The sequence below is a fragment of the Kosmotoga sp. DU53 genome, assembly GCF_001639905.1.
GTDB classification, from domain to species: Bacteria; Thermotogota; Thermotogae; order Petrotogales; family Kosmotogaceae; genus Kosmotoga; species Kosmotoga olearia.
On record NZ_JGCK01000044.1, the window covers coordinates 1 to 51,250 of the forward strand.

General features: G+C 40.8%; 58 protein-coding genes, 2 tRNA genes, 2 rRNA genes and 1 pseudogene. 27 read left to right on the plus strand and 36 right to left on the minus strand.

The genetic code is table 11. The features are described 5' to 3' along the window. Window positions 1–268 (plus strand): 23S ribosomal RNA (locus DU53_RS05985); the annotation flags it as partial. Window positions 269–302: 34 nt separating this feature from the next. After that, window positions 303–419, plus strand: a 5S ribosomal RNA gene (gene rrf / locus DU53_RS05990). A 237-nt stretch (window positions 420–656) separates the two neighbouring features. Here the strand turns inward: rrf and DU53_RS13170 are convergent. From DU53_RS13170 to DU53_RS06000, 3 genes are read right to left on the minus strand one after another with little or no spacing between them, the layout of a single operon-like run. Next, window positions 657–1,100 carry a M48 family metalloprotease gene (locus DU53_RS13170; protein ID WP_369816074.1) on the minus strand — a complete coding sequence of 148 codons (444 nt, stop codon included), beginning with the start codon at window positions 1,098–1,100 and terminating at the stop codon, window positions 657–659. Then, entirely contained in the window at window positions 1,004–1,651 is a 648-nt protein-coding gene (locus DU53_RS13175) for a M48 family metalloprotease (RefSeq protein WP_255358881.1), read from the minus strand. Before DU53_RS13175 ends, DU53_RS13170 begins: the two co-directional genes overlap by 97 nt. 2 nt (window positions 1,652–1,653) lie before the next feature. Next, the gene (locus DU53_RS06000) at window positions 1,654–2,217 is read right to left on the minus strand and encodes a LemA family protein (RefSeq protein ID WP_063728007.1); all 564 of its coding nucleotides are present in this window, start codon (window positions 2,215–2,217) and stop codon (window positions 1,654–1,656) included. A 120-nt stretch (window positions 2,218–2,337) separates the two neighbouring features. Between DU53_RS06000 and DU53_RS06005 the strand changes: the two genes are divergently transcribed. Next, entirely contained in the window at window positions 2,338–3,105 is a 768-nt protein-coding gene (locus DU53_RS06005; RefSeq protein WP_201030012.1) for an HAD-IIA family hydrolase, read from the plus strand. A gap of 209 nt (window positions 3,106–3,314) precedes the next feature. Further along, the gene (locus tag DU53_RS06010) at window positions 3,315–3,839 is read left to right on the plus strand and encodes a hypothetical protein (RefSeq protein ID WP_063728008.1); all 525 of its coding nucleotides are present in this window, start codon (window positions 3,315–3,317) and stop codon (window positions 3,837–3,839) included. A 30-nt stretch (window positions 3,840–3,869) separates the two neighbouring features. Here the strand turns inward: DU53_RS06010 and DU53_RS06015 are convergent, their stop codons facing one another. From DU53_RS06015 to DU53_RS06045, 7 genes are all read right to left on the minus strand, one after another. Beyond that, window positions 3,870–4,355: a nucleoside-triphosphatase gene (locus DU53_RS06015; protein ID WP_015868505.1), complete on the minus strand. Its 486-nt coding sequence runs from the start codon at window positions 4,353–4,355 to the stop codon at window positions 3,870–3,872. Window positions 4,356–4,369: 14 nt separating this feature from the next. Beyond that, entirely contained in the window at window positions 4,370–4,915 is a 546-nt protein-coding gene (locus DU53_RS06020; protein WP_063728009.1) for a permease, read from the minus strand. Continuing rightward, the gene (locus tag DU53_RS06025; RefSeq protein ID WP_063728010.1) at window positions 4,912–5,421 is read right to left on the minus strand and encodes a permease; all 510 of its coding nucleotides are present in this window, start codon (window positions 5,419–5,421) and stop codon (window positions 4,912–4,914) included. The genes DU53_RS06020 and DU53_RS06025 overlap by 4 nt, the downstream gene beginning before the upstream one ends. A 118-nt stretch (window positions 5,422–5,539) precedes the next feature. Continuing rightward, window positions 5,540–6,490, minus strand: a complete 951-nt coding sequence (locus DU53_RS06030) for an ABC transporter ATP-binding protein (RefSeq protein WP_063728012.1) — start codon at window positions 6,488–6,490, stop codon at window positions 5,540–5,542. 12 nt (window positions 6,491–6,502) lie between these two features. Continuing rightward, a complete protein-coding gene (locus DU53_RS06035; RefSeq protein WP_063728014.1) occupies window positions 6,503–7,270 on the minus strand; it encodes an ABC transporter permease in 768 nt (255 codons plus the stop codon). A gap of 262 nt (window positions 7,271–7,532) precedes the next feature. After that, the gene (locus DU53_RS06040) at window positions 7,533–7,847 is read right to left on the minus strand and encodes a thermonuclease family protein (RefSeq protein ID WP_063728017.1); all 315 of its coding nucleotides are present in this window, start codon (window positions 7,845–7,847) and stop codon (window positions 7,533–7,535) included. Window positions 7,848–8,004: 157 nt separating this feature from the next. Then, a tRNA-Cys gene (locus DU53_RS06045) sits at window positions 8,005–8,081 on the minus strand. 20 nt (window positions 8,082–8,101) lie between these two features. Here DU53_RS06045 and DU53_RS13180 point away from each other — a divergent pair. Continuing rightward, on the plus strand, window positions 8,102–8,230 hold the full coding sequence (locus DU53_RS13180) for a hypothetical protein (protein ID WP_255358882.1): 129 nt from the start codon (window positions 8,102–8,104) through the stop codon (window positions 8,228–8,230). A gap of 235 nt (window positions 8,231–8,465) precedes the next feature. On the opposite strand, the gene DU53_RS13185 is transcribed toward DU53_RS13180, so the two are convergent. Then, complete coding sequence (locus tag DU53_RS13185; protein WP_255358883.1) at window positions 8,466–8,597, minus strand: hypothetical protein; 132 nt, start codon at window positions 8,595–8,597, stop codon at window positions 8,466–8,468. 249 nt (window positions 8,598–8,846) lie between these two features. Here DU53_RS13185 and DU53_RS06055 point away from each other — a divergent pair. Both DU53_RS06055 and DU53_RS06060 read left to right on the plus strand, forming a co-directional pair. Continuing rightward, window positions 8,847–8,923, plus strand: a tRNA-Asp gene (locus DU53_RS06055). Between the two features lie 349 nt (window positions 8,924–9,272). Further along, window positions 9,273–9,941 (plus strand): DUF6062 family protein, encoded by a 669-nt coding sequence (locus tag DU53_RS06060; RefSeq protein ID WP_063728020.1) that lies wholly within the window; start codon window positions 9,273–9,275, stop codon window positions 9,939–9,941. Window positions 9,942–9,997: 56 nt separating this feature from the next. Here DU53_RS06060 and hcp read toward each other — a convergent pair whose 3' ends face one another. Together hcp and DU53_RS06070 are read right to left on the minus strand one after the other, a co-directional pair. Further along, a complete protein-coding gene (hcp, locus tag DU53_RS06065; RefSeq protein ID WP_015868512.1) occupies window positions 9,998–11,668 on the minus strand; it encodes a hydroxylamine reductase in 1,671 nt (556 codons plus the stop codon). 25 nt (window positions 11,669–11,693) lie between these two features. Then, window positions 11,694–12,908, minus strand: a complete 1,215-nt coding sequence (locus tag DU53_RS06070; RefSeq protein ID WP_015868513.1) for a DUF438 domain-containing protein — start codon at window positions 12,906–12,908, stop codon at window positions 11,694–11,696. Between the two features lie 94 nt (window positions 12,909–13,002). Here DU53_RS06070 and DU53_RS06075 point away from each other — a divergent pair, with 94 nt between their 5' ends. From DU53_RS06075 to DU53_RS06090, 4 genes are all read left to right on the plus strand, one after another. Continuing rightward, on the plus strand, window positions 13,003–13,677 hold the full coding sequence (locus DU53_RS06075; RefSeq protein ID WP_015868514.1) for a Crp/Fnr family transcriptional regulator: 675 nt from the start codon (window positions 13,003–13,005) through the stop codon (window positions 13,675–13,677). A gap of 186 nt (window positions 13,678–13,863) precedes the next feature. Next, window positions 13,864–14,490 (plus strand): Crp/Fnr family transcriptional regulator, encoded by a 627-nt coding sequence (locus tag DU53_RS06080; protein WP_161484760.1) that lies wholly within the window; start codon window positions 13,864–13,866, stop codon window positions 14,488–14,490. A 66-nt stretch (window positions 14,491–14,556) separates the two neighbouring features. Then, window positions 14,557–15,033, plus strand: a complete 477-nt coding sequence (locus DU53_RS06085; RefSeq protein ID WP_015868516.1) for a permease — start codon at window positions 14,557–14,559, stop codon at window positions 15,031–15,033. Beyond that, window positions 15,030–15,755, plus strand: a complete 726-nt coding sequence (locus DU53_RS06090) for a permease (protein WP_015868517.1) — start codon at window positions 15,030–15,032, stop codon at window positions 15,753–15,755. The genes DU53_RS06085 and DU53_RS06090 overlap by 4 nt, the downstream gene beginning before the upstream one ends. Window positions 15,756–16,019: 264 nt before the next feature. Here the strand turns inward: DU53_RS06090 and DU53_RS06095 are convergent, their stop codons facing one another. After that, complete coding sequence (locus DU53_RS06095) at window positions 16,020–16,553, minus strand: GNAT family N-acetyltransferase (protein ID WP_063728022.1); 534 nt, start codon at window positions 16,551–16,553, stop codon at window positions 16,020–16,022. A 196-nt stretch (window positions 16,554–16,749) separates the two neighbouring features. On the opposite strand from DU53_RS06095, the gene DU53_RS06100 reads away from it, so the two are divergent. From DU53_RS06100 to abc-f, 4 genes are all read left to right on the plus strand, one after another. Beyond that, window positions 16,750–19,344, plus strand: coding sequence for a CehA/McbA family metallohydrolase (locus tag DU53_RS06100; RefSeq protein WP_063728024.1), 2,595 nt, complete (start codon window positions 16,750–16,752; stop codon window positions 19,342–19,344). A gap of 381 nt (window positions 19,345–19,725) precedes the next feature. Next, the gene (locus DU53_RS06105; RefSeq protein WP_063728027.1) at window positions 19,726–20,505 is read left to right on the plus strand and encodes an ABC transporter ATP-binding protein; all 780 of its coding nucleotides are present in this window, start codon (window positions 19,726–19,728) and stop codon (window positions 20,503–20,505) included. Beyond that, on the plus strand, window positions 20,502–21,332 hold the full coding sequence (locus tag DU53_RS06110; RefSeq protein ID WP_063728029.1) for an ABC transporter permease: 831 nt from the start codon (window positions 20,502–20,504) through the stop codon (window positions 21,330–21,332). Before DU53_RS06105 ends, DU53_RS06110 begins: the two co-directional genes overlap by 4 nt. A gap of 63 nt (window positions 21,333–21,395) precedes the next feature. Beyond that, a complete protein-coding gene (gene abc-f / locus DU53_RS06115; protein ID WP_063728031.1) occupies window positions 21,396–23,210 on the plus strand; it encodes a ribosomal protection-like ABC-F family protein in 1,815 nt (604 codons plus the stop codon). Window position 23,211: 1 nt separating this feature from the next. Here the strand turns inward: abc-f and DU53_RS06120 are convergent, their stop codons facing one another. Both DU53_RS06120 and DU53_RS06125 read right to left on the minus strand, forming a co-directional pair. Next, window positions 23,212–23,670 carry a hypothetical protein gene (locus tag DU53_RS06120; protein WP_063728033.1) on the minus strand — a complete coding sequence of 153 codons (459 nt, stop codon included), beginning with the start codon at window positions 23,668–23,670 and terminating at the stop codon, window positions 23,212–23,214. A 128-nt stretch (window positions 23,671–23,798) separates the two neighbouring features. Further along, a complete protein-coding gene (locus tag DU53_RS06125; protein WP_015868524.1) occupies window positions 23,799–24,236 on the minus strand; it encodes a type II secretion system protein in 438 nt (145 codons plus the stop codon). A 551-nt stretch (window positions 24,237–24,787) separates the two neighbouring features. Between DU53_RS06125 and DU53_RS06130 the strand changes: the two genes are divergently transcribed. From DU53_RS06130 to DU53_RS06140, 3 genes are all read left to right on the plus strand, one after another. Then, a complete protein-coding gene (locus DU53_RS06130) occupies window positions 24,788–25,471 on the plus strand; it encodes a hypothetical protein (protein ID WP_161484761.1) in 684 nt (227 codons plus the stop codon). 139 nt (window positions 25,472–25,610) lie between these two features. Continuing rightward, the gene (locus DU53_RS06135) at window positions 25,611–26,393 is read left to right on the plus strand and encodes a GNAT family N-acetyltransferase (RefSeq protein ID WP_063728037.1); all 783 of its coding nucleotides are present in this window, start codon (window positions 25,611–25,613) and stop codon (window positions 26,391–26,393) included. Window positions 26,394–26,432: 39 nt separating this feature from the next. Next, window positions 26,433–26,693, plus strand: a complete 261-nt coding sequence (locus DU53_RS06140) for a hypothetical protein (RefSeq protein ID WP_063728039.1) — start codon at window positions 26,433–26,435, stop codon at window positions 26,691–26,693. Window positions 26,694–26,764: 71 nt separating this feature from the next. Here the strand turns inward: DU53_RS06140 and feoB are convergent, their stop codons facing one another. From feoB to DU53_RS06160, 4 genes are all read right to left on the minus strand, one after another. Further along, window positions 26,765–28,753 (minus strand): ferrous iron transport protein B, encoded by a 1,989-nt coding sequence (gene feoB / locus DU53_RS06145; RefSeq protein WP_063728041.1) that lies wholly within the window; start codon window positions 28,751–28,753, stop codon window positions 26,765–26,767. Between the two features lies 1 nt (window position 28,754). Further along, a complete protein-coding gene (locus DU53_RS06150) occupies window positions 28,755–28,976 on the minus strand; it encodes a FeoA family protein (RefSeq protein WP_063728043.1) in 222 nt (73 codons plus the stop codon). A 2-nt stretch (window positions 28,977–28,978) separates the two neighbouring features. Beyond that, on the minus strand, window positions 28,979–29,632 hold the full coding sequence (locus DU53_RS06155; protein WP_063728045.1) for a DtxR family transcriptional regulator: 654 nt from the start codon (window positions 29,630–29,632) through the stop codon (window positions 28,979–28,981). A gap of 120 nt (window positions 29,633–29,752) precedes the next feature. After that, a complete protein-coding gene (locus DU53_RS06160; protein ID WP_063728047.1) occupies window positions 29,753–31,135 on the minus strand; it encodes an MFS transporter in 1,383 nt (460 codons plus the stop codon). Window positions 31,136–31,358: 223 nt separating this feature from the next. On the opposite strand from DU53_RS06160, the gene DU53_RS06165 reads away from it, so the two are divergent. Further along, window positions 31,359–31,607: a hypothetical protein gene (locus tag DU53_RS06165; RefSeq protein WP_063728049.1), complete on the plus strand. Its 249-nt coding sequence runs from the start codon at window positions 31,359–31,361 to the stop codon at window positions 31,605–31,607. Window positions 31,608–31,743: 136 nt separating this feature from the next. On the opposite strand, the gene DU53_RS06170 is transcribed toward DU53_RS06165, so the two are convergent. Both DU53_RS06170 and DU53_RS06175 read right to left on the minus strand, forming a co-directional pair. After that, complete coding sequence (locus DU53_RS06170; protein ID WP_063728052.1) at window positions 31,744–32,691, minus strand: glycoside hydrolase family 130 protein; 948 nt, start codon at window positions 32,689–32,691, stop codon at window positions 31,744–31,746. 15 nt (window positions 32,692–32,706) lie between these two features. Beyond that, complete coding sequence (locus tag DU53_RS06175; RefSeq protein WP_063728054.1) at window positions 32,707–33,591, minus strand: glycosidase; 885 nt, start codon at window positions 33,589–33,591, stop codon at window positions 32,707–32,709. A gap of 306 nt (window positions 33,592–33,897) precedes the next feature. On the opposite strand from DU53_RS06175, the gene DU53_RS06180 reads away from it, so the two are divergent. The 8 genes and pseudogenes from DU53_RS06180 to DU53_RS06210 all read left to right on the plus strand — a co-directional run bounded on the left by DU53_RS06180 (window position 33,898) and on the right by DU53_RS06210 (window position 39,533). Then, window positions 33,898–34,722 (plus strand): PstS family phosphate ABC transporter substrate-binding protein, encoded by an 825-nt coding sequence (locus DU53_RS06180; protein ID WP_063728055.1) that lies wholly within the window; start codon window positions 33,898–33,900, stop codon window positions 34,720–34,722. 10 nt (window positions 34,723–34,732) lie between these two features. Further along, window positions 34,733–34,987: a hypothetical protein gene (locus tag DU53_RS12840; protein WP_235599735.1), complete on the plus strand. Its 255-nt coding sequence runs from the start codon at window positions 34,733–34,735 to the stop codon at window positions 34,985–34,987. Window positions 34,988–34,999: 12 nt separating this feature from the next. Beyond that, complete coding sequence (locus DU53_RS12845) at window positions 35,000–35,608, plus strand: PstC family ABC transporter permease (protein ID WP_304438641.1); 609 nt, start codon at window positions 35,000–35,002, stop codon at window positions 35,606–35,608. Further along, on the plus strand, window positions 35,595–36,431 hold the full coding sequence (gene pstA / locus DU53_RS06190) for a phosphate ABC transporter permease PstA (RefSeq protein WP_015868091.1): 837 nt from the start codon (window positions 35,595–35,597) through the stop codon (window positions 36,429–36,431). The genes DU53_RS12845 and pstA overlap by 14 nt, the downstream gene beginning before the upstream one ends. After that, window positions 36,428–37,182, plus strand: a pseudogene (gene pstB / locus DU53_RS06195) (phosphate ABC transporter ATP-binding protein PstB). Before pstA ends, pstB begins: the two are co-directional and overlap by 4 nt. A 13-nt stretch (window positions 37,183–37,195) precedes the next feature. Then, window positions 37,196–37,867, plus strand: coding sequence for a phosphate signaling complex protein PhoU (phoU, locus tag DU53_RS06200; RefSeq protein WP_015868089.1), 672 nt, complete (start codon window positions 37,196–37,198; stop codon window positions 37,865–37,867). Further along, window positions 37,864–38,544 (plus strand): response regulator transcription factor, encoded by a 681-nt coding sequence (locus tag DU53_RS06205; RefSeq protein ID WP_015868088.1) that lies wholly within the window; start codon window positions 37,864–37,866, stop codon window positions 38,542–38,544. The genes phoU and DU53_RS06205 overlap by 4 nt, the downstream gene beginning before the upstream one ends. After that, window positions 38,541–39,533, plus strand: coding sequence for an ATP-binding protein (locus DU53_RS06210; RefSeq protein ID WP_015868087.1), 993 nt, complete (start codon window positions 38,541–38,543; stop codon window positions 39,531–39,533). Before DU53_RS06205 ends, DU53_RS06210 begins: the two co-directional genes overlap by 4 nt. A 16-nt stretch (window positions 39,534–39,549) precedes the next feature. On the opposite strand, the gene DU53_RS06215 is transcribed toward DU53_RS06210, so the two are convergent. The 14 genes from DU53_RS06215 to DU53_RS06285 all read right to left on the minus strand — a co-directional run bounded on the left by DU53_RS06215 (window position 39,550) and on the right by DU53_RS06285 (window position 51,219). Then, complete coding sequence (locus DU53_RS06215) at window positions 39,550–40,038, minus strand: molybdenum cofactor biosynthesis protein B (protein WP_082853847.1); 489 nt, start codon at window positions 40,036–40,038, stop codon at window positions 39,550–39,552. Beyond that, window positions 40,035–40,520 carry a cyclic pyranopterin monophosphate synthase MoaC gene (gene moaC, locus DU53_RS06220; RefSeq protein ID WP_063728057.1) on the minus strand — a complete coding sequence of 162 codons (486 nt, stop codon included), beginning with the start codon at window positions 40,518–40,520 and terminating at the stop codon, window positions 40,035–40,037. The genes DU53_RS06215 and moaC overlap by 4 nt, the downstream gene beginning before the upstream one ends. Before the next feature lie 2 nt (window positions 40,521–40,522). Continuing rightward, the gene (gene moaA, locus DU53_RS06225) at window positions 40,523–41,473 is read right to left on the minus strand and encodes a GTP 3',8-cyclase MoaA (RefSeq protein ID WP_015868084.1); all 951 of its coding nucleotides are present in this window, start codon (window positions 41,471–41,473) and stop codon (window positions 40,523–40,525) included. A gap of 11 nt (window positions 41,474–41,484) precedes the next feature. After that, window positions 41,485–42,249 carry a molybdate ABC transporter permease subunit gene (gene modB / locus DU53_RS06230; protein WP_015868083.1) on the minus strand — a complete coding sequence of 255 codons (765 nt, stop codon included), beginning with the start codon at window positions 42,247–42,249 and terminating at the stop codon, window positions 41,485–41,487. Window positions 42,250–42,271: 22 nt separating this feature from the next. Then, window positions 42,272–43,069 carry a molybdate ABC transporter substrate-binding protein gene (gene modA, locus DU53_RS06235; RefSeq protein WP_015868082.1) on the minus strand — a complete coding sequence of 266 codons (798 nt, stop codon included), beginning with the start codon at window positions 43,067–43,069 and terminating at the stop codon, window positions 42,272–42,274. 7 nt (window positions 43,070–43,076) lie between these two features. Then, a complete protein-coding gene (locus DU53_RS06240; protein WP_063728059.1) occupies window positions 43,077–44,309 on the minus strand; it encodes a molybdopterin molybdotransferase MoeA in 1,233 nt (410 codons plus the stop codon). Then, complete coding sequence (locus tag DU53_RS06245) at window positions 44,306–44,770, minus strand: MOSC domain-containing protein (protein ID WP_082853848.1); 465 nt, start codon at window positions 44,768–44,770, stop codon at window positions 44,306–44,308. Before DU53_RS06245 ends, DU53_RS06240 begins: the two co-directional genes overlap by 4 nt. A 291-nt stretch (window positions 44,771–45,061) precedes the next feature. Beyond that, window positions 45,062–46,249 (minus strand): MFS transporter, encoded by a 1,188-nt coding sequence (locus tag DU53_RS06250; RefSeq protein ID WP_063728061.1) that lies wholly within the window; start codon window positions 46,247–46,249, stop codon window positions 45,062–45,064. 41 nt (window positions 46,250–46,290) lie between these two features. After that, window positions 46,291–47,079, minus strand: a complete 789-nt coding sequence (locus DU53_RS06255; protein WP_063728062.1) for a GNAT family N-acetyltransferase — start codon at window positions 47,077–47,079, stop codon at window positions 46,291–46,293. A 21-nt stretch (window positions 47,080–47,100) separates the two neighbouring features. Beyond that, on the minus strand, window positions 47,101–48,711 hold the full coding sequence (locus DU53_RS06260) for a glycoside hydrolase family 2 TIM barrel-domain containing protein (protein WP_161484762.1): 1,611 nt from the start codon (window positions 48,709–48,711) through the stop codon (window positions 47,101–47,103). Beyond that, a complete protein-coding gene (locus DU53_RS06270) occupies window positions 48,638–49,219 on the minus strand; it encodes a sugar-binding domain-containing protein (RefSeq protein ID WP_235599737.1) in 582 nt (193 codons plus the stop codon). Before DU53_RS06270 ends, DU53_RS06260 begins: the two co-directional genes overlap by 74 nt. A 7-nt stretch (window positions 49,220–49,226) precedes the next feature. Further along, a complete protein-coding gene (locus tag DU53_RS06275; protein ID WP_063728069.1) occupies window positions 49,227–50,045 on the minus strand; it encodes a carbohydrate ABC transporter permease in 819 nt (272 codons plus the stop codon). Continuing rightward, window positions 50,038–50,943, minus strand: coding sequence for a carbohydrate ABC transporter permease (locus tag DU53_RS06280; RefSeq protein ID WP_082853850.1), 906 nt, complete (start codon window positions 50,941–50,943; stop codon window positions 50,038–50,040). The genes DU53_RS06275 and DU53_RS06280 overlap by 8 nt, the downstream gene beginning before the upstream one ends. Window positions 50,944–50,961: 18 nt before the next feature. After that, window positions 50,962–51,219, minus strand: a complete 258-nt coding sequence (locus DU53_RS06285) for a hypothetical protein (RefSeq protein ID WP_063728071.1) — start codon at window positions 51,217–51,219, stop codon at window positions 50,962–50,964. Between the last annotated feature and the right edge of the window lie 31 nt (window positions 51,220–51,250).

The window sequence follows — 51,250 nt, forward strand, 5'->3', positions numbered from 1 at the left end:
GCTGCGAGCGGAGGAGGCTTGAGGAGGGTCACCCCTAGTACGAGAGGACCGGGGTGAGTGGACCACTGGTGAACCAGCTGTCGTGCAAGCGGCAGTAGCTGGGTAGCCAACGTCCATGAGCGATAACCGCTGAAAGCATCTAAGCGGGAAACGTGCTCCAAGACGAGGCCTCCAAGGGTCGTCCGAGAAGAGGACGTAGATAGGCTGGAGGTGTAAGCCCCGCGAGGGGTTGAGCCGACCAGTACTAATCACCCGAGACCTTTACCTATCCCTATGCACCTTTGAGTGATTTGAGAGTTATCCTGGGTGCCGATACCGGAGTGGGAAACACCCGGATCCATCCCGAACCCGGCCGTTAAGCCACTTCGGGCCGATGGTAGTGCGGGGGCAGCCCCGTGCGAGAGTAGGTAGCGCCCAGGGTTTTATGGGAAAAGGGAGAGCATTTCGCTCTCCCTTTTTCGTTGTTAGCAATAACCGAGAACCGAGAAGGCCGCTACGTGGCGGAAGTGCTGAGCCGCGCTCAGGAGGCTCACGACGTTGACGCTCACGAGGTTGAGGCTTGCAGACGCTGACATTTGATAGTGCGGCGCTTGCAGAGACTGTGTGCTGCTTCGCAGCGCACAGATTTGCGAGCTTCCGGGGCGCAGCCCCGCACTTCACTTCTCAATCCCATAAATCTCTTTCTTAACTTCCTCGGGATCTCTGTTTTCAAGTACCGCTATTCTCATATATATTGGCGGATGGGTGCTGAAAAGCGAAGAGAGTTTTGAAGTTTTCTCATTAACTTTTCTCTTCAAGGGATCTGCGATGAAGAGATGAGCCGTTGCGACATTTGCAACTTTAAGCTTTCGAGAGTTTTTAGCTATCTTTCTCAAAGCATTCGCCAGTCCGTTTGGATTTCGTGTTAGTTCTACACCGCGAGCATCGGCGAAGAATTCCCTTGTTCTTGAAACCGCAAGGAGCGACAAGCGTCCCAGAAAAGAAAAGACAGTCGCAAGTCCTGCTACTGCGGCGAGGAATGCCAGGATGGCTGCGGTAGAATTCCCTTCTTTACCTTTTCGACTTCCTCTTCTTCCGCCAAAACGCAGGTATCCCCACAGGCTCTAACGGCGAAGATCTGGATTATAACAACAGCACCTAAAAGAGCCGATATAAGAGTCATTATAAGGATATCTCTATTTATAATATGGCTCAATTCGTGAGCGATAACGCCGGATGTCTCTTCTCTATTCAGGTTTTTAAGCAACCCTGAAGTGACACAGATTACACCGTCTTCTTTTTTCAATCCGGTAGCGAAGGCATTTATCACGGAATCATCATCTATTACATAGATGTCGGGAGGTTTGGGAAGACCGGCGGCAATTGAAAGTTCCTCCACGATGTTTTTTAGCTGTTTTTCTTCGATATTATTCAACCTCAAAGGTCGGGCATTTACAGAGTGCAAAACGATGTTCTTCCCGGAGATCAGGGAAACAAGCAGCTGTATTGTTGCAATGCTCCCAAAGATAGCGGTAAAAATTGGGAAGATATTGAACATAAAGTCTATTACAAGACCAAAGAAAAGCATCATGAGAAAGAAAATTAAAATCAGAAGAACGCTCTTGCGAACGTTCTTCTTTTCTTCAGTATAGAAATCGACCGTAAAAGCCATAGTTAACCAAGATCTACCTTCGGAACTTCTCTTTCGGACTCGTCCGTTATCTCAAAGAGAGGAAACGGCTTGAACTTGGAAGAATACATACCGGCAACGATGTTATTAGGGAATATTTCTATCTTTGTGTTGAATTTGGTTACAGTATCATTGTAGAACTGCCTGGCGTAGGTTATCCTGTTTTCAGTTGTGGTCAGTTCTTCCATGAGTTGTTTTACGTTTTCATTTGCCTTCAACTCGGGATAATTTTCCACAATGGCAAGCAATCTGCCGAGAGCACCACCAAGAGCACCTTCGGCCTGAATCTTTTCATCTATGTTTTTTGCCGAAACGGCTTTGGTACGTGCTTGGATCACTTTTTCCAGGGTCTCGCGTTCGAATTTCATATATCCTTTCACTGCGTTGACAAGGTTTGGGATCAAATCATGACGTCGTTTTAATTGAACGTCTATCTGGGCCCAGGCATTTTCAACGCGTTTTTTTGATGCCACGAGGTTATTATAAACGCCAATAAACCAGAAAATGATGACAACCGCAATCACTAGCACGATCAACCCTATTATCATTGAATCACCTCCTACAAAATTATAATATATCCTGGTTGTATTGTAGCATGCTACAATATTGGAGATCGGTTTCTACGTTATAACTTTTTCAGACCAGATTATCAACATTGGAGGTGCACTGTGAAAAAACTGTTTGTGCTGGATATGGATGGGACATTCTACCTCGGAAATACGCTTTTTCCTGAAAGCCTCGAATTTGTGGAAAGAATTACAAGTACGGGTGCTAAGCTTGTTTTTTTGACAAACAATTCTTCGGCTACTCCTGAAGAGTATCACGACAAACTGGTGCGCCTCGGTGTTCCAGAAGGTTCTTTTTCGGTTTATACTTCAGGAGAAGCTACCATGCGTTTTCTCAAGGATAACTATCCAGGTTCTTCCGTTTACTTGCTTGCCACACCGTCAGTTGAAAAGATGTTCGTTGATTCGGGGATAATTTTAGATGAAAAAGATCCAGACGTTGTTGTTTTAACCTACGATAAAACCCTGACCTTTAAGAAAATTTCAAAATTTTGTGGTTTTGTAAGAGATGGCATTTCATATATAGCATCACATCCGGATATAAATTGTCCAACGGAAAGAGGATTTATCCCGGATGTGGGAAGTTTTATGGCTTTGATCAAAACATCTACCGGTAGAGAACCAGACCATATTGTAGGAAAGCCAAATCCAACTATTCTCGAAATGCTTATAGAGGAATTTGATGTGAATAGAGCCGACGTCATAATGGTTGGTGACAGACTCATGACCGACATTGAGTGTGGTTTGAGAGCCGGAGTTACAACAGCGTTGGTACTTACAGGGGAAACAACCAGAGAGATGGTACCAGACAATCCCCCTTTCATTGTAGCGGATAACCTGCTTGATCTTCTTAAAAAGTTAGGATATTGAGATAAATAACGCGGTTTTTAACACAACGACTGTTCTTAAATAAAATCTTGAAACAGTTCGATTTTTTAGCTCTTATATTGTAAAATAAAAGTATGAAAGTTATTTTTATCCTGTTAAAAGAGGTGGGATAGAAAATCATGAGCTAAGTTGTAAAATGAAAGAAATCCAATAAAGAAAACATATTGGTTAATTTAAAAGGGGGGATAAAAATGCGCAAGGTACTGATTCTTTTCTTTTTAGTGTTAATTTTCAGCCTGTCAGTTTTCGGTGTTTCGAAAGGTCCAAAGACAGTTGCTGAAATTACGGCAGAATTGATTGAAAAGGGTATTCTTGAAGGCGTATATACAAAAGATGAAATCAAAATGGATGGAGCTGTGACGCGTTATGAACTTGCACTCAGCCTGTACAATGTCATTAACTATACAGACAACTCAATGACACAACTTCATAAATATTTCAGTAAAATGGAGATTCTCTCTGGAAAAATCGATGAACTTTTCACTACTACAAATGTGCTTTCATTGAAAATCGAAGACAATAAGAGATTGATTACAAAATTACAGAATGACTTTTCCGAAAGGTTTGATAATCTCGAAAATGATGTTTCTCTTTTGGAGGAAAAGGTTAAAAGCTACGAAGAAACAATAGCGAAACTGCAGAAACAGTTAGGGTTTACCCTTGTTGGTCTTTTGGTAGTAGCTGTTGTAGCTATTTATGAACTGCTTCAACCATAATTGTTCCAGGATTATCGATCAACGGCGGGCTTAAAGGCCCGCTTTTTTATATTCTTCGATCAGGAAAGAAAGAATGCTTTCACGGTTCCTTACAGTAACTTCTATGGTTTCAAAACCACCCAGCGTGAGCAACTCTTTTATAAAAGGAAATTTTCCTTTTCTCAAAACGCAGAGGCAATTGTCTGAGTGTTCGAGCAAATTCTTAACAGCTCTTCTGAACTCTTCACAGCACTCTTCCAGGAAGCCTATTTCATCTATCACAAGTAGTTTTGAAGAAGTTTCAAGTTCCGGGATCTCTTTTGATGCTTTAAGAAACCCCTCCGGTATCGGTTGTATTTTCTTTTTTTCTCTTTTACCTATAAGATATTCAGGTCCTTGAATAAATCTAAGGTACAGTTCTTTTCTTCGTTTGTCAAAGCGCGTGAGAAAACCCGTGACACGGTATAGCTCTATAAGTTTTTCAACAATGTGGGATTTACCCGTACCCCTTTCGCCGGTAAGGAAATATTTTGGCATCTAAATCCACCTTTTCAAACCTTTGATTCCTTTTTATTGCTCCATAAAATTATTTGCTCTATGAATACTCCCATAAGGATTACAAAAATGATTGTTAAAGAAAGTCTCATTGCCATAAATTTTGGTCCAAGGAACTGAAGTTCTACCAGCTCCTGAGGAATCTTGATGCATGCCCATGCTGAAAGAAAGATAATAATGTTGGAAATACGCGCGCCTTTTTTAAGCAAAGCAGAAGCCATAGGAAAAGCCACATAAAGAGGGCCCGTAGGCAATGCACCCATAAATATAGAAATGAAAATACCTTTTATCCCGGAACTTTTCCCTAAATATTTCACAACCATTTCTTTTGGGACAAACACTGCAAAAAGTCCCATCAATACCATTACCGCAGGGAGTATCAGAATCATTTCAATGAGGAAATTCCATGAGGTTGTGATCACCGCTTCGCGCTTATCAGGAAAAATTGATAGCAAAATAACCGCGGTTACCAAAGTAATCCCTAAAAAGATCAAATCTCGCATCATTTCTTTTTTTTGCTTTTTCTTTAGAGACTCTTTCATAGTATCACTCCCATAATAAGCGCAATAATAATTGCTATGATGAAACTTATCCCGTTTCTGAGTAAAGCCATTTTCTTTCCCAGTTCTTTTATTTCTACCGGTAGGGTAACTACTCCAATCATAGTTAATGTGGTAATAAAAACTGCAACTGCTGTAACTGAAGCCCCACTTTCAAGAAGCGACGCTCCTAAAGGAAATGAAATTAAAGAAGGGATATGTAAGATCGCTCCCAATGACGCAACAACAAGTATTCCCCAAAATCCTGCCTGTTTACCAATAATCCTGGAGATTTGGCTTTGCGGCACAAAACCTAAAAGCAAACCTATAAAGACTATGATAATAAGCATGGTAGGAAGAATGCGAAAGAACGACTTTAGCGCTACTATTAATGATTTTTTCGCTTTTTTCCGATCTTTAATAAAAGCAAAGATCAAACAGCTAAGAGCGAAAATATTTATAAATATAGCGGTCACAATATATCCCCCTTCATCTTTAGACGTTCGCATATATGTGCCTATACTATAACAGCAATATTTCTTTTGTCAAGATTTTTTCGATTCTATTTTTTCCAAGTTTTTGTGTGTACAAGATGAAAGGGGATTTTGAAAGAGTTTAAAACAACTATCAGGATTGCTCGACATACTTCATGAATATCTTTTCAAAGTTTACCGTGTCCTGTTCGATAGATTTTATTTCAGTGCCCATGGTTTTCAAAGTGTCCATGAGATCGAAGAGTTTTTGCGGATTTTCCAGGTCGATCTTGAATTCAAAAAGCCCATCTTCCTTTTTTATATCTACCGCTCCGAATTCTTTGAGATGGGGCTCGAGCTCTTTTCCTTTGTTAGAAACCTTCAGCACATATCTTCGAGCTCTGAACATATCCATGAGTTTCTCCTTTTCTTCACAGACAACGATTTTTCCTTTACTCATGATAGCTACTCTGTCAGCAATTGCCTCAACAAGGTTCATGTCGTGAGTCGATAGAAGGATTGTCTTTCCTTCCTTTTCCGTAATGTTTCTTAAAATGCTCCTCAATTCAATAGAAGAAGCAACATCGAGGCCGAGAGTTGGTTCATCGAGAAGCAGGATATCTGCCCCCGTGGCGAGACAAACAGCCACAGCTGATTTTTGCTGCATTCCTCTGGAAAGTTGCTGTACAAGGTCGTTTGCTTTTTCTTCAAGGTTAAACTTTTTGAGGATTTCCAGTGCTTCCTCCCTTGTGAGTTTCTTTCCACGTATCCCGGAGAAATAAATCATGTTTTCTACCGGAGTCATTCTCCAGTAAAGATTTCTGTTTCCTTCCAGAACGGCGCTGATGTGTTTTAATGTTTCTCTACGTCTTTTTAAGAGATTTTTCCCCATTATCTCTATTGAACCTGAATCGGGGAGCAGTAATCCGCAAATGCTCTTTATCGTTGTTGTTTTTCCAGCACCGTTCGGCCCAAGAAGTGCAAAGATCTCACCCTGTTTAATTTCGAAAGACACTTCGTCAACAGCTACGAACTTTTCTTTGGTTTTCCTTCTCTTATATGTTTTCACAAGATTCTTTACTTTAAGAACTTTTTTATCTGTCATATTATCACCCCGTCAATACTGGCTGAGCGCGCCTGTTCTCATTGCTTTTTTCTCAAAAAGCCTGAAGATAAAGATTCCAAGAGAAAGGTACAGAAGAGAAACCAGCCAGAGATACAAATGTTCTATAAACGGAAATTCCATGATACCTATTTTGTTTATAGCCATCTGTCGCATTAAATACGATACTTGAGACATCGGTATAAATTTCATGATCGGAGTTTTCGGATCGATCATCGTGAAAGCAAGCGAACCGAAAGTCACGATTTGAACGAACGATGAGACCCTCTTGAAAATCAGGGCAATACCCCCGATGATCATACCTATTCCCGTGGCACACATAACTCCAACAATAAGAAGATAGATAAGCGTCAAAAAATCGAAATTCAAAGTCCTGCCGGTGGTGAAAGCGGCGAAATACATCAGGACAACTACCATAGAAACGTTGAGAACAAAATTACCAATGATCCTGGAAAACAGCTGAAATTCAAAGGGTATGGGCGACATAAAAACCTGTTCCAGAGTCCCCCTTTGAGCCTCTTCAATTATTCCCCAGCTGACACCCTGAAAAGAAAAAACAAACATGAGCCACATGAAATAACCCACAATAATTCCATCGAGAGTTTTTCCAAACCCGGGAGTTCCCCCACCGACGGTCTTGACCCCAAAGAATATAAGGTAAAAGAAAACTAGAATTGTGAGTATCCCGGAGATGGAATCGAAATAATAACGCTTGAATTCTATCAAGTTTTTCCAAAAATTCGCCCAGAAAGCTCTAAACATTTTAACCAGCTCCTTAGTTTATACGAATTACTGATTAAATAATATCATATTTGATTAAAATGTTTCAAGTATCCTATGCTTCCAACTTCATTTTTTTAATTTCAATAAGTATTATTTGATTTTGAACTAAAAAAAGAATCATAAATAAAGAAGAGAGGAAGAAATCCTCTCTTCAGTTTTTTAAATTTCTAAGTTATCATCTTGAGAATCCTAATAGCTGTAATGATCTACCTCTATCCCTTCACTATCATACAACTTTGCTTCATCGTAGTAACTTGCTGAAAAGAGAAGCTGATTTTCCGAAATATTCAACAGGCTTTCTTGGATGAACACTTTCCGGTGTATCGACTCCTATCATGCGAATTGTTTCGATTTCAGAATCTAAAATCACCTTGATCGTATCTCCATCTATATTGGAGTACACCTCTGCAGAAGCATATTCGGTTGGTTGTAACTGCTTTAGCCATTCTTCCGCATAGATGAATTGGATAGAGCCAGTACTAAGAGTGATGGGCGTTATAGTGAAAGCAATATTGATGAGAAGCAAATACATTACTAATAGCCATTTGGTTCTCATGAAATCCCCCCTTTTTGAAGATACATTCGAACCAATTTTTATCGGAAGAGAAAAAAGGAAACTGTGTAAAACTAAAATGGCCAACAAAAGCTTTGGAAAGACTTATAAGCGAACAAAAAACACAGGGGACACAAAGTCCCCTGTTTATGTTTAAGCTTGGAGGCGACGGAGGGATTTGAACCCTCGAATAGAGATTTTGCAGACCTCCGCCTTAGACCCCTTGGCTACGTCGCCCAACCGTCTTGTATTTTAACATGTTATCCAGATCTATTCAACTACAAAGTGAAGCTATCGCACTGATGCTGGGAATGGCTAACGCCGTTGAAGTGCTGGACAACGTCCTGGAGGCTCACGACGTTGACGCTTGCAAGGCTGTCAGCTGATGGAGCGACGTTTGCGACGAAAAACACGAGAATCCGAGAGCCGAGAACCGAGAAAAAACAAGACTCTTGCAAGGCTGTCAGCTGGTGGAGCGACGCTCGAAGACTGAGGCTTGCAGACGCTGATGAAACCCGTTGTCGGTTGTGCGTGAAAATCTGGAGAAAACGCGGACTGTATCATCTTCTCGCAAAACGGTCATTCTGGAGGTGTTTAATCCAGAATATTAATCCGCCACTGTCATTCTGGAAATCTTCTATCCAGAATCTGGGCTTTTTTGATGATTAGATCCTGAATCAAGTTCAGGATGACAATCTCTGTCAGGGTTCTTCTTAGCCACGGCTGGTAGTTCACTGAGGCGGAAAAAAACATATTCTAATCCGCCGTAGGCGCGTTACAACCACGAAGTGGTTCGAAACAACTCCACAGGAGTTCGCCCCACTGGCGTAGCCAGTCGCACCGAATCTCACTATTCTCCAATCTCCAACATCCGATCTCGCTTTTTAATGTACTCAGCGCGATTCCGTCGCGTAGCGGCCGTCCCGGATCTCGGGTCTCGAATCTCGTGTATTATGAAACCAGTTGACAGAGTTACAAGCATGATGTAAAATCATTAGCGTCGGGGACGTGGTGAAGATGGTTATCATGCCGGTCTGTCACACCGGTGGCCGCGAGTTCGAGTCTCGTCGTCCCCGCCAGGGAAAGAAGGGATATCTGATGATATCCCTTCTTTTTTTTACACTCACCTGAGGCGTTAGGAGGGTGTTTTTTTATTTTCTTGATTTCTAAGGATATTTTGCGTTGTAAAAGCATTATTTGATGTTGCTTTTGGAATGATGGCAATTTGATTGTCAGAAAATTTGTTATAGACTAAAAATACTGTATAACGGAAATTCTTTTTTTGAATAAGAAATAATCTTGAATGACCCGATAAGTGGGAAAGTGAAAAACCTTTCCCTGCCAGATTTAGGAGCCGACTCCCATCGGCTCCCTTTTTTCTTTTAGATGAGCTATAATTTGTTCAAATGACGAAAGAGTGGTGTTTATATGAGAGCCGGTGATATAGCCGAAAGCACTGTAATGGAATTATTCAAAGTTAATGATTATGATTGTCCTGTATGCAGAGCTGTTAATGACGCTTCGATAGCATGGCTTTCCAGTGTCCTTGCAGATCTTCTCCATAATTTCGAATCCCGGGAAAAACTCCTTCAGGGTGGACTGTGCCAGACGCATAGAGGCAAAATAGTGTCTCTTGCCAGATCGACGTCAGATATTGGAGGACTGCCGGTGGCAATGCTTCTGGAAGAAATGCTGGAACGCCAGCTCAAAGCTCTGGAAAATTCAGGGAAAAGAAGGTTTTTCAGAAAAAACAACAAAACCCATTCTAAAACATGTTACCTGTGTTCCTTTGAGAAGGAAACGGAGATGAGATATATCATAGCATTGCAAAGTGCATTTAGAAAAGCCGAATTCAGAAGAGCCTATGAAGAAACCTCAAGGATAATTTGTATTGATCATAGCGTGATGATTCTGGGAAGACTTACCGCAACCGAATGGTTTAAGGAAATTCAAAAAAAGAAGTATAGATTCATGTTAACTCAACTGGGGCATTATATTTCAAAACACGATTATCGAAATAAAGAACCTTTTGGTGAAGAAGCCCTTTTCTGGAAGATTGCTACTAAACTTACCGGGGAAATAGAAACAAAAGGTTAGCCAAAAAAACCGGTAGCAACGATGGCTACCGGTTTTTTTCTAATTTTATTGCTTTATTACTTGCCCTGAAGGATCAGTTCAAGATCTTGTTCGACAGTTGATATCGGTTTTATATCAAAATTCTCCACAAGAACTTTAAGAACATTCGGCGAAAGGAATGCGGGCAAAACCGGTCCGAGCCTTATGCCTTTGACACCGAGGTAAAGTAACGCGAGAAGAACAGCAACGGCTTTTTGTTCATACCACGCGATATCATAAGAGATCGGTAGGTCGTTAATATCATCAAGGCCGAAAGCTTCCTTCAATCGAAGCGCTGTAACAACTAGTGAGTAAGAATCATTACACTGCCCCGCATCTATTACTCTTGGGATACCATCGATATCACCGAGATCAAGCATGTTGTATCGGTATTTTGCACACCCGGCTGTCAATATGACGGTTTCTTTGGGTAATCTCTTAGCCATTTCTGTGTAGTATTCACGCTCTTTCGCTCTTCCATCACATCCGGCCATAACGACGAAGCGTTTAATCTTTCCAGCTTTCACTGCTTCTATTATCTTGTCTGCTACTTGAGCTGTTTGTTCATGAGCGAAACCGATCACTATTTTCTTTCCGGGTTTTTCTTCCAATCCACCCAGTTCAAGGGCTTTTTCGATAACAGGGGTGAAATCTTTTTGACCTCCATCTGTTCGATTGGGTATATGCTTCACTCCAGGCCAACCAACAAGACCCGTTGTGAATATCCTATCTTTATAGCTCTCGAGAGGTTTCTGGATACAGTTCGTTGTCATAACAATTGCACCGTTAAATTGAGCAAACTCTTTTTGCTGGTTGTACCAGGAAGTTCCGTAGTTTCCAACAAGATGCTTGTATTTCTTGAGCTCTGGATAGGCATGAGCGGGAAGCATTTCTCCATGAGTATAGACATTTATTCCTTTGCCTTCCGTTTGCTTCAGGATTTCTTCGAGGTCGAGAAGGTCGTGTCCGCTCACCAGTATCGCGGGTCCGGGGAGCGTACCGGTATAAACTTCAGTAATTTCTGGATTTCCGTAACGGGATGTGTTCGCTTCATCCAGAAGCTGCATGGCTTTAACAGCAAATTCTCCAGCTTTCATTACAAGAGCAACATAATCATTTACCGTCAATGAGTCGTCCAGGGTCGCAGCGAGACCTTCCTGTAAGAAGTGGAGAATCTCATCATTGAACTTTTGCAGAATGTAAGCATGGTCTGTATAAGCGGCGATTCCTTTCAATCCATAGGTAAGCAGTTCCCTCAGGGATCTTATGTCTTCATCTTTTGTGGAAAGAGCGCCTACTTCTGCACCTTTAAGTTCCCAGACACTTAAATCTCCGGGAACATACCATGTTGCAGCTTCAGGAACTTCTTTAGAGAATTCTTTTCCGTACTGTTCTTTGTAAGCCTCTTTTGTGGCCTTCATGATTCTTTCCCTTAATGCAAAAGCCTTTTCGATTTTCTTACCGATGCTTTCGGGATCGAAATTCACGTTGGTTATAGTTGTAAAAAGTCCTTCTGCCACAAATAGGTTCACTTCTGGATCATCTACACCGAGTTTCCTCGCTTCGGTAGCCCAGAAGGAAATTCCCTTTAGAACCCATACAAGAAGATCGAGCAGGTTAGATGTTTCCGGGTCTTTCCCACAAACTCCTGCCACTGTACAGGCCTTTCCGTTGAGAGTTTCAGAACATTGGTAACAGAACATACTCATTCAAAGCACCCCCTCTATGGATGTGTTAAGATTCAAGATCATCATATATTCTTTTTTCACCTGTTATCTTTTGTATAGGAACAATATCCTGTGTTATTTCCAGTGTTCCCAGATATTCGCCCTTTTCGTTTCTGACAGCGAGGTATCTTATATAGACGTATTTATCGCCGAGCTTCAGCCAGAAATCGGCACTATCACGTTTACCGGATTTGAAGTCGTTCAAGATCTTGTTGACCACATGAACGCTCTTTTGAGGATGACAGTTCTGTACCTTTCTGCCGATGATCGCTCTTGTCCTTATGAAGATCCTATCCGAGCTTTCATTGAAATATCTGACTGTGTCGGTATCATCCACGAAAGTAATGTCTATCGGGAGGGTATTGAGCATGGCTATAAGTTGTTCTACACTCAAATAACCGCTTCCGAGGTTTAAGAGGCCATCTTTGTTATCAACAGTGCTCTCCTGTGACTCAGCCTGAAGGAAGAAAGGAATGGGTTTGTAGGCGAAATAACCAAGCTCCTCGAACTGCTTCCTGATTTCCTTCCATTCAGTGTCAGTTATAAGCTTTAATGCCGTCGGGAAGAGAACTTTATGTTCTTTGTATATGTGGTTATAAAAGAGCTCGCTTATACCCAAAGCAACTTCCTTTATCTTCATTTTAACCTCATTCAAGGGCGAATTAAGGAGTTTTTTGAACTCTTTGATGAGTGCCCTTATATCATCATGCTCTTTCCACATGATAGCTGGGGGTTGAACAACGCCGTGCTTCTCCAGATAAGGGAAAAGGACGTCTTCTTCTTTGTGAAAATATTTTTCTATCTCAGAGAGGTAATCCGCAAACTCCTTCAGTTCTTTGAGAAATTCTTTACTATTAACTTCATCAAGTTCAGAATTTACAATTTTGTTGGTGAGTTCTCTTAAAGCTTTTGTCTTGTTGAGTATATCCTTGTGTTCTTCCATGAGAATATGAATTGGGTGCCATGGCTCCACATCCAGCTCATCTTCTATCAGTGCTTCTTTAAATAGATCGAGATGGACGTCGCACATTAACTGTATGGTTTCGGCAGGGGTTCCTTCATTTATAAGTTCTTGCTCTACTTGAGAGATCTCAATTGGCGTTAGTTCTCTTATTAAATGTTTGAATTGTTCCTGGATCTTCCCAAAATTTTCATTTGGATTTTCATGAAGTTGTTTGATAAGATTTTTTAGCACCTCTTTTTTATTGAACAGTTCGCTCATATAAATTCCTCCTTTTTTAGTTGGTTTTTCTTTTCAATTCCAGTATAATTTTTTTGAATCATTCAATCGGTAACATATGTTACGGAGGATAGAGATGAATCCACTAATTCTAAACCTTGCACGTTCAAAGCTTTTTAAAGGATTAACCGTTGGAGAACTTGAAACAATTTTTCGAGAAATTTTGTATCGTATCGAAAAGTACAAAGCCGGTGAATTTGTCCGTTTTCGTGGAGACAGTTGTGATGATCTCCTGATTCTTCTGGATGGTAAGGTTAAAACGGAGATGCAAGACTTTAATGGAAAAGTCGTCAGGATAGAAGTAATGGACGCACCAAGCCTTTTAGCTTCAGGTTTCTTATTTGCCACCGATAATGTATTTCCCGTTGACGTTATCACGATTACTGATTGTTCATTCCTGACAATACCGAAAAAATCAGTAATTAATCTTTGTAGAAAAAACGAAAAGTTTCTGTTGAATCTTCTGCAAGATATGGGGGATAGATTGGTATTTCTCTCGGAAAAACTCTATATGCTGACGTTGAGAACCCTCAAAGAGAAGATAGCTGATTATATCCTTTCGCTTTGCAAAGATAAACAATGTGAAGTATCTGTTCCTCTAACAAAAGAAGAGCTTTCACAGGTATTTGGGGTTGCAAGGCCTTCGCTTTCACGTGCTTTTGCCGATCTTGCAAGAGATGGAATTTTAGAAATGGATGGAAGGAAGATAATCATAAAGGATTTTGAAAAGTTAAAGGCCCTTATAAAATAAGATTTTTAGCGAGGCATCATCGCAAATTAAAACTACGGCTGATGCGTTGTGCCCGGTGTGTAACAGTGCACCGGGCAAATTAATGCGGTATTATAGGAAGAGACATTGTACGCGCTCTGATTATCTGAAAAGGAAAAAGGTAGTGATTTCAAAATGGAACTACGGAACATTCGTACCTTTGATAAATTGAACGAAGCTGAGATCAAATACATTGAAAAAAACGCAAGGGTGGTGAAGGTCAATGAAAATAAGATTCTGTACAGTCCCGACGAAGTATGTGAACAGGTTAGCGTAATACTGAAAGGAAAACTCAGAGTTTCGAAACTCTTTCCCTCTGGTAAAGAGCAAATATTGAAATATCTTCAAGAAGGCGATACCTTTGGTGAAACCCTTGTTTTTCTCAAAGTACAATATCCTGCTTATATCATAGCTGATACAACTGCAAAAATATTGGAGATCCCTGAAAAGGTTATATTCAAACTTTTTGATAACAAAACTTTCCTTGTTTCTTATCTGGAGAGCGTTTCAAAGAAGATGTTAAACCTATCGAATATCATAGAGATGCTTTCTTTGAAGAGCATTAAGCAGCGAGTTGCAAAATATCTTATAGATCTATATTATTCTCAAGGTTCTTCTGTTATAAATCTCAAGAAAACAAAAAAACAAATAGCACAGGACATTGGGAGCGTCAGGGAGGTAGTGTCCAGGGCATTCGGTGATCTCGAAAAAGCTGGAATGATAAAACTACTTGATAAAAATCGTGTCAAGATAACAGATCTCAAAAAACTCGAAGAAATTATCCTGAAGTCGTAACTATAGTCACGGACGTTTCTATGGAGAGCCCCTATAATGAAGTAAATCTAGAATTGGAGGTGCTGAATGACAACAGTAATTCTAGCAATAGTTGCAGGGGCTTTTTTGTTTTGGTCGCTTTTGAAGAGTGTGGAAAAAACCAAAAAAAGCTTGAAGATTGCCCGAAACTTACTCGCAAAAACTTTCCTTCAGATAATAGGAGTCATGGCACTCATAGGGCTCGTCCTTGCGGCAGTACCGCCGGAGCTTATCAAAAAATTGTTGGGGGGGTCAAATGAGGTTTTAAGTACTCTCTATGGGGCAATAATCGGTACAGTGACGATTATTCCGGGCTTTATAGCTTTTCCGCTTTCCAAGTCTTTATATGAAAGTGGCGCGCACTTGATTGCAATAGCCGCTTTCATAACAACACTTACCATGGTAGGGTTCGCTACGATTCCCATAGAAGTACGTCATTTTGGTAAGAAATTTACCTTTTATAGAAACGCTTTGAGTTTTGTTTTCGCTATTGGTATAGCGTTGGGTATGGGGGTGTTGCTATGAAGAACTTTATAAAAGAAAATAAACTGCTGGTTATTACCGCTGTCCTGTATTTGGTGGTTTTCTTTTTTAATCCAGGATTATTCAACAATGCGGTTAAAATGACTGGTAAATTCCTTCTTGAAATGATCGAGGTAATGCCTCCAATTCTTTTGTTATCGGCTCTTATAACGGTTTGGGTACCTTCAGAGGTTATTACAAAGAACTTTGGTAAAGAATCGGGGATCAAAGGAAAACTCATATCTGTTTTTATAGGATCTGTGTCTGCCGGTCCGATATATGCAGCTTTTCCAATGGCGCTAACACTTTTTTACAAAGGTGCTAGCGTATCGAATATAGTTATCATAATAAGCGCATGGGCTGTGGTAAAAGTCCCTATGTTTATGATCGAATCGAGCTTTCTTGGACTTAAATTTGCCGCGATAAGGTATCTCCTGACAGTGCCGGCGATTGTAGCTCTTGGGTACCTGATGGACAAACTGGTTAAAAGAGAAGATATCCTAAAAGAACAAAGTCAGATTGAGAAAGAGACAAACCTTACTGAAAAGCACATCTTGCGGAAGCTTCCCCGCTTTGACTGTGGTGGTTGTGGCTATAAAGATTGTGCCTCATTTGCGAAAGCTGTGTACGCAGGCGAAGCAACCATAAGTGAGTGTGTTATTAAAAGCAAAAATCGAGAATCAGAAACCGGAGTTCAAGAACCGTTATTAGAGACTGGAGATTAGAGGAAACCGAGATCTCGAGAACCAAGAATCAAAGAGCGAGATTGGATGTTGGAGACTGGAGCATAGACAAGAACCGAGATTCGAGGACCGGTGACCGAGACCCGGTAAGCACGATTACGTGCTCATTACCGTTGCGTAATCACCCCCTTGAAAGATAAAGTGCCATCATTCCGATCATTTTACCGTTCTTTTCGAACTTCACGACACCACTGGAAGCCTCGTTATTAGAGTGATCAAGATGCCTATGCCAATGAGAGTCATTTCTCAAAGCCAGGTTGTATTCTTTCCTCGCGTGTTCATTGTAAAACTCTTTACAGGCTTCATCTGGAATTTCAGATATTCCGCGGTAATGGAAGGGTTCTCTTTTGCAATTAATAAGTCAGGATAAAGGAAAACAAGCTTTTTCCTGAAGAATAGCTCCCAGCCGTATTTTCGGTAAAAACTAACATTGAAAGGATATAGCATGGAGACGATCATGCCTTTATCGCGCATTGTTTCAATGGACTTTTCAAGCATAAAACGGATCGTCCCCTTCCCTCTGTAATCAGGTCTTGAACAGACCATGCCGATTCCTCCCATAGGAATCATTGAGTTTCGGAAGCGTATTTGAAAAGGATAAAGAAGATAAGCAGCAACAAGCTTATTAGAATCATAAACACAGTCTATCTCTGTTCCGCTGGACAAAGCATAATCTATAAACCTCTTAATAAGCTCTTGCACCGATCTTTTTGCCGCGAAGGAAAAATATGCCATCTCCATCAAAGCGTTTACATTTTCACTCTTTCGGTATTCGTACATTTTATTCCTCCTGAATGCAATTTATAAATTTATTTTTTATATTTTAAGAACAATTCTGTTAGCATTGCGGATATATCATCATTTTTTTGGTGATTGAAATCCTATGTTGTCAATTGTGGTTGTTTTTCTTCTATTGGGTCAATGGAAACAGCATGGTAGAATTTTAATACAGAATAACAGAAATGGAGGGACAACAATGAAGAAAACAGTATTTTTGCTAGTGGTTGCACTTTTGATTTCAGTAATTGCACTAGCACAATTTGAGAATTTCAATCTTTATTTTGGGAACCTGCACTCTCATACGAGCTACTCAGATGGGAAGGGGACTCCAGAGATAGCTTACAATTATGCGAGGAATGCCGGCCATCTTGACTTTCATGCAGTTACCGATCACGCACACTATTTTGAGCAAGAGTTGATGGACGGCAGAGACAAGTTCGATGCCATGAAAGAAGCAGCCAGAAATGCTTCCGATGAAAACTTTCTTGCAATAGCTGGTTTTGAATGGACTGCCACTGGTTGGGGACACATAAATATCTTTGAGACTCCGGATTGGACAGACAGAAACGAATCTCCGAACCTCGATGTGCTTTACAAATGGATCGTTGAACGAAAAGCTCTCGCTCAGTTCAACCACCCAATCTCAACATTCGGCATTTTTGATGATTTCAAATACGATCCCAGAGCAGACGAGTACATAAATCTTGTGGAAGTTGGAAACGGAAACTGGTCTCTGGGAGATACCATTTCCCCTGAAATGTTTAATGCGGTTAGATTGGCTTTTGCCAAAGGATGGCATCTGGGTACTGCCGTAGGACAGGATAATCACAAACCCAACTGGGGAACTGCTAACGACTCCAGAACAGCAGTTTATTCTCCAAGCTTAAAATGGGAAGATTTTTATGAGAGTCTCATGGCTAGAAGAACTTACGGAACAGAAGACAAGGACGTAGTCGTAGAATTCTCAGGTAACGGTTATCCGCTTGGCTCCATAATATATGACGCTAAAGAAGTGGAATTAAAGATTAAAGTCAAAGAAAGCGAAGATGACATTATTTCCAAAGTTGTTCTTTACAACAAAACAGGCATTTACCGTGTTTTTGATGTGAATTCTAATAGTTTTGAGCACATTGAAAAAATCGTTCCGGATACCGGTTATGATTATTACTTCCTCTATGTTCTCGAAGCGGATGGAGAAGAAGTGGTGAGTACACCTATCTGGGTTCAGAGCTCTTCAAAAACATATCTGTTGAATCCAGCACTTTATCCATCTAACGTAAAACCAGGCGAAATAGTTAAAGCGAAGTTCCAGCTTGTAAACGCCAATGAAACGGAAAAGAGCTTGCACGTAGTAATCAAAGCTTCAACGGGGAACATTCTTTCTGAAGAAACTTATACTCTTAACGGCATGACTTCCCGGGAATTTGTGATCGAATTCGCACCTGAATCCGTCGAAGACAGTCCTATCGAATTCTATGTAAACGATGAGCTTTACTATAAAGTGGATCTCACCATAAGATCTGGAGAGTCCATGAACATCGTTATAGACAAAACACACGACAACCATGGAATGAAGAATAGAGAAATACTAAAGGCTACTCTTGATGCTGCTGGTCATAAGATAACTGAAGCTGAAAGGATTCTTAAACCCACCAACTTTACGAACACAGATGTTTTTGTTCTCCCTCTTCCAGGAACAGAAGGTTACTTTGAAACTGTTAAGATTCTCATGCCTCCACACGCTAAGATGATAGAGAACTTTGTTAAATCAGGAGGTACGCTTATTGTTCTCGGAAACGGTGTGGAATTGAGTGATAAAATTCTGGGTTCTTACAACAGCCTTTTAAAACTCCTGGGCCTTCCCGTACAATTTGGTGATGTTAATTCCTCTGAAGTTGAAGAGATATCTGGTATTTACTTCGATGGATACAGAGAGATTGAAGGAGCAGGAACCTATTACGAAAAGGCTGTTGGAAAAGGTAAAGTTATCCTCTTTGCTGGAGACCCATTCACAGATACTGTCATAGAAAAGAACGGAGAATTGCTTGAGGAGCTCTTTGGCGTTGAGGAAATTATGGCTCCCGAGGTTGTGTCGTTACCTGTGGTTCTAATTGATGTCGCACACGGGAACGACTATTCCAGAGAGAAACTCAATGATTTCTCTGCAGCAATTGACAGCTGGGGCTATTTGAGCAAATTCTCTTACGGGAAACTCACCGAAGATGTCTTGAAAGAGGTTTCATTGCTTATAATCATGGACGGAACGGGATTCACCGAGGAAGAGTACAAAGCAGTGAAAAAATTCTTTGAGAACGGCGGAAGACTCATTTTAACCGGAAAATCCGATTTCAGAAACGGAAGCCATCCGCAGGCCATGAACAAATTCCTTGAGCTTATAGGTTCGTCCATAAGGATAAATGACGATCAGATAATCGACAGAACGGATAATTATGGCGCTTATTATAAGGTAGAAATAAAAACCTTCCCGGATAGTCCTTTAGAACTGACGGGAATCAGAAAGCTGGATGTTTACAGCGGTTGTTCGTTGATTGTTAAAGGAAAAGATGTCCTGATATTCGCAGCCGGTGATGACGATACCGAAAGTGTCGATCAGGATGGCAGAGGAGATGCAGTAAGAGTGGACATGGTTATATTCGCTGCTGGAGAGGTCATCGGCAATTCGAAAGTAGCCGTTCTCGGAAAAGCGGTGTTCAGCGATTATGATTTCAAACACCCGAAAAACGATAACTACAAATTTACGAAGGCGTTAATCGATTGGCTGATGAAATAATTCTCAAAGAAAACTGTTTGCTTTTCACAAATCATTATGTTATAATCTGTTTCGCAATTATTCCGAAAGGAGGTGTGGCAATGTTAAGGAGCTTTGGAACTTCAAGAATTTTCAGAATCCAGTCATCTGGAGCTGTCAGGCTTTGCCACGCCTTGGTACGATTACGGGGGTATCAATTTGTATAGTATAGAGTAACCCGTTGTACGAGGGCCGTGGCGAGAGTCACGGCCCTTTTTTATTTGAGTTCAAATCATGAGGAGGGGAAAATATGAGAGCGAGAGGCAGAGAATCTTGAAAGTGTAGCTATTTTGAAGGACGGCTATTTGAGACAGAAAAGACAGAGTTAAAGAAAAAGGGGTGATACTATGAACTACGCTCTTAATGACGGAAAATGTTAGAAAGTACTTCAAGAAAAATAAAAAAATTGTACATGCGTTAAAGGGAATAGATTTGAAAATAAGAGAAGGAGAAGTCTATGGTCTTTTAGGACCGAACGGCTCTGGAAAATCGACTTTTATCAGGATAGCATCTACGCTTTTAATTCCCGATTCCGGACGCATAGAGATATTTGGGTATGATGTTGTGAAAGAAGCTTCAAAAGTCCAGAAGCTAATAAACAGGGTCTCAGTTGAAGCAAGTTTTTTCAGAAAGCTCTCCGCACTTGAGAACTTGCTCTTTGCGGCTGGAATTCACGGAATGTCTAAAAAAGAAGCTCTGGCGAAAATAAACGATATTGTGGAGAGAGTCGGGCTCGACAAAAAGAGATTAAACGATCCTCTGGAAAACTTTTCCAGAGGTATGCAGCAGAAAGTCGCAATAGCGAGAGCTTTCATGACCGAACCCAGAATGATGCTGCTTGATGAACCCACCACCGGACTTGATCCCAGAGCTAAACGTGAGGTTCAGAGGCTGATAGAAGACATGAAGCACAAAATGAAAGCAACAATACTTTTGACCACCCATGATATGGAAGAAGCCGAAAAACTCTGTGATTATGTAGCGATAATCCACAGAGGGAGAATAATCGTCAAAGGTCGTCCGGAAGAACTCAAGGCGAAAATTTCCGACAAAGTTCATAATCCAACTTTTGAAGATGTCTTCATGGAATTCACTGGTGTAAGATTCGACGAAGCGGAATATGAGGAGGTTGAAACCCTATGAGCGTTCAAGCAATAGTTCAAGAAATGAGGGCTTCATGGGCTTTCATTGTTAGAAATTTCAATCTGTCAAAACGTTACTGGAAATGGGAACTGGTGTTTCTCGTCTATACAATTGCAAATTCGGTGACCATGGGGTTCATCGGAAAAGGTGTCGAGTCCTTCTCTGATGGCTCTTTCGATACCAACTATCTGATACTCTATATGTTGCTCGGATCGATTCTCTGGGGTTATCTTTCAGTTCTTTTCGCAATAGTTGCCGAAACAGTTGCCTGGGAACGCTGGGAAGAAACGATAGAATACACCTTCATGGCTCCGGTAAAAAGAGCAACGCACCTTTTAAGCGTTTGTGGATACGCGATACTTTACGGAATATTGAGGGCTGGTTTAATACTGCTCGTGGTTTCAATCTTTTTCGATCTCAACCTGGCTAATGCGAACCTGTTGTCCGCAGCGGGAATCCTGGCTGTAGCTAGTTTCTCTTTCATAGGTCTTGGGATGGTTGCGGCAGTACTTCCGCTAATATCCCCTGAAAAGGGCGTACAGGTTGTGCATATATTTCAGGCATTACTCCTGATGTTCTCAGGGGTTTACTATGAAGTAACCGTTCTTCCTGACTGGATGCAGAAAGTGGCGAAACTATCACCGGCAACTTATGCGTTAGCAGGTATGAGAAGTGCCATATTGCATGGTAAGAGTTTCTCTGAGTTATGGAGTCAGGTGTGGCCGTTGATATTTCTGGGGGCGGTTTTGCTCCCCTTTGGGATCTATTTCTTCAGCGTGATGGAGTTCTGGGCGAAGAAGAAAGGTGTACTAAAAAGGAGCGGGTGAGCTTTCCCCGCTCTTTTCTACGTCTGCTAAAATATAAAGGTATATAAACTTACGGAGGTAATTATGATACTATCTCTCAGCAAAGTCGGACACGATTATGGTGAAGGATTCCTTTTTCAAAATTTTTCCGCTTCCGTTGCCAAAAGAGATAAGATTGTCTTGATTGGTCCGAATGGAAGCGGAAAGTCAACGCTCTTAAAGATTATAAAAGGGCAATTACAACCAACAGAGGGAGAGGTGTTCCTCGCTTCTGGAACCAGAATAGGCTTTCAAAAGCAACAGCGGATTGAACATCCGGATATGGCTCTTTTCGATTACTACATGCTGGAAAAGGAAAACCTTGACGAAGAGACGGAAGAGTATTACAGCTACGAAAGAAGGGTAAGAAGCATTCTCAGCGGTCTTGGCTTTAAAGAAGACACCTGGAACAGAAACCTCGGGAGTTTCAGTGGTGGAGAGTTAACAAGGATAGCGTTAGGAAAACTCTTTCTGGTAGATTACGATCTTTTGCTGCTCGATGAGCCCACAAACCATCTGGACCTCGACTCCGTTGAATGGCTCCTTTCTTTCCTGAAAAGTTACCGTGGAGCTATCATTCTTGTCTCGCATGATAGATACCTGATTCGAAACGTAGGAAACCGTTTCTGGGAGATAAACGGCGGAAAAGTATGGGATTTTAGCGGCAACTTCGATAAATATATAGTCGAAAGGGAAAGAATCTTGAAAACAGGCATCAGACGCCGCGAGAATTTAGAACGCGAAATAAAGCGTCTTGAAGCTGTTGCGAAACGTTACAGGTCTTGGGGAAAGGAGAAATTGATCAAACAGGCCATCAGCAAAGAAAAACAGGCTGAAAGGCTCCGACAGGAATTGGAAGAAATCCAGCTTCCAGAAGAAACGGTGAGAGAACCGGAGATAAGAATTCCCGAACCGAGCAGAACGGGTCTGGTTGTTCTGGAAGTTAAAGACCTTTCCTTCTCTTATGATGAAAAAAAGATCTTTGACAAAGCCTCTTTAACGGTTAACAGGGGCAACAAGATAGCCCTGCTTGGCCCAAATGGAAGCGGTAAGAGCACCTTTTTGAAGATAATAACGAAAAGGATTCGAAATTTTTCCGGAACCGTTTCATGGGGCTACAACGTTAAATGGGGCTATCTTTCCCAGATGACCGAAGATCTAGATCCGGAGAAAGAGGTTATTGAAGAATGCTGGCAATTAGTGTCGGATTGGCCAGACTACCAGATCAGAAGGTATCTCGGAAGGTTTAATTTTGTTGGGGAAGATGTTTTCAAGAAAGTTGGTCAGCTCAGTGGTGGTGAGAGAACAAAACTCGCTCTCGCCAAGCTGATACTCGAAAGACCAAATGTTCTAATAATGGATGAACCGACGAATAACCTAGATATCTGGTCCATCCAGAGTCTGGAAAAAGTGCTGAAAGAATACAAAGGAGCTTTGCTTCTTGTATCACACGATAGGGAATTCACAAATAACGTGTGTCAAAGTTTCTACTCTATAAAGAACTTTAAGATCCGTCCAGTTTCATCGATCGAGGAATACCTTTCCTGGGGAAAAATCTCTTTGCCTGAAAACAATAAAGTCCAGAGATCCAACATGGACTATACAGAGAAAAAGCGTATAAAAAATAAGCTAAAATCCCTTCTCAGGGATATTGAAGATCTGAACAGCAAAGAAGAGGAGCTTGAAAAGCAAATAGATGAACTCAACGACGAAATAAAAATATATAGCACAGATTTTAACAAACTCCAGCAACTTCACGAAGAGCTTTCTAAAAAAGAAGAAGATCTTCTCGAACTATTGCAAAAGCGAGAAGATCTGGAAGAAAAAATTAGAGAACTAAAAGAATTGGTTGAAAGTTAAATCAGATGGGATGAATCATTGTTGCGAGTATAAGAACCGTTGAGAATATCAAAAAGATATTGAAATAGCTTCCACCAATTACCCTTTTGACGTCTCTTTCAGTCATGCTCAAAGGGTTATATTCGTTTTGTTTCATGATTTTGAAAATGGTCAGTGTCCAACCTATATGAATAAGAAAAATGGCTATAGAAATGAAAATACCGGGGGTAAAGAAAACCCCTTCGGGAAGTACTTTATTAATGCTGATCCCAATGGTAAAAGTTCCCGTTAACAAGGCCCAGCAACCGTACATAATTATTCGATAACTCCTGTAAGAATTAAAAATCAGCCCACGAACCTCCGTGGTTGTTTTTTTCTCCAGTAGCGGCAGAAAAAACAATGTGAAAGTAATGGATACTCCTCCCCAGATGATTGTGGTGATAATGAAAACGTATCTGTTGATTAAAAGCAGGATTTCCATAGAATCCCTCCTATAAAGAATTCAAAATGATTATAGCATTTTAACGGTGAACAAAGGTATATGGTAGAGATCCTTTACAACAAAAAAAGCCTCCCATATGGGAGGCTTTTTTTTGTTATTTGAATTCATCAATAGACTACAAAGCTGAATTCGTAGAATACTGTTCCGCCAGCTGTGCTGCTAAGACCACCACTCAGGAACGTGTAACCACTGGTACCTGGATCGGAAGATACCGCATCCTTCAGGATTCCCTGAACAGTGTTGAAGTCAACATCTTCTGTTGTGAATACTACGACTGTGTAATCTCCGGCGGACTCTGTATAAGCAACACCATACTTGGTTGTGTCGATGTCTCTTCCAAGATCGCTGATGGATGATGGAGCTACGCCATCAACATATGCCTTGTTCTCAAAGGAACTGGCGAGTGTCTTCAGGTTCTGTGCAACCTTTGTAGCCTGTGCCTTCTTGATAGCATTCAAAGCAACCGGTGTGATTGTAGCGATTAACGCAGCGATAACCGCCAAAACGATCAAAAGTTCAACGAGTGAAAATCCTCTTTTTCTCATTTAATACCCCTCCTCTAAAAATTGAAATTTTTGCCTCGACTACCTATATACAAAACCGTGCCAACTGAAAAAACGAGAATCCGAGAGCCGAGAGTCCGAGAAAAAACAAGACGCTTGCGAGGCTGTCAGCTGGTGGAGCGACGCTCGAAGACTGAGGCTTGCGACGCTGATAAAAAGCCGAGAGTGCGAGAATCCGAGAAGGCAAGACGACCAATAGCAAATTATATTAACCACGAAGGGTAGAACATGTTCTGCCCCTACGATAAAAAACAGCGTTTTATTACAGCCTAGCAATTTTAACTCGTCATCCTGAACCTGATGCAGGATCTACAGGTCTTAACTTCTCCCGTGTAAAATAGGGAATAGAGGGAAAAACGTGTCCTTCTCTATTCTCGGCTCTCGAACACCGGATCTCGATTCCCGGAAAGACATTTCTAAAATACGGAAACTAATTTCTCAGGCACTTTGTTTAATAATGAGTGGTGAAAAAAAGGGATTCAGGTTAAAATAAACTTATGAATCTAAAATCGAAAATTGCGGTAATTTTGTTTGTGATATATGGAGTTATCCTTACATATCTATATACGGCACCTTTCAGCATAGAAGGTGCCGGACACAATGCTGATAAAGCCGTGCACTTTGGAATCTTTGCGCTCGGCAGTGTCCTGTATCTATTTCTCGTAAAGAGCGGTATTGGTAAAGGGTTGTGCGTATTCTTTGGAACAGTCCTGCTTTCGATACCCTTCGGGCTTGAAACAATTCAAGGCTATCTGTCGTACAGAGTCTATGATAACTTCGACCTGCTTGCTAATTATGTCGGGATTGCGGTACCGTTGTTCGTATATTTTTCTTGCTGGATATTGAAACGCTTTCGCTGGTTTTCGTGGTTTTTGTTCCCGGCGTACACGACGTTTGCGATTTATGTGCAGTTAAACGATGTTTTTTCGAAGTTGTTCACAGAAAAGATTGCGGTTGTGTTTGACATCGCTCTTTTCTTCAGCGTAGGATTGTTATTTTTCCATACGTTCACGATCAAGAACAAAGTGTTGTCCGGTTTCTTTGTACTTTTCCTCGTTGTATTCCCTCAGGTTTTGAAATATATGAACCCATCTTTTGGAACGTCCAAACTTCTGCTAGCTTACCTGAGCTTTCTCGCTGCCCGGCTTTTTTATGATTACCTGAAAAAGCCCCGGATCCAGAAAGAACCAGAGGTTTCTCAGAAAAAGGACTTCTAGTATTTGATACAAAGCCATTTAGATTTTTTGAAATATGTGATATATTGGTTCCGGGTGTGGGGGTATCACCGTTATGTTGGGCTTCTATGCATTCTTTCTAAGTGTATATTTAGAAAAAATAATTTGAGGTGAACACGAAATGGATGTTGAAGAAATACTGAAAAAGGGAAGATCTTATCCTGAGAACTTTTTTTATGGTGATGTGAGTAAAATTGGAAAGATTTATGAGTTGCCTGAAGGATTATTTTTGTTGGTAAGAACCAGCACGGAGAATGAATTACTCTGGGGTACAAATACAATTGATGATCTAAAAAGAGGTCTTGAAACAGTCGAAAAAGATGGTACCGATTTCATATTTAGATATGCGGGTAATTTCAATGATGTAATGGAGAAGAAAGATATTATATCTCGATGGGGATACAGAGTTAAATGTGTACACGTAGGTTATTATCTGTATATGGAAAACAGAAGATTTCAAACGAAAAATATGCATTTTATTGAAGAATTGAAAGAAAAAGATATTGAAGAATTCTTAGATCTTGAGCGAACTATTTTTGATTCATTTAATGTGACGAAAAATGAATTAACGAAATGGATTAACAGCGACGAGAGCATCGTTTTAGTTAATAAAATAAATGGGAAATTAAAAGGGTTTATTGTGATCAATATCTATGGAGCAGGCAAAAAGAGTTGCTTGATTAGAAATATAGGTGTAGCAGAAAGCGAAAGAAGAAAAGGGATAGGAAGAGAATTATTGTTAAAGGGCCTACAAAGGGCAAAGGAAAAAGGCGTGAAAACGGCGATGTTATGGGTAGAAATCGAAAATACTGCGGCACGCAGGTTATATGAGAGAACCGGATTCGTTTTGGATCAAAATGAAGCAGAAGCAGTTTTTCTTGGCAGACAGATTTCAAGTTTTTAACCCTATTTGGAGGATTTAGAAAAAATTTTAGGAAACAAGGTGAAAGGGGGATGGAAAGATGTTACCACCTGTTCCTTCGTTTATTGGATGGTTGTTTTGGATTTTGATTCTGGGACTTATGGGAAGCGCAGCGTTAGCGCTGTTAAGGTATGTTTCTTCGCCCTATCAGCAAAAAACGAATTTGGACTCTGGCTTGGATTCGCAAAAGCAAATAAGAGAGCTTCTCGAAGAAATCAAGGACCTGAAGAAGGAAGTGAAGGAGATAAAGGAAAAAATGAACATGGAATAAGAAGAAGCTGATTAATCAGGAAAATGCTTCTTTTTGAGTAAAAGAGAATCTACCGTTTAAGCAAACGGTAGATTCTCTCTTTCTAAATGAATAAGGAGCCGATAAGATAGAATGCCATGGAAACGAAATATGCGAGTGAAATAAGCAGCACTACTGAAAGGACTGTCCATTTCATTCCAACCTCTTTCAAAAGAATCCCCAGTGAAGCTACGCAGGGGACGTATAACAAACTAAATAACATAAACGAGTACGCTGAAATAGGCGTGAAAAGGTTTGAAAGAAAGCTTCCGAGGTTTTCAATCCCACCAGCGAGAGCGCCCAAAGTTCCAACAACAACTTCTTTGGCCATAAATCCGAATATTAAAGCAACAGAACTCTGCCAGTTCCCGAATCCATTTGGTTTGAAGATTGGGGCAATCGTCTTTCCTATTAAACCGATGTAGCTATTTTCCGATGCGTATTCGACACCTGTTGGCAGAGAAGCTAACAACCAGATTGCTATTACAGCCGCAAATATAATGGTTCCCGCTTTTTTCACGAAAAGAGAGGTTCGTTTCCACGCTTCGCTATTTACCTGTGAAAAGCTTGGGACTCTATAAGGAGGTAATTCCATAACAAATGGAGCAGGTGTTCCTTTGAACAAGGTTGTTTTCAATATTTTAGCCAGGATGACTATTAAAGCGATTGCTATAATATACATCGAGAAAACTATCAATCCCTGGTGTTTCGGGAAAAACGTTCCAGCGAATGCGAGAAAGATCGGAATTCTTGCTGAACATGGAATTAAAGGGTTAAGAACAGCTGTGATTATTCTGTCATCTTCTTTTTCTATAGTCCTTGTTGCCATAATTGCTGGTACATTACAACCAAAGCCAAGGATCATGGGGATAAAGGATTTTCCAGAAAGCCCTATTGCATTCATCACTTTATCCATAACAAAAGCTGCTCTTGCCATGTAACCTACATTTTCCAGTACAGCGATCAAGAGAAAAAGGATAAAAATGTTCGGTACAAATACCAGAACCGATCCCACTCCACCAATTATTCCGTTAGCAAGAAATGATGCCAGTATCTCATTTTGAACTGAACTCAATACCCAATCGCTTAAGAACCCCATTCCAGAATCCAGCCAATCAGCGAAAATACCTCCGAGCGTAAAGGTTAATTGAAAAACGGTATACATAATTCCGAATAGGATTGGAAGCCCCCAAATACGATGGGTGAATATGTTATCCATCTTATTTGTCAAAGATTCAGATTTTGTTCCGCTGCCTTCTACAATGTTCTTTAGAGTTCTCTTGATAAATTTAAACTTCTCATCACCCACAAAAACCGAGGGGTCATCATGTTTTTGTTTGATATCTGAAAGAATTTCATTAAACAATCGCGAAAATTGCCTGGCGTTATTAACAGAGAGTCTCATTTGTTCAAAGATCTCCGGATCTTCTTCAATCAATTTTAGAGCCAGAAATCGTGTCCTAAAGGGTGATTTTATGTTGAAAAGCCTTGATATTTCTTCGATCTGCTTTATATACTGTTCCAGCTCATCGCTATATCTAATAAATGAAACGCTTTTTGACTGCGAAGCTTTGAATATCTCATCTTTAAGTTTTTGGATACCATGGCCTTTAATAGCCACTGTGCCTACAACCGGGACTCCAAAAACTTCAGAAAGCTTCTGAATATCTATTTTCATGTCGTTTTTTTCTACTTCGTCCATAAAATTGACTGCTATTATTAGATTCACCCCAAGATCCATCAACTCGGAAACCAGATAGAGATTCCTTTCAAGATTCATTCCATCGATGATGGCAACAACAACGTCTGGATTTTCTTCAGTTAAAAAACTCCTTGCTATTCTTTCGTCTATAGAAACCGCCGAAAGAGAGTAAATGCCCGGTAAATCAGTCACCAAAAAATTGATCCCTTTATGGATATATGTGCCTTCTTTTTTTTCGACGGTTACTCCTGGCCAATTTCCTACATGCTGTCGCATTCCGGTGAGGCCATTGAATATAGCGGTTTTGCCAACATTAGGATTGCCAGTTAGAGCTACTTTTATGTTTTCCATCTCATTCTGCCCCCTCCACAATGATTCTGTGTGCTACACTTTTACCTAGCGCAAGTCTTGTGTTATTTACCTGTACAATTACCGGTCCAAAGGGATTTATTGAAACAACTTGTAGGATGCTTCCTATTCGTAGCCCCATATCTGTAAGACGTTTTAGCATCGTTCTACCGCCATTTATCGCTTTGACTCTATAAATTCCGGGAGTAGCCATACTTAACGGCATTATCATTCCTCCACTAAAATATTCCGGGCTTCTTCTCTTCGAAGACTCAATCTGTAACCCTTTACCTTCACTTCTATGGGGTCGCCAAGGGGAGCAATCCTCTCTACCAGAACCTCTACTCCTGGCATGATGCCCATGCTCATCAGGCGTTTTTTGAAGCTTTCTGTACCTTTTAATTTCTTTATTCTCACAATTTTTCCAGGCTCAACCGAAGCCAAAGTCAAACCGAACACCCCCTCATGCTCATTGATGTGTTCGCGAAAACTTTCTTTTAGTTCAGGGTTTTCTTTTAAAAAGTCCATCATCACAGAAAGAGCTGTGAAGAACCGAATATTGCTTATGTGCTCCAGTTTGCAAGCTAGATCTTGTGCCTCATCTGATGAAAGTTCTAAAAACCTGGTGGCGAACTCGTAAACTATCCTGTTGTTTTTGTGGATCCTTTCTGCTAATGCGATTCCTTTAGGAGTTAATCGAATGTATCCGTACTTCTCGTGCTCCAAAATCCCGGCATTTTCCAGTTTTTTCAAGCTTTCAACCACGGTAGGCACTTTAACTTTGAGTATTTTTGCCACGTGTTTTACTCTGGGTAGCTTTTCAGAAGTTTGCAGATCATAGAGTACACGGATATAGTTTTCCAACGCGGGAGTAATGACCATAGTCTCACCTCTAAAATATAGGGTTACCTATATTTTAGCACATTTTACTGTCAAATCAAAAAAGTAAGAGGGTTTGTATTGATCGTGGAAAATTGGCAAGGATAATTTAGAACGATTAACTTATTTTTTTTGTGGTTTGATAGATTTTTTCTTGAAAATCTTTTTCTTCAGTTTTTTTCCTGTTTTGGCTAAGATAGAGGCGTATTCGTAAGGACGTGATACTGCCCTTCTGCCAACGATGTACAGGGCGTTGAAAAAGTACCCCGGAACAGATACTTCTTTTCTGGTTTTAACCTTTTTGAGGAGAAGCCATGAAATTGCACGCAATATACCACTTGTGAGGAAAAGAAATTGTATCCCGTAAAACGGCATTCCGCCGATTTCGAAGTAGATATCTTTTAGAAGAGTCGCGGAAAGCCCACTGATCAAAGAACCTGTCAATGCTCCTATGCCGTTAGTAAGCGACAGCACGGCGAAATAAGCTTCTACATTTCCGGGGTTAACTATTCCAAGCATTATAGTGAATAGTGTTAGGTTGATCCCGCTCCAGGCAAGTCCGGTTATAAAAGCATCAATTACCAGGAGATAGCCCTGGGTTAGAGGATTCATGAATACCCAAATAAAAGAAACTAGCGAAGCAAGGAAAACCGAAAATTCTGCTACGCTCTGATGGCCTATTTTGTCAGAAATCTTTCCCCATATTATGTAAAAAACCATAGAAATACCAGTGGCTATGAAAGCAAGGATACTCATATAGGAATAGTCGAGTTTCAGGTTGACGATCTGGTGATAGGAGAAAAACGGACCACTGATTGCTATGGTGAAATTCCAGAAGAAGGAGAAAATGATGAACTTTTTGAAATTTTCGTCTGAAAAAGCTTCTTTAAATATGTTACCAGTAAGGTACTCCTTTTTGGGAGGATCTTCATATTTCTTGAGCATAAAATAAGAACTGAGAGAAAATATACTTCCTATTATAGTAATAGTTATGAATCCTGCAGATTCCCCCATGCTGTCAACTATCCAGGAATAAAAATAAATCATTACCATAGAAAACAGCGAGATCAACAGGTTTCTAACTCCAAAGAACCTTCCAGAGGATTCCTGGGATACAATATCTCTCATAATGGATACCCAGAAATTTCCTGTGAGGCTGTTAAAAGCTCCGAATATCAACATTATCAAAAGGAGGAGATATTGATTTCTCAAATTAAGCGTGAGCAGAATTGGGATAATGAGGAACAAAGGTCTCGAGATTGAAGCTGAAATGAGCATCGCTTTCTTTCTACTTTTGGCGAGTCTCAAAAGCTTCGGAGAGAATATCTGGAACATTTGGGATAGCATTGGTATAACACCGAGAATTGCGAGAACTTTCTCCGAAACGTTAAATTGCAGGGCCAACCCCGTTAGGAGAAAGCCCTGCGTTAGTATAAATACGCCATTAAAAGCGATTCCTTCCAGGATCGATAGTTTTTTTGTTTGAACAAATGACTCATTTTCCAAATTAGTTCACCATTTCAAGGATATATTGAAAACTTCTCTTTAGGAGCTAATCTACACCCAGGAATGTAAACATTCAACGTTCCTTTTGTTCTAAAGCTGTGAACTTTCTGTTGCTTATTGTTTCTAGAAATCTCAAAGTCATTCAGAACAACGCTGATTCCGTTTCCAACAGTACCAATGAGATCACAAATGATAGCGCGGGTATATCTCAGAGGATTTTTATGTGAATCCTGATTGTAGGCTGGGAATTAATGCCATGGACCGCATGATAAACGATATGATGGCTTTTGGTACAAACAGAAGAAGATTGAAAGCGAGGATCTTTGGTGGAGCCAGTATTCTTATGAACAATGCCAAGCTGAATGGAGATAACATAGAGTTCGCCCGAGCTTATCTAAAAATAGAAAAATTTCCATCATTGCTGAACACGTGGGAGGAAACTCCGCAAGATCTATCTGAACACTTCAGATGATTTGGTAATTTGTTAAAAAGATTGTGGAAAAGAGGGTCATAGAAGAGCTGTCTCAGATAGAACGAAAATGAAGACAAACAAAAAAGCCGGAGGGGAATTCCGGCATAGTTATGAGATTATATATGAGGCTATCACATTATTTCAAAGGCATACCGAGGACACCTATGTACGTATCAGCGGCCCCGTAATAGATCAAGAGAAAATTATTGTGTATAACACTTCCTTCAAGGAATATTACGTTTGGTACTTGGCCGTTTTTTTCCCAAGAAAGCTCAGGTTCTATCAAAGGCTTTCTTGTTCTTTTAAGCAGTTTTTTGGGGTTTTTAGGATCGAAAAGTGCAGCTCCTGGTCGGTAAATGCCTGAATAATCAGCGCTATTATAGAAAAGTAGGATACCTTCTTCTGTTATTAGCGGAGGGGGCCCCGGTTCGACGAGACGACTATCAAATTCGCCAGGTCTGGGATAAAGTATAGGTTTTGGATAAACTTGCCAGTTTCTCAGGTCGTCGGAAGTAGCCAGATAAATCTTGGAATCTCCAAAGTACATGTAATACTTTCCATTTAATTTTTTAGGAATAATAGCACCAGATTTTGACCATTTCATTGTCTTTATAATAGGGCCAATTTTAGTCCAGTGCTTCAGATCTTTCGAATATGCAAGGCACAATCTTGCTGTGTTTCCATCATAACTTGTATAAGTCATAATATATAGGTCATCGATTTTTACAATCCTTGGATCTTCACAACCTCCAGGAATCTCATACTTCTCAGTGGGCTCTATTATAGGGCTGGATTCTCTGGTAAAGTTTAATCCGTCTTGACTTTTAGCCAACCCGATTCTCGAAGTTCCATTCCATCTGTTTACTCCAGTCCAATCTTCAGCCCTATAAAGAAGATAAACTGTTCCCTCAACTTCAATTGCGGCTGGATTGAAAACAGCTTTGCTTTCAAAGCTTACACCCTGAGGTATGAGGACAGGGTAAAGACTCAATCTTTTCAGGTTTTTCAGGTCTTCAAACTTTAAGCCGATTGAAAGAACAAGTGAAGCAAAAAGTATAAAAATCATGATTCCCAATTTTTTCATGTTTAATGTCCTCCTTTACGATTGGACCCACCTGAGAACCTCCTCTTTTTCGATTGTTGCAAGAGCTATATGATTATCAGCGGCTCCGTAATACACATAGAACTTACCATCATGTTCTACCATCGCATCAGAGAAAACCACATTGGGAACTCCACCAAAAATCTCCCAATCTTCCTTAGGTTCTAAAATTGGTTCTTCGCTTCTTTTAATGACTTTCGTTGGATCATTGAGATCAAGTAACATAAAGCCCAGTCTGTAAGTTGGCCTGGCGGTTTTTTCTACCCCGTGATAGAGTGCGAGCCAGCCTTCTTCAAGTTTTATTGGTGGAGCTCCAACACCTATTTTGAGATTATCCCAGTAACCTTTTCTTGGCCCTGCGATGGATACAAAATTATCCCAGTGTATCATATCGTCCGAGAAAGCCAGATACATGTCTGGCTCAATCCTGTGAAACATCACATACTTGCCATTAATCTTTTCTGGGAACAAAGCAGCATCTTTGTTATCAATATCCGGAATTACAACACCATATCTTTCCCATCTAATGAAATCTTCTGTGGAAGCCATGGAGACCCTTACCCCGTGAGGCGAATAAGCGGTATAAAGCATGTACACTTTTCCATCGATCTCAGTGAGTCTGGGATCTTCTACACCGTATAGTTCCCATTGGGAGGCCGGACCAAATACAGGTGATTCAAGTCGGTTGAATCTCAAACCATCAGTGCTTACCGCATACCCCAATCTTGATACCATATCTTCTCCTTGAGCTCGATAGATCATGTGAAATAGTCCATTTCTTTTAATCACAGCACAGTTAAAAACGTATTTGGACTCCCAGGTATGCTGTGGTTTTGGTGATAACAAGGGATTCAAAATATGTCTTTTCAGCGTTAGCTCCATTGAAATGCCTCCTTTCGTTTGAAATGTTTTGCAGAAAGTACCTTTTCGATAACTAAAAAACAACACCAGCAAATTTTACTGGCCAGGAATTTGTAAATATAGCAGCCAAAGGCTAAAAGAATTAATCTTCATCTTATATTACATATTATATGGGTATATCCGAAAAATAGGTGCCATAGGTAGAAGTAGTATAGAAGATTAGTTGGTTGCGTATTTTTGTTTCCACGATAAAAATCACCTAATACTCACATAAAACAGGAATTGTATAAGCTTAATGATACCAATCTTCACAAGGAGGGGTAGAGAATGAAAAAGGCATTTTTGTTAGTTTTTCTGCTTACTGCATTCATAATATCTGCTGAAACTCTGGTGATAAAGGGATCAAACACTGTTTATCCGGTTGCTCAGCTTTGGGCGGAGGAATTTAAGAAACTGCATCCCGATGTTGATATAAGCATTGAAGGTGCCGGCTCATCAACGGGTATTAAAGCTCTCTTTAACAGACAGACAGATATCGCCAATGCAAGCAGATGGTTGAAATCTTCCGAAATTGAAAAGATGAACGCTGAAGGTAGGTATTTTATACCTTTCATTGTTGCTTACGATGGGATAGCTATTATCGTAAACAAGTCTTTAGGAATTGATTCAATAACCATAGATCAGCTTTACAAGATTTATTCTGGAAAGATTACGAAATGGAATCAGATTGATCCTTCCCTTCCTAAAAAGAGGATAGTAGTTTATTCGAGAGACAACGCAAGCGGTACATTCGAATATTTCGTGGAACACGTTATGAAAAAGGAGAAGTTTGCCCCATACGTTCAGATGCTGCCTTCAACCAATGCCGAAGTGGAACGGGTGAAGCAAAACAAATACGCTATTGGATACATCGGAATGGGTTATGTAACAGATGAGGTGAAGGCTCTGAAAGTTGAAGGGATAGAACCAACCGTAGAAAATGTGAATACTGGAAAGTACCCGATATCCAGACCTCTGTTCATGTTTGTCGATGCTACGGAAGGGCTTCCAACAGGTTTGGTCATGGACTTCATAAGATTTGTTCTCTCCCCAGAAGGTCAGGCTCTTGTTTTGAAGGTCGGCTATGTTAACGCTTACGGTATAGAAAAGTGAGGTAGGTAAATTGAAGAAATACAGAGAAGCAACTATCAAGGTACTGGTTTTTGTCTCTGCTTTTCTAACGACAGTAATAGTTTTTGGAATACTATACTTTCTGGTTTCCAACGGTATAAGTGTTTTTAAAGACGTGAGCCTGAAGGAATTTTTCCTCAGCTCGCGTTGGTTTCCCACTTACGAAGATCCCGAATACGGTATTTTGGCTTTATTTGTGGGAACATTGAGTGTTACGGGACTTACATTGGTATTCACGTATCCGTAGTTCATCATTGCCATTTATATGTCCGAATACGGTTCCAGAAGGACTCGCGAACTTATGAAATTTGTCTTTGAACTGACTGCGGGAATCCCTTCAGTGGTGCTTGGCGCTTTTGGGTTGAAGTACGTCTCTCAGTGGATAATGAATACCTTTCCTGATGCCTGGACGGGGTTGAACATATTCAATGCATCTCTGGTGCTTTCAATTCTTGCCATGCCGTATTTCGTGACATTCATCGAGGATGCTCTTGGCTCCGTACCGAAGGATCAACGCGAAGCTTCACTGGCATTGGGTGCCAACAAAACAAGAACGGTATTTAAGGTAGTTGTTCCTCAGGCCAGGTCGGGGATTCTGAATGCGATAATACTTGGAACCAACAGGGTTATTGGTGAAACGATGGTAGTGTTGATGGTTTCCGGCGGGGCTGTGATGATTCCCTCCAGTATTTTTGATCCTGTAAGGCCACTTACTTCTGCTATCGCCGGTGAGATGGGGGAGGTAGAGCTCGGGGGTACTCATTACCACGCACTTTTCATGATTGGGGTCGTACTCTTGGTTATCTCAACCTTGTTTACAATAATAGCCATGAAACTTAAAGGTGGTAAAGAATATGAAGCTGGATAAATTCATGGGCATTTTGATGGGTACAGTGAGCTTCTCTTTTGCTGCTGCGATAATATCACTGATTACCTTTTTAATTGCCAAAGGTCTTGATAGTATATCCTGGGAATTCTTGACGAAGTTTCCTTCAAATTCCATGGAATCCGGTGGAATATTTCCAGCTATCCTTGGAAGTGCTTACTTTCTACTGATTGCTTTGACTTTTTCTATTCCAATTGGAATATTGGGAGCTGTTTTTCTCAGTGAGTACAGCTCGGAGAATTGGCTGAAGAAAATAATACTGGGATCCACAAACGTGCTTTCAAGCATTCCTTCCATTGTCTTCGGGTTGTTTGGTTTGGCGTTGTTTAGTATAACTTTTGGGTTCAGGACATCGCTTTTATCTGGAGGATTGACACTCGGGGTTCTGGCTCTTCCGTATATCATATCCAATACACATGAAGCCTTAAAGGCTGTTCCGGATTCTTATCGGGAAGCGTCAATGGCTTTAGGGGCAACAAAAGGCGAAACGGTTTTCAAAGTTGTTATCCCGGCTTCTATCTCGAGAATTTTAACCGGCGTGATAATATCCGTAGGGAGGATAATAGGCGAAACTGCACCGATTCTTTTCACCGGTGCGGCGTTTTACATAACCAGCAATCCAGACAGTCTTCTGGATCCTGCCATGTCGCTTCCAACCCATATCTTTGTCCTCTCGACAGTTTATCCTGAAGCAGTTACGTCGAATCTGGAAGGCACAATTTCCGTGATGATGATAATTGTGGTAGCGATTTTTGCCGTGGTTAATTTGAAACGCCTTTCTGAAAGGAGAAAGAGTGGCTTATGAGCAAAGACGGTGTTTTTGAGATCGAGAACCTTAACGTATATTATGGGAATAAACAAGCGTTAAAGAACGTTACCTGTACAGTTCCGAGAAATAAAATTACAGCTGTCGTGGGACCTTCTGGGTGTGGAAAAAGCACCTTTTTGAGGGTTCTTAACAGAATGAACGACTTAATACCCGGGTACAGGTTGAAGGGACGGTCAAATTGGATGGGGAGGATATAATGACCCTCGATCCTGTTGTTCTCAGAAAAAAGGTGGGCATGGTCTTCCAGAAACCAAATCCCTTTCCCAAAAGTGTCTTTGATAATGTGGCCTATGGACCGCGTATCCATGGCGTTAAAAATAAAGAAGAACTCAGAAATATAGTCGAGCGCTCTTTAAAACAAGCGGCGCTGTGGGATGAAGTAAAAGGGGAATTAAAGAAGAACGCCATTAATTTTTCCGGGGGGCAGCAGCAAAGATTGTGTATTGCTAGAGCCATAGCGGTAGAACCTGAGGTCTTGCTTTTGGACGAACCAACGAGCGCTCTTGATCCCATAGCCACACAAAAGATAGAAAAGTTGATTGAGGAACTGTCAGAAAAGTATACAATAGTGATAGTAACCCACAACCTACAACAGGCTCTGAGAATTTCGGACTACATGATGTTTTTTTACATGGGCGAGTTGGTCGAATTTGACGAAACAAATGTAATGACGACGAATCCGAAAGACTGCAGGACTAGCGATTATCTTAGAGGGATTTTTAGTTGAATGGAGGTATAGAATGGACAGGCAACAGCACCTTGAAGCTAACTTCCACAGATTGAAATCCATGCTTTCAGACCTTATGGAGAGAGTTAGATTCAATCTTGTGAAATCTGTCGAGGCCCTTGAAGATCTTGACGAAAAAAAGGCAGAAGAAGTCATAAATTCTGACCAGATAATAGACAATCTCCAGAGAAAAATCGACATGGAGACAGTGAATTTTATTGGAAGATTCCAACCTCTAGCTGAGGATCTCCGCTACATAATGATGATGATAAAACTCGCCACTGATCTGGAAAGAATTGGTGATCTCGCGGTTAATATAGCGGAAGTTGCGATTGCAAATACCGGTAGATCGTTAGTTAAACCTCTGACTCATATGAGGAAAATGATGGCCATAGTAGAAAGCATGCTTGATAACGTAATAAAAGCCTACTACACGAGGGATATAGAACTTGCAAAATCCATCTGGAAATCCGATGAAAAAGTGGATGATATCTATAATTTTATAAGAAATGAAATAATCGAAAAGATGAAAGAACCTGAGAATGTAGGGTTTACAGATCAACTTATAGATCTAATGCTTGTTACCAGGTTTCTCGAAAGGGCTGCTGATCATATTACAAATATCTGCGAAGAAGTATATTTCATAGTTGAGGGAAAAAACCTGAAGGAGGAAATGCGCCGGTGAAAATATTAGTGGTAGATGACGATCCGGATATCCTGAACATAGTGAAAACTGCTTGCGAACAGGAATGTTTTAATGTTAGAACCGCAAATTCTGCCCGGAACATGTGGGAAGCATTGGAAAATGACCCACCGGATTTAATCGTGCTGGACATAATGCTTCCCGATGCCAGTGGATTGGATGTCATAAAAAAACTTAAAAGAAAATACGAAGAGATACCGGTGATATTTCTTACGGCCAGAAAATCCGATCTTGATATGATCCTTGGCCTTGAACTTGGTGCTGATGACTATATTACCAAGCCCTTTAATCCAAGAACCCTTATCGCCAGAATTAAAGCGGTGAGCAGGCGTTACGAAATGGGTCCAAAGGACAGAAACGTTGTGAAATTGGGTGACATTGAAATAGATATGAATTCATACAGCATGATAAAGGATGGGAAAAAAGAGGAACTTCCCAGAAAGGAATTTGAGCTTTTGAAACTCATGATAGAGAACCCCGGAAAAGTCTTTAACCGCCAGGAAATCCTCGATAGGGTCTGGGGGATGGACTTCTTTGGAGACTTTAGAACCGTTGATGTTCATATAAGCAAACTCAGAGAGAAAATCGGGAGCGAATTCATAAAAACTGTGCGGGGAGTTGGGTACAAACTCGTTATCCCGGAGGATGAGAAGAGTTGAACCGTGATTTTAAAACGATATTCGACAGCCTTTCTGATGGCATATTAGAGGTTGATGAAACTCTGCGGATTATTGATTGTAACCGTGTTGCAGAGGGATTGTTTGGTGATGTTTTAGGGAAATCTATCGACGAGGTTCTTAAAGTTCCCGGAGTTTTCGAGATTGCGGAGTGCCTGTTGAATAAAGAGAATGGCGAGTTTCAGGTTGAACTTTCAGCAGAAAGCTCCACGAAATACATGATTATAAAGATCAGGAAGAATTTCCTGATTTTAAAAGATATTACCGAAAAGAAGATTCTTGAAACTGCTAAAACAGATTTTGTGAACTTCTTCGTTCACGAGATTTCTACACCTCTGGCTGTGGTGAGTGGTTATGCGCAGCTTATTTTCGACAGAAAAGATGAGATCCCGCCCGAACTGAGTGAAGCAGCCTCTGGTATCCTCAAAAGCTCGGAAAGATTGTCCAAACTAATTGAAGAACTTGGAGAACTTGCCAATATTGAACTGGGTAACTATGTGGTGAAAAGAGAAATTATCCATCTAAAATCCTTGATAGAAGAGATTATAGAGGATTTTGAGACGAAGATCAAAAGAAAAAAACTGAAGATAAAAACACTTGTGTCCCCGGAACATTACGTAGAATCCGATTCTTTATTGCTTTACAGAATTCTTGCCAATCTGGTTTCAAACGCCGTGAAATACTCCCTCGATGGTGGGAACATAGAAATTAATGCAGTAGAGAAAGATGATGAAATCCAGATATCGGTCAAGGACGAAGGAATCGGAATCGAAAGGGATGAAATTCACCGGATCTTCGAAAGGTTTTACCGGGGAACAAATGCAAAGAAACTTTCGATAAACGGTCTCGGAATAGGTTTATCAATAGTCAAGCACGCTTCAGACCTCATCGACGCAAAAATTCAGGTAAAGTCACTTCCTATGCTTGAAACAGTTTTCACCTTAAGGCTTCCCTCAACAGGAAAAAAGTAAAATACAGAAAAAGAAGTCAATGACAGTCTTTTTCTGATCCTTTAAGTTTTTCGATAGCATGGGGAATAGCATTTATTATAGCGTTGAGATTTTCTTTAACAGCTTTTGGGCTGCCCGGGAGATTAACGATCAAAGTTTCGTTACGAATTCCAACCACTGCCCGGGAGATTGAACCCCTGGGTGTATGTTTAAGTGCTTCCATAACCATAGCGTATTCCATCCCCTGAATCCTCTTCTCAATCACTTTCAAAGTAGCATCTGGAGTTACATCTCTTGGTGACACACCTGTACCGCCGCTAGTGATTATAAGATCGACTTTTCCTGAATCAGCAAGTTCTTCCAATTTACTTTTTATTAGCTCCAGTTCATCAGGGAGGATTTCTGTTCCGATCAATTCGAAGCTCGCATTATTAATAACACTCTTCACAGCTTCGATACATTCGTCTTTCCTCAAACCTTTATATGCTTTATCACTCAAAACAAGGATAAAGTATCTGATTTTCACTTTTCATCGCTCCCTCTCTTCCAATCCCCGCTTTTGCCGCCGCTTTTCATCAATAAGTAGATATCTGCTATGACCATTTCTTTGTCAACCGCTTTGGCCATGTCATAAATAGTCAATGCAGCGACAGAAGCTGCTGTTAACGCCTCCATTTCGACTCCGGTCTTTCCAACGGAACTCGCCGTTGTGAAGATTTCAACAGCAGAACGGTCTCTGTCAATTTTGAACTCGACAGACACATGAGTCAGAGAAATATTGTGGCACATGGGAATCAGCTCCCAGGTCTTTTTCGCAGCCATTATCCCGGCTATTCTGGCGGTTGAGAATACGTCTCCTTTGGGAAGCCCATTTTTTACGATCAGCTCGAGGGTTTCTGGCCTCATTTCTATTCTTCCATAAGCTTTGGCTGTTCTTTTTGTATTTTCTTTGGCAGAGATATCCACCATCTTTGCATTGCCCTTGTCGTCCATGTGGCTTAGTTTCATAGTTATCCTCCCATCCTGTTCATGCCATTGCTCTGAGTTCTGTTGAGCAGTTCGTGTCTTAAAGGTTTTAAGCTAATAGCATTATAAATATTTTTCTTAACTTCATCGGATCTTCGGCTTTTTATTGCGCCTTTCAAAGAAACATGATAATCATAGGCCAAACATGGAAACAGTTTTCCATCGGCGGAAAGCCGGAGCTTGTTGCATCCGTTACAAAAGTTATGGGTAATAGCAGTGATAAAGCCTACAATTGTTCCTCGTGAGGTTTTATAATACCTGGCAGGGCCATAACCTATTCGAGTTTCTATTTGGATAAAATCGTTTTCGTGTAGTAATTCCAAAACTTTTTTATATGGAATGAAATGACGGTTGTTGTTTTTCCCTATTGGCATCTCTTCAATGAACCTTATAGGTACTCCAAGCTTTTCAGCGTACTGTACCAGTTCCGGAATCTCATGGAAGTTCATCTGTGTTATCACAGTATTGAGTTTGACCTTTATGCCAACAGAAATGGCTTCATCGATTCCCTTCAGAACTTCTTTGAGATTCCCGCCACGGGTTATCCGGAAGAAAGTTTCACTATCGATTGAGTCGAGGCTTACATTCACCTCCCTCAAACCCGCGGAATAGAGTTCAAGAGCAAGTTCCTTCAACCTTGAACCGTTTGTAGTCATAGCACAGCTCCCAAAAGTTTCTGAAACGATCGAAACAATTTCAAGGAGATCACTTCGTAGTGTTGGCTCTCCACCGGTAAGCCTCAATCTCTTAAAACCAATTTCTTTGAATATCTGTACAGCAAAGCGGATATCATCAAGGGTTAATAGCTCTGATTCTGGTAAAAAAGAGGTGTTTTCAGGCATGCAGTAGAAGCACCTGAAATTGCACCGGTCCGTGATTGAAAATCGGAGATAATCAATATTCCTTCCAATTTTATCCTTCAGCTCTTCCTTCATATTTTCACCATCTAATCTCTTCTTTCCATAAGTTTTTTAATAAGCATCAGGGTCATGAGAGAGAATCCGACAAGAACCAGAGACTGCAGATTTGCTGCTTCCCTGTCGCCTGCCATAGCATTGTTGTAAATTGATATAGGAAGGGTTTCGAAAAGCCCGGCGACCATCATAGTTGCACCGAATTCTCCTATAGCTCTTGCAAAACTCAAAAGGACACCAGAAACTAACCCTTCTCTAGACAAAGGTAATATGATCTTTATAAATATATCGTACTCACTTGCGCCTGTAATTTTCGATACTTCCAGAAGATCGCCTGGGATCTCCTCAAGGGCTGTTTTGAAGCTCCTTACCATGAAAGGTAGAGAAACAAATGTCTGGGCAATAATAACAGCGGGAAGGCTGAACATTATTTCGATCCCAAAAATTGAAAGGGGTTTTCCAACAAGTCCATATCTTCCGAAAGTTAGTAAAAGCAGATATCCAGTAACACTTGGAGGTAAAACAAGCGGTAAATTCACCAGAGTATCCAGAACATCTCTAAAAGGAAAATCTTTGAATACAAAAAAATAAGCTACGGGAACTCCTAACGCAAAAACAATCAACGTCGTAACCGTGGCTGTTAAAAGGCTTATTCCTAGCGGTTTCCACGAAGTCATCAGTACTTCAAGATGAACTTCCGAAGTCGCTATATTCACCAAAAGAGCTATAAGAGGCAAAATCAGTATTAAAACTGCAAGAATCATCCCTATTAATATAGAAACCTTGAAAAAATTCATTTAAGCACCACTTTCAACTTTTTCATTTTTTGATTTTTACAACCACAAGTTCGTTCTCCGCAAAAATAGTATAGCCTTCAATAAATTCTTTCTCTTTAAGTATTTCCACCATCTTTATGTTCGCTGAAGCGAAGACGTCAGCTCTTGCCCCGCTTTCAATTTTCTGTTCCAGAGCCCCGGAACTTCCGAAATTCAGAACTACTTTGCACCCTGTAAGCTCCTCAAAACGGGCCCCAATTTCTTTAAAAGCTTTTGTGAGAGAAGCAGCCGCATATACAATGATTTCACCAAAAAGTGGAGTAGAAACGAAATCTCCTTCACCACTTTTCGGATTGTGGAATCCATATTTTGACAAAATAGCTCTACCTTCTTTCGAGTTCAGGAATTCCAGGAACTTTTCACCTTTCTTTTTGTTTCCATCGGAAAGTAATGCAATAGCGTATATTGCTCTTACTCGAACATTCTCTGGTATTTCAATGACCTCGAGTTTTTCTTTTTTTGAAAGAAAATCTGTTCTATATACAAAACCCGCATCCACTTCCCCTGAAAGGACTTTTTCAAGAACAGCTATAACGTGTACCTCTTTTGAAACCACGTTATTCATAATCTTCTCCGCCAGGGAAGGCGATTCCTTCGAAAGATTTTCAAGAAGTTTTAAGGTGTACATACCTGCAGGAACGTGTTCGGGGTTTCCAATAGATATCCTCACACCTTCCTTGGCAAGATCTTCAAATGTATTGATTTCCACACGTTTGCTTTTGCAACCCGTTACGATAAGCATCAAAACGATTGTAAGAAAGAATATGATAGTTTTTTTCATAGCGTTCTCACCAATCGAATCTGTAATATTCCCGGATTTCGCCTGCTTTTATTCCTTCACCGGGAGGCAGTGCAATGATTCCATCAGCCTTTCTGAAGGGAGATATCAGCATAGATTGTCCTGGAATTATAGTGGCACACATTTTCCCATCTTTTTTAAACACTTTCACAAAGAAAAAACGTTCCCGTCGCATCTTAGCTTCGACTTCATCCTCTATCTTCACCATCCCGGCAGGTACGGGAAGAAAATCTTTTTGGCCTGCCAAACGTTTTAAAATCGGGAATAAAAAGAGGTAACTACTCACAATAAATGATGAAGGCTTACCTGGCAAGCCAAGAACAGGTTTACCATCACATACTCCGAAAACAGTCGGTTTTCCGGGTTTTATCCACGTACCGTGATACCTAACTTCTCCCAATGAAGAAATAGCTTTTGTTGTAAAATCCTTTTCACCGACGGAGCTTCCTCCAGAAATAACCACCACATCGTTGTCCTTGAGAGCTTCTTTAATACTGCTTATCAGCGAATTGAGGTCATCTACAATCTGCGCGGTCCTTCTGGCTTCTACTCCAGGAAAAAGATTTAGCCATGAAACCAGAGTATGGGTGTTTCCATCTCTAATCTGGGTTAGTTCCTTTGCACTTTCCGGTTCGACTATTTCATCGCCGGTAGAAATCACTGCTACTTTAACTTTTCTGAAAACTTTTATAGTTGTTATTCCGAGACTTAATAGGGTATAGACATGTCCAAAATTGATCCTTTCTCCTTTTTCAACAACTATTTCTCCTTCCCGTATATCTTCGTCGTATCTGACAAGGTTTTCCCCAGGCCGAACCTCTGCATATATTTCAACAGTATCTCCAATTTCCTTTGTACTTTCAATCATCACACAGGCATCGGCTCCATTAGGGACAAAACCACCTGTCGGGATTTTGACAGCCTCACCTGAGGTAATTTCACCTTTGAATGCTTTTCCCATCTCCACCTGTCCCTTGACCTTTAACACCGCCGGAGTCTCAAAACTGGCTCCAAAAGTATCCTCTGCCTTCACTGCGTAACCGTCGAAAGTAGATTTGTTGAAACCGGGTAAAGTTTCTCCAGAAAGAACGTCTTGAGCACAGATTCTTCCTAAGGCTTCCCGAACATCCAGTATTTCTACAGTCGAAATAGGTGAGAGTTTCTTGACATAGTTCGCATATATTTCTTCTCGAGGAACGAACTTCATATATCTTCCAGTCATTTTATCACCGCCGCATTCTTTTCTGAAATTTCGAAAATCACACTATCTCCCACAGAAATCTCGCCGCCTTTAATAACTCTCAGAAAGATTCCCTCACGAGGCATCACGCAGACCCCTGTTTGACGGGAAATCTCACAGCCGTTGTGGCATTGCTTACCGATCTGTGTGACTTCCAATACAGCTTCACCAATTCTTACTCTTGTACCAAGAGGAAGTTCATGAAGGATTACGCCTTCAACAGTGAGATTTTCGGCGAAGTCTCCAAAATCAATTTGAAGGCCCATAGCCCTCATCTTTTCGATACTGGAAAGTGCTAACATGGATACTTGCCTGTGCCAATCTCCGGCGTGAGCATCTCCTTCGATACCGTGATTCTCGATGAGAACAGCTTTTTGGACAGGAACTTTCTTCATCCCTTTTTTTCTGGAAATATTTATGGAAAGAATCGAACCCCGTATCATCTTTACCTCCAGTCAACAAAAAATCAGGATCATATACTGACATTTTAATTATATCTTAGCTGATATCTTACTTACCCTCAAGGGCTTGGGCAGTTCCCATTAAATACACCTAAGTAGGAGAATCAGGAAGATTTTTCGATATCGTAAGTTTTTGTGTGTTTCCAGTGGTAAAGATAAAGTCGAAAACAGTATATTTCTCGCTCCCAAAGTCACAGAATATAACTCTTTATGCTGATAACGAACTTGTTAAGCCTTACAGGAAATTCAACGAAGCATTGAAAGAAGACCAGATTAGTAACTGGAATATCTTAAGATCATTTTCAAAGAAAGTGCCAGGAGTAGAAGACTTACTACACCTACAAACAGGAAGGCGGTAGGATATCTCAATCTTTCGCTGAGCAATCCGAAAAGCGGGAAAAAGATGATCATACTCAAGCTGAACCCCATGCCGATCACCGAATTGGCGGTTGCTCTGTGCTCCGAATCGATCTTTCTGTTCACATAGTATCCCATCAGTGTATCGACTACGTTCATGACATTAGAAGTCACAAGCATTACAAGGATTGAAAGTGCGATTGGGAGATAACCATAAAACATCAGAGGAACCGAAAAGGTAACGATTGATAAGAGAAGGACCTTTTCCCTTCCAATAAGATCATCAAGCTTTGGAGCAAATTTTGCAACGAAGATCCCGATAATCGATCCGACGGTAAACCATACACTTACCTGAAAAGGGCTCAAGCCCCTGCTCTTGAAATAAGTCTGGGAGTAAAAATATACAGTGGAAGAGAAAAAGGAGATGGAAACCCAGAAAATCGTCAGCCAGCGCAGAAACTTCGTCTTGAGTATCTGCGCCACTCCGTTCTTTACGATACGAAAATAGCTTCTGTTTTTCTCTGATAAGATCCTGGGTGGTTCATAAAAAGAACTAACCAAGAAAAAGTATAAGCTTCTTGAAACGATCGCACCGATATAAACCGCATTCCAGTTAATTCTAGAGAGCAGGCCGCCCGTCATATTCGAAGTTAATTCTCCGATTATCAAAATCGCCATAAAGGTTCCTATGGCTTTCTTGAAGTTTTTCTCGATGCCGAGCACCTTGTAAGTATCGTATATGAGAGCGGTATCGGAACCTGAAATGAATGTCATGGCAAAACCAAAAACAAAGAAAGCTATGATGAAGTCATAAAAAGAATTCCCGAAAAGCATGAGAGTGTAAGTTACTATGTGTAGAAAAGCTCCGATCTGCAGGGAGCGTTTCCTTCCGAAATAGTCGCCGACTGCTCCGGTTGGGATCTCAAAGATAAGAGAACTTATGTGTAGAACGCTTTCACATATTCCGATTTCCCAGAGCGAAAGCCCTTTACTCTGCATATAAAGAAGCCAGAGTACATTATCAACTCTGATTTGTGTGAGAAAGTGGTATATGTAAAACAGAGGAATGTTTCTTTTCAGCTTGCTTTCGACGTTTTGGCACATGGCAGCATTATATCACAGGGTCAAGAGTTCTTCAAGCCGCTTTATAACACCTTTTCCATCAATACCAATTCTTCTTTTCCCACTTTCAAGATAATGCTGTCAACTTTGTCTAAAATTTTGAAACCATGCGAAAGGAAGAAAGAAGTCGGCCCGTTGGGATTAGGCGTTTGCCTACCAGCGATGACGTGAAGTTTTTTGTAACCGCGGTTGCGAAGATAGTCTATAAGATGCTTAAGAAGCTGATCTCTATAGTCAAACCCATCTTTATTATAAGGATAAATACAGGTTATAAAGGCAATTGCTGGGTCTTTCTCTGGCAACGGGTAAGGAACAAGAGGAGCAGGTAAAAACTCCACAGCACCCACAACTTTTTCATCCTTATAAGCGATAAAGCCCAGCTCTTTCTCGGAAGATTTGCTTTTGATCATGGATGCCCACGCCTGTTTGTTTTGACAGCCATCAGTCCCATTACCTGGAATGCATAAAGAACAGGTATCTATGATGTTATCAACCGTAAGGGGCTCAATCCTTTCAGCTAGTGTTTTAGGGCTTGGTGCCCGCTGAATTGTGGGTTTAGCTGTAATTCCTTCTCTCGCAATTTTTACCAACTTGTTAGCTGAAATAGGTGACGGTAGCCTGATTTTGCCGTCTATGATTGTCATAAACGGAAAGAATAAACGATAGCGCTCCGCTAGTTCAGGTTTCTTCATTACGTCAACCACTTCGATGGTTCCGTCGACCCTGGCAGCCGCGGTTTTTGCCTGCTCTATCATCCACGAATGCAATGGGCATTGACCGCCAAAATGCAGAAATAGAAATCTATGGCTCATTCCTTGCCTCCGGAAGTGCTCTCAGAATGGTTTGATCACTTTGACAACACTTTCGATAACCTCAAATCCTTCTTTATTATAAGATAAAATGTTTCCTGAACGATCCACAAGCTCGGCTTCCATAAGATATTTCCCCGGTTCCATTGAGGCGATTAGTTCTTCTGCTTTTTCGAACTGTATCTTGAATGGACTGTTCTTTTTTTGCAGTAAATCCCTCGTATCAATGACCTGTGAAACACTGTCGGGTGGTATATATGCGATATTTGTTCTTATTACTTCGAATCTGTTTCCGTTGTTTAAATAGATTTTCAGAGTAACATCTTTCAGTTCTTCGAGAGTATCGTTAATGACGTAAACGTCACCGAGAGGAAATCTGTCCATTCCTGTTCTCTCAACCTTTTCTCTTGTTAGCACCATAGAAACGAGAATAGGTTGAAATGCTATTTTGAGGGCTTCATACCCTTTTTTTGGAATTCGCCAATAGTCAACAACAGACCATGTTATACCATGCCATGGATCAACGAACATGAACTGGAAAATCCCCGTTATGGGTTTGTACTTTGCCCTTCTATAAACCTCGATCGCAAATTTCAGCAATTTATACTGGTATTCCTGGGAATTACGTATGAATTCTTCTATATTGTTTCCCATATCTATTCTAGCAACATTGAAAGTTTGATCGTACTGAAAGTTGTGATATGCCCATTTATCCCAGTCCGGTGGCCAGACATCCTCACCGACAGTTTTTTTCAAACTCTCCAGTACTGGCAAAGCTTGAGCACCAAATTCAGAAGGCAAGGGTTTTCCTAAAAGGGCAGAGAAATCCCGGTAATGTCCCCAATACCAGCCTGGGTACGGATGTTCGCGAAAGTCAGAAGCTTCCTTTATATATCTACTCGCATCTGCTTTTTTAAGTACAGCTGCAAGCAAGGGAACTGTTTCATAACGATTGTGGGTGGGTTCGTTGTGAGTACAATATACACATATTGACGGATGGTTGTGTAAGAGTTTTGCCATGGCTACGATTTGTTTGGTTGCTTCTTCTGCGAATTCAATATCCTTGGAGTACCCCCATTGAAGTGGGAAATCCTGCCATACGAGTATTCCTGCTTTGTCCATGACCTCATAGAATACAGGATTTGTTATGTGGGCATGAACGCGTACCGCGTTTACATTAGCTCCTTTTAATAATACAGCGTCTTTAAGGGCTCTTTCTTTTGTATATGTTGAGATATATTCTTCTGGTATTATATTCGTGCCTCTTGGAAAGAAGGGTTTGTTGTTGAGAAACCATCTTTCGTTTATTACCTTGAATTCCCTTATTCCGAAACAGGTGCTCACATTTTCCCCGCGGAGTTGTAGATTTATTCCATATAGATAAGGAGTGCCTCTATCCCAGGTGTTCCACAGGTATGGATCTTGAATATCCACAACGAAAGATAATGTATTTTCATGACTGTTGAGTTCGACAATTTTATATCCTTCCGTTGAATCCTTTTGGTTGTGAAGGGGATATATCTTGAAAAACAGCTTTTCCGATGTGCTTCCACCCTTCCAATCAAAGTCGACCTCGATTGTAAGCCTTGCCTTTTTTTCTTGAGAGTAGAATGGGGGTGATTCTTGGGGTATCAAGAAAAAGTTCGCTGGTGCTTTTGAGCATAACGGAGTTCCATATTCCCCCGGTCCCATGATCCTGGCCGTGTACCAGACTATTACCACCTGGCCTGCAGTCGTGCTGCCCGAAAACGCCTCTGATGCTTGTTTTATGATGTGGCCACACTGATCCTGGTTCTTCTTTTTCGCATGAAACCTTGACTAAAAGCTGGTTCATCGGTTTCAAATAATCCGTTACCTCGAATTTGAATGGGTCAAAATAGCCTTCATGATTTCCGAGATAATGGCCATTTATCCATACATCTGTCTCGTAATCGACACCGTTAAATATGATCCAATGCCTCTTTCCTTCTTTTGGGGTTTCGAAAGATGTTCGAAACCATACTGTTCCGCTGTAATTTTCAAGTCCTTCTTTCTCCCAGTTTGAAGGAATTCGCATCTTTTCCCAGCCTTCTTGAGGCAAATTGGTTTCATCGTATACTTTGGCCGAGTCAGGTAGAAATTCCCATACACCATCCAATAACATAATCACTTTATCCCTTCCCTCCTACTCTAATTGCCATAGCTCCACGAATGCGTTCAGCAAAAATCAAATAAATTATGATTGTCGGAAGTGCTGATATGACAATAGCTGCATTCAGCAAACCATAATCTGTTTGGAAGGTTCCACTGAATGTTGCTACAGCCCGCGGTATGGTAAAGTTATGCGGTGATCTTATGAACACAAGTGCAAAAAGGTATTCGTTCCACGAGTTTATTACTTGCAAAATAATAACAGTATAGAGGGCAGGTTTTGCGAGAGGAAATATTATTTTCCAGAAGGTTTTCCATGTACCAAGCCCATCTACCTTTGCAGCATCTTCGAGATTTCGAGGCAACCCTATATAGAATGATCGCATTATTGCAACGGAAAGTGGTAATCCAAAGGCTATATATGGAAGGACAAGTGCCCAATAACTGTCAACCAGATTAAGACGACTAAGAAGCTTTAACAGCGGAATAAGTGCAGTAACCGGAGCAACAAACAACCCCGAGATGAAAAGTGCGTACAATATTCCCCGCCATTTAAAGGTAAGACGCGCAATAGGGTAGGAAACCATTGCAGCCAGGAAAGCCACTCCTATAACCGAACACCCGGTAACTATGAGAGAGTTCAATAGGGCCTGCCCCATTTTAGCTTCTTTCCAGGCATTATAAAAGTTGTTCCATTTCAACTCCTTTGGAAAGGAGTAAGGGTTCGTGATAATTGAGGCATTATCTTTTAATGAACTTACAAAAACCCACGCTATGGGATAGAGTATAACTACCGCATAGGTTATGAGGAAAAAGTAGAGTAGAGTTTTCTTAAGCATTTCTATCCCCCCTTGCAAGCCGCGTGAGTGCGGACTGGAACCACACGGCAGCTACACACAGCAAAAATATGACAACCGCAATCGCGGAACCGTAACCAACTTCCATGTTTCTAAAGGCCATTCTGTACAGATGAGTGGTTACAACCTCTGTAGCGTGATAGGGTCCACCACCAGTCATAAGCCAGATGAGGTCGAAAGATTTGAAAGATCCAGTAACACATAAAACTATCGCCACGGCGATTATCTCTTTTAACATTGGAACAAGTATCTTTATTCCTATTTTCCAGTTGCTCAGTCCATCTACTCTTGCAGCGTCGACAACATGTTGAGGAACAGCTTTGAGTCCTGATGTGAACATCACTATATATAAACCTATGTAAACCCAGTTTATAGTTACAAAAACGGCAAGCAATGCCCATTCGGAAGTTCCCAGCACAGGTAACGGGATACCGCCAATTGCCATTAAAAAGCGAGGAAGAAGGCCTATTAAAGCATCGTATATCCACCATTTCCATATCAAAGCGACAACGACCAGCGAAATGTTCATGGGTAAAAAGAAAACCCCCAGGTAGAACCGCGAACCTTTAACGCCAAAGTACAATGCACAAGCTACGAATAATGCTAAGGGTATCTGGATAAATATTGAATTGAGTGCGAGAAGGATCGTGTGCCACAATGAAGTCCAGAAAACCTCATCTCCCATGAGGCGTACATAGTTATCAAAGCCTATCCATTTTCCCTTTGCGGTGATTCCCTGCCATCTTTGAAAACTATAAAAGAATATCTCGATATTAGGTAGTACGAAGAAAAGAAAGAAGATCACAAGGGCAGGCAGGGACAACCCTAACACTGCCCATAGCTGAGATTTTGATTTTGGAATCATGCCTGCCCTCGTCATTTAAAACACCCCTTTTATTTAGGGAAGTATTCCGTCCTTATAAAGTTGCATTGCCTTTTTTTCCTGCATTAATGCTGCTTCTTCCGGTGTCAATTTTTTAGCAAAAAGACCAGCGACAGCGTCAAGATGAGCACTTGCAAAAGCTGGTGGTGATGCCTGATCGTAAGCCATTTGCAAGAAGGAGGCTTTTCTCATTAGTCTGATTTGTTTTTCGACAACGGGATCGTAAGAACCTTCTGGAAAGATCCAACCGTTGAAAACAACAATATTCTCCAACGGTTTTAACGAATTCTTTTATGTTTTCTGG

Excerpts from the sequence above, each read along its gene's own strand:
- DU53_RS06180 (WP_063728055.1), top strand. The coding sequence starts at position 33,898 with ATGAAAAAGGCATTTTTGTTAGTTTTTCTGCTTACTGCATTCATAATA.
- DU53_RS06275 (WP_063728069.1), bottom strand. The coding sequence starts at position 50,045 with ATGCTTAAGAAAACTCTACTCTACTTTTTCCTCATAACCTATGCGGTA.
- abc-f (WP_063728031.1), top strand. The coding sequence starts at position 21,396 with ATGATACTATCTCTCAGCAAAGTCGGACACGATTATGGTGAAGGATTC.
- DU53_RS06270 (WP_235599737.1), bottom strand. The coding sequence starts at position 49,219 with ATGTTATTGGATGGTGTATGGGAATTTCTACCTGACTCGGCCAAAGTA.
- DU53_RS06155 (WP_063728045.1), bottom strand. The coding sequence starts at position 29,632 with ATGGTCATTACTCCCGCGTTGGAAAACTATATCCGTGTACTCTATGAT.
- DU53_RS06010 (WP_063728008.1), top strand. The coding sequence starts at position 3,315 with ATGCGCAAGGTACTGATTCTTTTCTTTTTAGTGTTAATTTTCAGCCTG.
- DU53_RS06255 (WP_063728062.1), bottom strand. The coding sequence starts at position 47,079 with ATGAGCCATAGATTTCTATTTCTGCATTTTGGCGGTCAATGCCCATTG.
- DU53_RS06170 (WP_063728052.1), bottom strand. The coding sequence starts at position 32,691 with ATGAAAAAATTGGGAATCATGATTTTTATACTTTTTGCTTCACTTGTT.
- DU53_RS13180 (WP_255358882.1), top strand. The coding sequence starts at position 8,102 with ATGTTATCCAGATCTATTCAACTACAAAGTGAAGCTATCGCACTGATG.
- DU53_RS06135 (WP_063728037.1), top strand. The coding sequence starts at position 25,611 with ATGGATGTTGAAGAAATACTGAAAAAGGGAAGATCTTATCCTGAGAAC.
- modA (WP_015868082.1), bottom strand. The coding sequence starts at position 43,069 with ATGAAAAAAACTATCATATTCTTTCTTACAATCGTTTTGATGCTTATC.
- hcp (WP_015868512.1), bottom strand. The coding sequence starts at position 11,668 with ATGAGTATGTTCTGTTACCAATGTTCTGAAACTCTCAACGGAAAGGCC.
- DU53_RS06085 (WP_015868516.1), top strand. The coding sequence starts at position 14,557 with ATGACAACAGTAATTCTAGCAATAGTTGCAGGGGCTTTTTTGTTTTGG.
- pstA (WP_015868091.1), top strand. The coding sequence starts at position 35,595 with ATGAAGCTGGATAAATTCATGGGCATTTTGATGGGTACAGTGAGCTTC.
- DU53_RS13185 (WP_255358883.1), bottom strand. The coding sequence starts at position 8,597 with ATGTTTTTTTCCGCCTCAGTGAACTACCAGCCGTGGCTAAGAAGAACC.
- DU53_RS06000 (WP_063728007.1), bottom strand. The coding sequence starts at position 2,217 with ATGATAATAGGGTTGATCGTGCTAGTGATTGCGGTTGTCATCATTTTC.
- DU53_RS06090 (WP_015868517.1), top strand. The coding sequence starts at position 15,030 with ATGAAGAACTTTATAAAAGAAAATAAACTGCTGGTTATTACCGCTGTC.
- DU53_RS06175 (WP_063728054.1), bottom strand. The coding sequence starts at position 33,591 with ATGGAGCTAACGCTGAAAAGACATATTTTGAATCCCTTGTTATCACCA.
- feoB (WP_063728041.1), bottom strand. The coding sequence starts at position 28,753 with ATGGAAAACATAAAAGTAGCTCTAACTGGCAATCCTAATGTTGGCAAA.
- moaC (WP_063728057.1), bottom strand. The coding sequence starts at position 40,520 with ATGAAACTAAGCCACATGGACGACAAGGGCAATGCAAAGATGGTGGAT.
- DU53_RS06120 (WP_063728033.1), bottom strand. The coding sequence starts at position 23,670 with ATGGAAATCCTGCTTTTAATCAACAGATACGTTTTCATTATCACCACA.
- DU53_RS06025 (WP_063728010.1), bottom strand. The coding sequence starts at position 5,421 with ATGCGAACGTCTAAAGATGAAGGGGGATATATTGTGACCGCTATATTT.
- DU53_RS06040 (WP_063728017.1), bottom strand. The coding sequence starts at position 7,847 with ATGAGAACCAAATGGCTATTAGTAATGTATTTGCTTCTCATCAATATT.
- DU53_RS06250 (WP_063728061.1), bottom strand. The coding sequence starts at position 46,249 with ATGTGCCAAAACGTCGAAAGCAAGCTGAAAAGAAACATTCCTCTGTTT.
- moaA (WP_015868084.1), bottom strand. The coding sequence starts at position 41,473 with ATGAAGGAAGAGCTGAAGGATAAAATTGGAAGGAATATTGATTATCTC.
- DU53_RS13175 (WP_255358881.1), bottom strand. The coding sequence starts at position 1,651 with ATGGCTTTTACGGTCGATTTCTATACTGAAGAAAAGAAGAACGTTCGC.
- DU53_RS06035 (WP_063728014.1), bottom strand. The coding sequence starts at position 7,270 with ATGTTTAGAGCTTTCTGGGCGAATTTTTGGAAAAACTTGATAGAATTC.
- DU53_RS06060 (WP_063728020.1), top strand. The coding sequence starts at position 9,273 with ATGAGAGCCGGTGATATAGCCGAAAGCACTGTAATGGAATTATTCAAA.
- DU53_RS06105 (WP_063728027.1), top strand. The coding sequence starts at position 19,726 with ATGACGGAAAATGTTAGAAAGTACTTCAAGAAAAATAAAAAAATTGTA.
- DU53_RS06110 (WP_063728029.1), top strand. The coding sequence starts at position 20,502 with ATGAGCGTTCAAGCAATAGTTCAAGAAATGAGGGCTTCATGGGCTTTC.
- DU53_RS06020 (WP_063728009.1), bottom strand. The coding sequence starts at position 4,915 with ATGAAAGAGTCTCTAAAGAAAAAGCAAAAAAAAGAAATGATGCGAGAT.
- DU53_RS06125 (WP_015868524.1), bottom strand. The coding sequence starts at position 24,236 with ATGAGAAAAAGAGGATTTTCACTCGTTGAACTTTTGATCGTTTTGGCG.
- DU53_RS06030 (WP_063728012.1), bottom strand. The coding sequence starts at position 6,490 with ATGACAGATAAAAAAGTTCTTAAAGTAAAGAATCTTGTGAAAACATAT.
- modB (WP_015868083.1), bottom strand. The coding sequence starts at position 42,249 with ATGAATTTTTTCAAGGTTTCTATATTAATAGGGATGATTCTTGCAGTT.
- DU53_RS06245 (WP_082853848.1), bottom strand. The coding sequence starts at position 44,770 with ATGATACGGGGTTCGATTCTTTCCATAAATATTTCCAGAAAAAAAGGG.
- DU53_RS06075 (WP_015868514.1), top strand. The coding sequence starts at position 13,003 with ATGAATCCACTAATTCTAAACCTTGCACGTTCAAAGCTTTTTAAAGGA.
- DU53_RS06150 (WP_063728043.1), bottom strand. The coding sequence starts at position 28,976 with ATGCCGTTAAGTATGGCTACTCCCGGAATTTATAGAGTCAAAGCGATA.
- DU53_RS06240 (WP_063728059.1), bottom strand. The coding sequence starts at position 44,309 with ATGACTGGAAGATATATGAAGTTCGTTCCTCGAGAAGAAATATATGCG.
- DU53_RS06015 (WP_015868505.1), bottom strand. The coding sequence starts at position 4,355 with ATGCCAAAATATTTCCTTACCGGCGAAAGGGGTACGGGTAAATCCCAC.
- DU53_RS06095 (WP_063728022.1), bottom strand. The coding sequence starts at position 16,553 with ATGTACGAATACCGAAAGAGTGAAAATGTAAACGCTTTGATGGAGATG.
- DU53_RS06100 (WP_063728024.1), top strand. The coding sequence starts at position 16,750 with ATGAAGAAAACAGTATTTTTGCTAGTGGTTGCACTTTTGATTTCAGTA.
- phoU (WP_015868089.1), top strand. The coding sequence starts at position 37,196 with ATGGACAGGCAACAGCACCTTGAAGCTAACTTCCACAGATTGAAATCC.
- DU53_RS06070 (WP_015868513.1), bottom strand. The coding sequence starts at position 12,908 with ATGAGCGAACTGTTCAATAAAAAAGAGGTGCTAAAAAATCTTATCAAA.
- DU53_RS06280 (WP_082853850.1), bottom strand. The coding sequence starts at position 50,943 with ATGACGAGGGCAGGCATGATTCCAAAATCAAAATCTCAGCTATGGGCA.